Consider the following 56,390-nt stretch of genomic DNA (forward strand, 5'->3'; position numbering starts at 1 on the left):
GCGGGTGTCGTCCGAGGAGGCTGCCCGCCAGATTGCCGCCGGGCTGAAATCGCAGGCTTTCGAGATCGCTTTCCCCAGACGCTTCACCACGATGTTGAAGCTGGCGCGTCTGCTCCCCTATGGCGCTTATTTCCCACTGATGAACTATCTGACTGGCTGGCGGCAGCGGCCGCCGCTAGATGGTCACCATCCGGTGATGCCACACCCTGCGGAATGATCAACGGTGCGGGAAGGCGGGTGGCCGGAACGCGCGGATCAAAAATTGCGAAGGCCGTCTTTGTCCGCCGCGACATGAAAAGGCCGGCATAAACCGGCCTTTTCCGAGGTGGTGCGCTTTTGCACGACATGTTTCAAAGCGGCGACTGCATGCTTAGTTGTCGTATTCGCGACAGGCTTCGCTGATCGATGCGCCGCTCTCACCGCCGCGCGTATCGACACCGGTCCCCTGCTGCGGCATGCCGGCGCATTCCATCGCCTGCGGCGGTCGGATGCTCTGGGTCGTGGTCGGATCGACGGGGGCGACCTGGACAGGGTGCATGCCATTGTCGCTGTTGGTGTAATCGGACGAATAGTTACCCGAACCCGGATCGGTCGAGCCGCCATTCGTCGGTCCGATGGGATCCGGATTCGACTGGGCAAAGGCTGACGATGCCATGCCGATCGCGAGCAGCGAAGCGGCAATGAGGGATTTGGTCATGAGGATATCCTCCTTTGATTTTCATCATGGATGACCTCTGTGTAACCACTTGCAGGATTCATTGTTCCGACGTTTTTTGAAAAACCTGCACGCGGACCTTGCATCGTTTACGAACCCCGAGGAACGCTGCCATGACCTGATCGGCTTGCGCCTCTCCTGTGACTTGATCCTCACCTAGGCTTCCTAAGACATGCAACGTCGCTGTCCTGCCCAGACTTGCAAAACGCTGCGATTTGCCGTTTCATCGCCGCCAGCAACGACCATCCGAAACTCCTCCTTAATGAGATACGCCCTTGTACCAGCCGATGCCCCACGGCTTCGAGAAGCCTTATGCCGCATTCCTCTTCGACATGGACGGCACCATCCTCAATTCGATCCTCGCGGCCGAGCGTGTTTGGAGCGACTGGGCAAGACGCCATGGGCTCGATGTCGCCGCCTTCTTGCCGAAGATGCACGGATCGCGTGGCATTGACACAATCACCCGGCTGAACCTGCCGGGCGTCGATCCGGAATACGAGGCAAGGCTGGTGACCGAGGCCGAAATTGCCGATGTCGGCGATGTCGTTGCCATTTCCGGCGCAGCCGCCTTCTTGGCTTCGCTGCCGCCGGATCGCTGGGCGATCGTCACCTCTTCGCCCTTGCGTCTTGCCCGCCGGCGGCTGGAAGCGGCTGGCCTGCCTCTGCCGAAATTCATGGTGACGGCGGAGGACGTGACGGTCGGAAAGCCCGATCCGCAATGTTATATTCTCGGCGCCGAACGCCTCGGCGTCAGCACGCGGGATTGTCTGGTGTTTGAGGATGTCGCAGCCGGCATCAAGGCCGGCGAGGCGGCGGGCGCCGATGTCATGGTCGTTACGGCAACCCATCACCAGAAGATGGAGACGCCGCATCCGACCATCTCTTCCTATGACGAGATCGCCGTCAACATCTCAGCCGACCATAAAATGCTTGTCGTCCCGAGCGCAGCCTGACATCCGACCTCCAGCATTCGCGCTTGCGCATTCACTCCGCGGCTGCGGCGAGACAGCGATCGATGATCCTGCCGATTTCGCTGCGGCAGGAACCGCAATTGGTTCCGGCGCTCGTTTCCTTGCCTACCTCTTCAACGCTATGGCATCCGCCTCGCACCGCGGCAGCGATCTGGTTGACCCCGACACTGAAGCAGGAGCAGACGGTCGCACCGGGATCCGGTCTGCCGCCGCCGGGACGGCCTGCGACCAGCGCAAAGCGTTTCCTGACGTCGCCATGCACGATGGAGAGTTGCGAGATTGCCCAGTTGCGAGCAGCGGCAACCGGCTCGCGTGCAAGGAACAGAGCGGCAAGCAGGATCTCACCATCGAAGAAGGCGAGCCTCAGGTCGCCGGATTGCCGATCCGCGTACCCCAGCGGTTCGATTGCGGCCGGAATGGCGAAGACCTTCCGGCACCAGGCCGTCCAGTCTTCGACAGCCTCGGTGAAGGCAAGCTCAAGCCGCCAACCGCCTGCAGCTTTCGCCACCGCCCAATAGGCCGCGTCGGGTGTGTCCGGTTTGATGGCAGAGACCGCGAATCCGTAATGGGTGGCGCGGAAGGGCCGAACGGCAACGGCAACATTCTTCGACGCCGGCTGGCCGGAAATAGGGTCGGTGATCGGCGCCACCACGGCGTCGATCCGGGCTTTTGCCGCGAACTGATCGTTCCAATGCATGGGTGCAAAAATGCCGCCGCGCGCCTGGCGGTCGGTCACCAGCGCCCGCACGATCGCTTTGCCCTGGGGGCTCTCGATCTCGACGAGGCCGGCGCTTGATATGCCGGTCTCGATCGCATCGCGCGGATGGATCTCGGCAAAGGGTTCGGCGATATGGGCGGAAAGCCGCGCGCTCTTCCCGGTTCGTGTCATCGTGTGCCACTGATCGCGGATGCGGCCGGTGTTCAGGGTGAAGGAGAAATCGGCATTGGTGCGATCCGTCGCAGGCGGTTTCACCGCGACGAAGCGCGCCTTGCCATCGGGATGAAAAAAGCCACCCTCGGCGAAGAAGCGGGTGACGCCGGGCTCTGTCCCCGCGGGCTGCGGCCACTGAAAGGGCGGCAGTTCATCATAAGCGCCGCCGCTCGTGCCGGCGTGGGCGCCGATGTCGAAATCGCGGCTGCCGTCATTTTCGAAGGCGGAAAGCGCTGCATGTTCGGCAAAGATTGCATCCGGCGCCTCGAAATCGAAAGCGACGCCAAATCCCATGCGCCGTCCGACCTCCGCAAGCTGCCACCAATCAGCCCTGGCATCGCCGGGGGCATTGAGAAACGGCCGCTGCCTGGAAATGCGACGTTCGGAATTGGTAACGGTACCGTTCTTCTCGCCCCAGCCGAGCGAGGGCAAAAGCACATGGGCATGCCGGGTCGTATCCGTGTCTCTCAGAATGTCCGACACGACGACGAAGGGACAGGCGGCGATCGCGCTTTCGACGCTGTCAGCATCCGGCATCGACACAACAGGATTGGTGGCCATGACCCAGAGCGCCTTGATGCGTCCATCGGCCACCGCACGGAACATGTCGACCGCCTTCAAGCCGGGCTTTGCGGCGATGACGGGCGAATTCCAGAAGCGCTGCACGCGGTCGCGGTCATCCGCATTCTCGATCGCCATATGGGCGGCAAGCATATTGGCGAGGCCGCCGACCTCACGCCCGCCCATGGCGTTCGGCTGGCCGGTCAACGAGAACGGTCCCATGCCCGGCCGGCCGATGCGGCCGGTAGCGAGGTGACAGTTGAGGATGGCGTTGACCTTGTCGGTGCCGGAAGAGGATTGGTTGACGCCCTGGCTGTAGCAGGTGACGACCTTCTCGGTCGTCTCGAACAGGCGGAAGAACTCCCTGATCTGCATGGCCGGCAGACCGGTCCGTTCCAGGAGATCGTTGGTGTCAAGCGCGGCTGCGGCCGCAAAAGCATCGCCGAAACCCTCGGTATGGGCGGCGATATAGTTCTGGTCGATCGCCGGGCTTGTCGCAAGATGCGCAAGCAGTCCCATGAACAGCGCGACGTCGCCGTCCGGGTGGATTGCCAGGTGCAGGTCGGCGATATCACATGTCATCGTCCGGCGCGGATCGATGACGACGATGCGCATGTTGGGCCGTGCCGTCTTTGCGGCGGCAAGCCGCTGGTAGATGACAGGGTGGCACCAGGCGAGGTTGGAGCCGGTCAGGAGCACCAGATCGGCAAGTTCGAGATCCTCATAGGTCCCGGGCACCGTATCGGCGCCGAAAGCACGGCGATGGCCGGCGACGGACGAGGACATGCAGAGCCTGGAATTGGTGTCGATATTGGCTGAGCCGATGAAGCCCTTCATCAGCTTGTTGGCGATGTAATAATCTTCGGTCAGCAGCTGACCCGAGACGTAGAACGCAACCGAATCCGGCCCGTGTTCGGCGATGGTCTCGGAAAAACGCTGTGCGACGAGATCAAGCGCCTCGTCCCAGTCGCTCTTTTCGCCGGATATTTCAGGATGGAGAAGACGGCCGTCGAGATCGATCGTTTCGGCAAGCGCCGAGCCTTTCGAGCAGAGACGGCCGAAATTCGACGGATGCTCGGGATCGCCCTTGATGCTGGCTGCGCCGGCCTCGTCGACCGTGGCAATGACGCCGCAGCCGACGCCGCAATAAGGACAGGTGGTCTTGACCTCTGTCGTCATTTATTCCGCCGCCATCATCAGACTTTCAAGCGCTATGAACAGAGCGCCGTCGTCGTTGCGGACCGGTATGGTCCGCACCGCGCCCTCATCGGCGCCGAGCGCCTTGCCGGTTTCGAGAGAGATCACCCAGTTGTGCAGCGGGCAGGTGACGGCCTTGGCGTGGACGATCCCCTGCGACAGCGGCCCGCCCTTGTGCGGGCAGTGATCCTCGATGGCAAAAACCTCGTTTTCCGCCGTGCGGAAGACGGCGATCTTGCCCTGCGGTGTCTTCACGCAGCGCGCGCCACGCAGGGGGATATCGGAGATGTCACCGATCGGGTGCCAGTTTTCATTGGACCAGGTCATATCAATCTCCTTACTCGGCTGCCTGCGGATAACCGATCGTCGCCATCGGCTTGAATTCATGCTTGTCCTTGCCGGAGACACGCTCAGACCAGGGATCGACCTGGGCGAATTTCTGGGAGAAGACAAAGCGGTCGTAATAGGCTTTACGCTTTTCGGCATCACCCATGATCTGGCGGCGGATTTCCTCCAGGCCGATGCGCTTGGCCCATTTGTAGATGCGTTCGAGGTAGCGGGCCTGCTCGCGATACATCTGCGTCAGGGCCACGATATGCTCCAGCGCCTCGTCTTCGGTCTTTACAAGCCCGAGAACCTCGGTGCCCTTGATGTCGAGACCGGCCGCACCGGCGAAATGGATCTCGAAACCGGAATCGACGCAGATTACGCCGATATCCTTGCAGGTTGCTTCCGCGCAGTTGCGCGGGCAGCCGGAGACAGCCATCTTCAGCTTGGCCGGTGTCCAGGAACCCCACATGAATTTCTCGATGCGAATGCCGAGACCGGTGGAATCCTGGGTGCCGAAACGGCACCAGTCCGAACCGACGCAGGTCTTCACGGTACGCAGGCCCTTGGCATAGGCCTGGCCGGAGACGAAGCCGGCCTTCCCGAGATCGGCCCAGACGGCTGGAAGGTCTTCCTTCTCCACTCCAAGCAGGTCGATGCGCTGGCCGCCTGTGACCTTCACCATCGGGATGGCAAACTTGTCGACGACATCGGCGATGGCGCGAAGCTCGTTCGACGAGGTGACGCCGCCCCACATGCGCGGAACAACGGAGTAGGTACCGTCCTTTTGAATGTTGGCGTGGACGCGCTCGTTGATGAAGCGTGACTGGTAGTCGTCGGCATATTCGTCCGGCCAATCGCAGACGAGGTAATAGTTGAGTGCGGGGCGACATTTGGCGCAGCCGCAGGAGGTCTTCCATTCGAGCTCCTGCATGACGGCCGGGATGCTCTTCAGCCCTTTCGCCTTGATCAGCCGGCGAACATCGTCATGGCCGAGTTCCGTGCAGGTGCACATCGGCTGAACCGCAGCCGGGTTGTAACTGTCGCCGAGCGTCAGCGCCATCAGTTGCTCGACGAGACCGGTGCACGAGCCGCACGAGGCCGATGCCTTCGTATGGGCGCGCACGTCGTCAAGCGACGTCAGTCCCTTGCTCGTGATCGTCGAAGTGATCTTGCCCTTGCATACGCCGTTGCAGCCACAGATTTCCGCGTCATCCGGCAAGGCTGCAACGGCCGCCATAGGGTCCAGCGGTGACCCTCCCTGATAGGCCTGTCCGAAGATCAGCGTCTCGCGCATCTCCGAAATATCGGTCGCCTTCTTCTTCAGGTCGTTGAACCAGGCGCCGTCGGCGGTTTCGCCGTAAAGCACGGTGCCGATGATCTTGTTGTCCTTGAGGACCAGGCGCTTGTAGATGCCGGCGCTGGCATCGCGCAGCACGATCTCTTCGCGATCGTCGCCATCGGCAAAGTCGCCGAGCGAATAAAGCTCGATGCCGGTGACCTTGAGCTTGGTCGGCGTGTCGGCGTGAACGAAGGCGGGCGAGCGATCGCCGGAAAGATGCGCCGCGGCGACACGGGCCATTTCATAAAGCGGGGCGACGAGGCCATAGACCATGCCGCCCACCTCGGCGCATTCGCCGAGCGCAAGGATATCCCCGTCTGAGGTCTGCATACCGGCATCGACGACGATGCCGCGGTTGACTGCAAGGCCGGCGCCTTTCGCCAGGCCGACATTCGGCCGGATGCCGACGGCCATGACGACGAGTGTCGCCGGAATAATGCGGCCGTCATCGAGCTCGATGCCCTCGACCCTGCCGTTGCCGATGATCGCCTTGGTATTGGCCTTGCAGATGACCTTGATGCCGCGTTCCTCGACGGCCTTTTGCAGAAGATAGCCGGCGGCGGGATCGAGCTGACGCTCCATCAGCGTCGGCATGACGTGCAGGACGGTCACGTCCATGCCGCGCTGGGCAAGACCGGCCGCTGCTTCTAGACCGAGCAGTCCGCCGCCGATGACGACGGCCTTTTCGCGCGACTGGGCGGCAAGCAGCATGGCCTGCACGTCGTCGAGGTCGCGATAGGTGATGACACCGGGCAGATCCTTGCCGGGAACCGGGATGATGAACGGCACCGAACCGGTTGCGATCACCAGCTTGTCGTAGCTTTCGGTAACGCCGTGGTCTGACGTGACAGTCTTGGCGGCGCGATCGATGTTGACGATCCTGTGGCCCTTGTAGAGCGTGATGCCGTGCTTGATATACCAGCCGTCACCATGAATGATGATCTGCTCGTAGTCCTTTTCGCCGGAGAGAACCGGCGACAGCATGATGCGGTCGTAATTGACGCGCGGCTCGGCATTGAAGATCGTCACTTCATAGCGTCCGGGCGCCTGTTCGAAGAGGTGCTCCAGCATGCGCCCGGGCGCCATGCCATTGCCGATGATAACAAGTTTTTCAGTCATATTTCAGGTCCTTGGATCAGGTTGCAGCCACGGGCGCAGAGTGCCCCTGGCGCGACAATTGCTTGACGGACAGGTGCATCCAGATGAGCGAGATCGCGATGATCGCGAAAAGCAGCAGGAAGCAGCTGGACCAAAGGCCGGTCATATCCTTGAGGAGGCCAAAGGCGATCGGCAGAATGAAGCCGCCGAGCCCGCCCATCATGCCGACGATGCCGCCGACGGCGCCGACGCTGTCGGGATAATAGGCCGGAATGTGCTTGTAGACGGCGGCCTTGCCGAGGCTCATGAAGAAGCCGAGCACGAAGATGACGACGATGAAGATGACCGGCGTGATCGCTGTGGCCGGCAGCGAAAGGATGAGGGTGGCCACAGCCGACACGGCAAACATCGCGTACATGACGCTGCGCGCGCCTTTCTTGTCCGACAGGACGCCGCCGAAGGCGCGGAAGATGCTGCCCGGGATGGAGTAGGCGGCAGCGATCATGCCGGCCGTTTCCAGGTTGAAGCCGTAGACGCCGACGAGATAGCGCGGCAGCCACAAGGACAGGGCGACGAAGCCGCCGAAGGCGAAGAAATAATAGAGCGAGAAGCGCCAGACCTGAACGTTCTGCAGCGGCGCGAATTCCTGGGCCAGGCTCTTGGAGGCGACGCCGCGCTCGCGCCGAAGGCGGAAGGCCGGATCATCTGTCGTGGTGAACCAGAAGACGATGGCCATCAGCGCCAGGCCGACGGCCCAGATCTCGGCAACCGCCTGCCAGCCCCATGCGATGAGCACGAAGGGGGCTGCGAACTTGGTGACAGCCGCGCCGACATTGCCGGCGCCGAAGATACCGAGCGCCGTTCCCTGTTTCTCCGCCGGGAAGAAAGGCGAGACATAGGCGACGCCGACTGCGAAGGAGCCGCCGGCAAGGCCGACACCGAGGCCGGCGATCAACATCTGCGTATAGGTGTGGGCGTAGGAGAGAAGGAAGGTCGCCAATGCGGCGGCGAGCATCGTCAGAGTGTAGACGAGACGGCCGCCGTACCGTCCCGTCCAGATGCCGAGAACGATGCGCACGATCGAGCCGGTCAGAACGGGGGTGCCGATCAGTAACCCGAACTCAGCCTCGTTCAGGTTGAGCTCTTGCTTGATGCGAATGCCGATGATGGCGAAGATCGTCCAGACGGCAAAACAGAGGGTGAAGGCCACAGTGGAGATCCACAGTGCTTTGGCTGGTTCGCCGGCTGACATGGGCTGCACTTTCTCAATGGCAGACATAGCTTCTCCGTGGCCCGACAAGGTCGTTCCGATCCATTGCTGGGGGTTAAAACAAAAAGCCGCTGGTCAGGACGCGCTTGCACGAGGCGCGCGAATATCCTGATCAGCGGCTTTGCTGGTGGCGCCCGCCGTTGGACGCCCAATCATTGGCCTTCCGGCCTATCTATCTCGATGCAATCCCATCGCGGGTTGCTGAACATTTGATCCACTGCGACTATGGCCGCAACGTAATTCCTGTCTCTTTATGAGCACCTGCATGTGCCCATTCCGCGCCGATCGCCCTTGATCCGCGCAACATTAGCAATGCAAGCACCGTGCCAATTCTCTCGCATTTACCCAACCGGTTGAAATACAAGGATCTTCGAGGGATATGCGTTCTGCCTGTTTTTCATGCTGCGAGCCGAGTGTGCAAATCTTTTGGGCTTCGCGGGTAGTGCAGGTGCCGTTCCTGCTGGCGTTTTGTGCAAACCGGCGAGATCAGATTTCGTCGTTGCCGCGGCTGAAGGGAAGGGCGCTCTTGACGGCGAAGCTCGCGACATAAGCCGGCAGTTCCGAGGGATCGAAGACCTGGCCATCCATGAAGCGGTCGCCTTCTTCGCTGCCCTCGACGCGGATGTCGGCGTCAACGGGGGCGTTATCGTCGCCGAGAGCAGCACGGTAGAGATCCGGTCGGTAGGCGCAGGTCGCGGCCCGCGCCTTGTTGAGGCTGGTCTCTGTCTGCCCCCAACGGATCATCTGGCTGTATATCCACAGCGCGTGGCTCGGCCTCGGATAGTTGGCGAAGCCGGAATGGAACTGGAAATAATCCGGAATGACGCGCCGGTTGCCGTTGGCATCGAGACTGAATTCGCCGGCGAGCACACGGCGGATGATATCGACCGGGGCGGCGATGTAACGGGGGTCGGCAAGCGCGGCCGCCAGCGCGTCGTGATTCTCCGACCGGTCGCACCAGCGGGCGGCTGCATCGAGCGCCACGATCAACCTGGAAACAGTTTCCGGATGGCTTTCCGCCCAGTCCGGCCGCATGCCGATCACCTTTTCCGGAGCCGAAGGCCAGATATCCTGTTTGGCGGCGACGATACGCCCGAGGCCCCGCTCCGAGGCAACCATGTTCCACGGGGCGCCGACGCAGAATCCGTCGATCGCGCCGGCTGCCAGGGCATCCGACGTCATGGGTGGCGGCACGACGACAAGCTTGACGTCCTTGTCGGGATCGATGCCGCCGGCTGCCAGCCAGTATCGGAATTCATAATTGTGGGAGGAGAAGGGATAAGTAACTCCGAAGGTCGGCATCGGCTCTCCGCGCGCCGTAATTGCCGCCAATACCTTTGCCAGCGCACGGGCATTGTCGAGCGCGCTTGCTGTTTCCGCCAATCCGGCGTCATCCCGCATGCGGGCGAAGAGCCGCGCCGACAACGTGATTGCGTTGCCCCCGCGGCCCAGTGAGAACGGCGTGATCGTCGGCGAGGGGTTGGAGCCGAGGCCGAGCATGGAGGCTACGGGCATCGGCGACAGCATATGGGCGATATCGAACTGACGAAATGCGAGGCGATCGCGCATGTTTGCCCAGGAGACGTCCTTGACGAGGTCGAGCGTCAGGCCCTCCCTCTGGGCAAAACCGAATTCGGCTGCGGCAATCAACACCGATGCATCGACAAGCGGAATGAATCCCGCTCGCAACACCTTCGGTCCTTCGTTTTTCCCACGCAGGGGCGAGGGCAGCCCGCCGCCGCTGAATTTGGCGGTATTTGTCATCATGTCCACTCCGGTTTCCTCCGGATATTCGCCAGTTCCGCCATCACATCAGAAGTCCCGCGGCGGTCACGACGCTCTGGGCGATTTCCGACATCTTCTTTTTTTCGTTCATCGCCGTCTGGCGCAGCAGGGCGAAGGCCTCCTCTTCGGATAGGCCTCGCATCTTCATGAGTATTCCTTTGGCGCGTTCGATGAGCTTGCGTTCCTCAAGCGCCGAGCGGGCATCTGCAAGTTCCCGCTGCAGTCTGCTGAAGGCGTTGAAGCGGCTGACGGCCATGTCGAGGATCGGTTTGACGCGTTCCTTCTTCAGTCCGTCGACGATATAGGCCGAGACGCCGGCGTCGACGGCAGCCTCGATCGAGGCCGTATCTGAGCGATCGACGAACATGGCGATCGGGCGGCTGACCGTGCGCGTCAGCTGGAACAGATGTTCCATCATGTCGCGGTTGGGATTCTCGATATCGATGATAATCACGTCGGGCATCAGCGTTTCGATCGTTCGCGCGATGCCGTTGACCTCATGCACCACGGTGACGCGCGCATGTCCTGCCTCGCGCAGTCCTTCCTCGATGATGGAGGCGCGTATGGCATTTTCGTCGATCACCAGAATTGTCAGATCGCGATGCGTCATTCGTATACTTATGACGCGCTGCAACAATATTGCAAGTGTTCGCCTGAAAAATGTGCGATAACGTATGTGCGTAAAAATTAATCAGATTGCCGTACTTTCGCGCGGAATCAAGGCATAGCCCAAGTCGATCTGCTCCCCTTTAAAGACGGCGGAGGACGTTAGGGCGGCGAGCACCTTTTCAGCGGCCAGTTTTCCGGTTTCGAAACGCCGGGTCACGACCGAAGAGAGGGAGGGAGCGGCGCAGGCGGCGAATTCAAGATCGTGAAATCCCATGATCGCTATGTCATCCGGCACGCGTATGCCGCGTTTGCGGCACTCCTGCATGGCGCCGAGGGCCAGATTGTCATCCGTGCAGAAGATCGCCTCCGGAATTTCGCCATGGTCACACGTGATGGCGAAGAGATCGGAGCCGAGCGCGACCGAGCTGTGGCGCGGCTTCTCGGCGATGATCTGGAGGCTCGGCAGATCTGCCTGTTGCATCGCCAGTCGGTAGCCGTCGAAACGGGACTGGGCGCGGGGGTCGAGATTGCCGGTCAGGAAGGCAATCCGGCGGAAGCCACGTTCGATCAGATGCCGGGCGGCGGTTTGTCCGGCCTGCTCTTGGGACATGCCGATGTTGAGATCAATGGGATCCGCTGAAAGCTCGAAGGTCTCGACCACGGGGAGATGTGCTTGAGCAAGAAGCTGCCGCGATAGAAGCGTGTGATGCGTGCCGGTGATGATAATCGCCTCCACCCTCTGTCCGAGAAGAGCCTTGATGGCGTTTTCCTCCTCGATCTCGGAATAGCGGCTGTTGACGACGATGAGCTGGAAACCTGCGGCGACGAGAACGTCGTGAAGCGCGAACAGATATTCTGCGAAGATCACGTTGTATAGGGTCGGAACAATCACGCCGATCGCATGCGTGCGCGAGGAGGCAAGGCGGCTTGCCGCTATATTCGGAATGTAGCCGAGTTCCTTGACGGCGGCATCGACGCGCAGCCGCAGGGCAGGCGAGACCGCATTGGGCTTGCGCAGTGCTCTTGAAACCGTGATCGGGCTGACCCCGGCGAGATTGGCAACGTCATCAAGGGTTATTCGCCGCATCATGTTCTGCCGCTCGTTTTGAGAGATCGGTTGCATATTTTTCAACAGTAAGAATCTGCCAAAACTATAGTTGACAGCGCTAGCAAATGCGATTTGACAGCGCTGTCAACTATGTTAATTTGAAATTGTGCCGGAAAATAGGGATGGAATCTTTCCGGGCCAAATATGCAAATCAAAAGCATTAGAAGAGGCGGCTAAGTCCGCCTGAGGAGGAGAACATTCATGCATAAGGTGGAGAAAGCTAAATTCGCCCGTATCGCGGCGTTTTCGGTGTCGGCATTTGCCTTGCTGTGTGGCGCGGCCAGCGCGGAACCGAAGGTGGTGTCCGGCCCGGCCGCCGACCCCGGCTGCATGGTGCCGTGGGCAGCGGACACACAGTTCTTGCAATATCCGAAGAAGGAAGGTCCCTATCGTATCGCACTGGCCAATGGCTACATCGCCAATACTTGGCGTATTCAGATGGTCCAGACGGCTAAGGCCTATGCCGCTCAACCCGATGTCGCCGCCAAGCTCAAAGAATTTAAGGTTGTTTCGACGGGCGAGGACGTGCCGGCCCAGATTTCAGCCATCAACAACTTCATTGATGCCGGTTACGACGCCATTGTGGTCAACGCGCAGAATCCCACCGCCTTCGGCCCGGTGATTAAGCGCGCCAAGCAGGCCGGTGTTATACTCGTCGCCTTCGACAATATCCTCGACACCAAGGACGCGATCAACGTCAACGTCGATCAGAAGGGGCTAGGCGTCCTCTGGGCCGACTGGCTGATCAAACATCTTCCGAACGGCGGCAAGGTCCTTGAGGTGCGCGGCGTCGCCGGCACCTCGGTCGATACGGATCGTCACAATGGTATTCATGAAACCCTGGACGCCTCCGGCAAGAAATTCACAGTCACTGAAGTGGTCGGAAAGTGGGACGACGGCGTTGCTCAGAAAGCGACTGCCGATGCGATCGCCACCAACGGTCCGTTCGACGGTATTACCGCCCAGGGCGGCGATACCGGCGTCGTGCAGGCGATGATCGATGCAAAACATCCCTTTGTGCCATTCGGCGGTGAGACGGAAAACGGCTTTCGCAAATTTTGCGCCGCCCATGCCGCCGATGGTTTGAAATGTTCGTCCGCCGGAACGGGACCGGCCCAGGTTGCGGTTGCCATCAAGACCGCGATCGCAGCGCTTGAGGGGCAGGTCGTGCCGCAGGCCATCAAGCTCCCGACTGCGCTGGTTTCTGACCCGGATTTCAAAGAGGGTCAGGACTATTATCCAACCCAATCCGACAACTTCTTCGTCGGCAACTCTTTCCCGACCTGCGGCATTAATTTCACGGCCCAGGAAATCATGGGACAGTCGAAAGAGAACCAATAGCAGCCTTCCGCGGATTTGATTGCGGGTGTTCGCACCCGCAATCTTGGCCGTGACAGAGCAAACGGAGGCTGGACGCATGACTTTGTCCGAACCGATTTTCCGCATGGAAGGCATATCGAAGCGTTATGGCGGAGCCGTCGCGCTTAAGGATGCCGACATCGCCATTCGGCCAGGGGCGATTCATGCCGTCCTTGGCGAGAACGGCGCCGGCAAGTCCACACTGATCAAGATCATGGCGGGCGTCGTGGCGCCGGACGAAGGGCGCATGCTGCTTGATGGGAAGGAGATTACCTTTGCCTCACCTGCAGCGGCCAATGCAGCCGGCATCGTCTGCGTCTTCCAGGAACTGTCGCTCATTCCCGATCTCTCGGTCGCCGACAACATCGCCATCAGCCACCCGCCGCAGAGGTTCGGCATGATAGACCGGCGCGCCCAGCGGCGGATCGCTGAGGAAGCGCTCGCCCGCGCCGGCGCGTCCGACATCCATCCCTCGGTTTTGGTCAAAGACCTGCCGTTGTCTCGACGACAGATGGTAGAGATTGCCAAGGCCCTTGCCCGCAAGCCGCGACTGATGATCCTGGATGAGGCAACATCGGCGCTGACGCAAGCGGATGTCGAGAAAGTGTTTGCCGTGCTCAAGCGCCTCCGCGCCGAAGGGATGGCGCTAATCTACATCTCTCACCGCATGCACGAAATCGCCCAACTGGCCGATGACTGCACTGTCTTCCGCAACGGCCGTAGCATCGAATCCTACCCGGCGGGCACCAAGAGGGACCAGCAGGTAGTCGAACTGATGATCGGTCGTGAATACACCAACGTCTTTCCGCCGAAGCCCGCGCATCGACCGGAGAAAAAACCGATCCTTTCCTGCCGCGATCTTTCCTGGGGCGATCGGCTCTCCGGCATCACTTTCGACATCCGGCCGGGCGAGATCATCGGCCTCGGCGGACTGGACGGGCAGGGGCAGCGTGATTTGCTGCTGGCCTTCTTCGGCGTGCTGCGTGACTTGAAAGGGGAGATCGCGATCGACGGCGTCCCGGTCAGACTGAAGAGTCCCCGTCATGCCAAGTCTGACGGCATATCCATGGCGTTGATCCCCGAGGACAGGAAGACCGAAGGGTTGATGCTGCCGATGACCGTGCGCGAGAACCTCTCGATTGCAGCTCTCGACCGGGTTTCGCGGAATGGCGTCATCGATCGACCAGCCGAGCGTCGCGAAATCGACGACCTGTTCAAGCTTTTGGCAATCAAGGCTGCGACGATCGACATGCCCGTTGCAGGCCTCTCCGGCGGTAACCAGCAGAAGGTGGTCATTGCCAAATGGCTGATGAACCGGCCGCGCATCATCCTTCTCAACGATCCGACGCGCGGCATAGACGTCGGCACCAAGCAGGAAATCTATCTGCTGCTGCGCAAGCTTGCGGATGCCGGAGCGGCGATCATCTTCTACTCCACCGACTATGACGAACTGATCGGCTGCTGCGACCGGGTACTCGTCATGTATGATGGAAGCATTGTCCGCGAGCTCGAAGGCGCCGATATCAACGAGCATGAGCTGATCGGCGCCGCGCTCAATATCGGCGGCGACCATGCACAACAGAGGGCAGCGCCATGACCAGACTGGCTTTCGGAGAACGACGGTTTTGGTATGCGCAACAGAAGGGGACGTTGTTTGCAGCACTGCTCTTCGTCGCCATGTTCGCCCTCTACGTTTCGAACCACCCGGCGGGTTTTACCACCAACGTTGTGCAGACGGCATCGAACAAGGCGACGCTGCTTGCCTTTGTTGCGATGGCCCAGTGCCTGGTTGTCATCACCGCCGGCATTGACCTTTCGGCCGGCATGGTATTGGTCCTCTGCAATTGCCTTGCCTCTTGGCTGGTCGTCGGAACGCCGCTGGAGACGGCGGCGGGCGTCGTCGTGGTGCTGCTTGCCGGCCTCGGTTGCGGCATGCTGAACGGGCTCATCATTATCTTCGGCCGGCTGCAGCCGATCGTCACGACGATTGCGACTAGCGCGATTTTCTACGGCTTAGCGCTATTGCTGCGGCCGACTCCGGGAGGCTCAGTCAACGAGGATCTAGCTGATGCGTTTACCTCAAAGCTTTTCGGGGTCGTTCCGGCAAGCCTCGCCGTCCTTCTCGCAGTTATCATCGTTATCTGGATACCGTTCAGCCGCTCGACCATAGGCAGGGCAGCCTATGCCGTCGGTTCGGCCGAGAATGCCGCCTTCATGTCGGCGATGCCGGTCAAGCGGGCAAAACTTGCCGCCTATGCCTTGGCCGGACTTCTTTCGGCGATCGGCGGGCTCTATCTCACCTTCTTCTCCTATACCGGCGAAGCGGCTCTGGCGAGTGGCAATGCCTACACACTCTATTCGATTGCGGCGGTGGTGCTCGGCGGCGTTTCCCTCGCGGGCGGCAAGGGAAGTGCTGTCGGCGCCGTTTTCGGAGCTTTGGCATTTCGAACGATCGGTGACCTGCTGTTCGTCTTCGATTTCGATCCGCTTTGGCAGCCGCTATTCCAGGGTGTCGTGTTGATGCTGGCGATCAGCATCGGCTGCATCGGCCTTTCCAGGGTTCGCAATCGGCTGGAGTGGTTTCAATGAGCGAGGAAACAACCTTGCGGCAGCTTCGAGTGCCGGCACGGCTGCGTGGCGTCGATCCGGCGGTGGCAACCGCTTTCGGATGCATCATTCTGCTTCTGCTCGCCGGATCGATCTACTCGCGAAATTTCTTGTCGCCCGAGTATCTCCTGCAGCAGCTGAAGGTCGCCTCCTTCCTCGGGGTCATCGCCACCGGCATGATGGCGGTAATCTTGCTCGGCCAGATCGACCTTTCTGTGCCATGGGTGATAACGACAGGCGCAATGATGGCCTGCGCCGCGACGTCATATGGAGCGACCGGTTCGGTTCTGGCGATCCCCTTCGGCATTTTCTGCGGTTGCGCGATCGGTCTCGTCAATGGCTTGGCCGTCGGCTATCTTCGCATTCCCTCGATGATCATCACATTGGCCAGCAATGCTGTCGCGCAAGGGCTGATGGTCGTTTACACCGGCGGCTTTTCCCCGCAGGATTCCGCCTCGCCGGCCATGCGATTCCTTGCGGCCGGATACACGGTTCCTGGGCTGCCGAACGGTGTTCTGGTCTGGTTCTTGATCGGTCTGCTTGCGGTCTTCATGCTGACGCGCACAACCTTCGGTCGATCGCTTTACGCTATCGGAAACCGCGAGCGCGCTGCTTATATGTCCGGGATCGACACACGCCGTATCACACTTCTCGCCTTCGTCATGTCAGGCGGCCTCAGTGCGCTCGGCGGGGTTCTGTTGGCAGGTTATGCATCGAAGGCGTCGCAATCCATGGGCGACGCTTATCTGTTGCCCTCGATTGCAGCCGTCGTCCTCGGGGGTACTCACGTGCTCGGCGGCAAAGGGTCGTACCTCGGGACGGTTGCCGGCGTTATCTTGATCACGCTGCTGCAATCAATTCTTTCCGTGATGCAAATCGAGGAAGCGGGCCGCCAACTCATTTACGGCGCCGTCATCATCAGCATGCTTCTGCTTTACGGCCGCCAGCGGCCGGCCTGACGGGCATAGTCGTGCCGAACTGCAGAGAGCACCGCATCCGGCGCAGGTATGGCGGTCGGTTCTCCACCGACGGAAAAGCAATCGGGTTTTTCATGGTGCGACCTGCGGGAAAAATAATGCCGGCGCAAGCTGTAAATCGAAAGAGCGTGCCTTCGGTTCTCGTGGTATATAGCTTAAGGAGATGCGAGGAAGACCTTGGGATGGAAGGTTTTCTGCCCGCAGTTGCTGGGATCTGAACATTTGCAATCCACGACATCTCCAGCAGGCAGCGTTCATGACCGCGATCCGAGATAATAATACCCCAACACTGGCTTTGGAGGGCCGACCATGAGCTTACGTATCAACGATATTGCCCCCGATTTTACCGCCGACACCACACAGGGACCGATCAGCTTCCATGATTGGATCGGCAACGGCTGGGCCGTGCTGTTCTCGCACCCGAAGAATTTCACGCCTGTCTGCACGACGGAGCTCGGCGCCATGGCCGGCCTCGCCGACGAATTCGCCAAACGCGGCGTCAAGATCATCGGCATTTCCGTCGACCCGGTCGAAAGCCATGCCAAGTGGAAGGGCGACATCAAGACCGCAACCGGCTTTGATGTCGATTACCCCTTGATCGGCGACAAGGACCTGAAGGTCGCCAAACTCTATGACATGCTGCCGGCCGGTGCCGGCGACAGCTCCGAAGGCCGCACGCCTGCCGACAATGCGACGGTGCGCTCGGTCTTCATCATCGGCCCGGACAAGAAGATCAAGCTGATCCTGACCTATCCGATGACGACGGGCCGCAATTTCAATGAGATCCTGCGCGCCATCGACTCCATCCAGCTGACCGCCAAGCACCAGGTGGCGACGCCGGCAAACTGGAACCAGGGCGAAGATGTCATCATCACCGCCGCCGTTTCCAATGACGATGCGATCGCGCGCTTCGGCTCCTTCGATACGGTCCTGCCCTATCTCAGGAAGACGAAGCAGCCGTCCGTCTGAACACGGCTTTCAAGTCTGTTCCCGAAGCCGCCGCGGCCATTGCCCGGCGGCTTTTTTCATGCCCGCATTGCGAAATGTGAAGCTTCGCGCCGTGATCGATGTTATCTAGCATGAGCGTCGCGATGGAAGTTAACCTGCTGAGATCCGATGATAGGGCGAAAGCGTCAGTCCGGCATTTTGAGGAGTTCGGCGAAGGCCCTGCTTTCGCTTTATTTTCTGTTTTCCGGCGTCGATACGCCGAAAGCTCAGCCGGAAGAGAGTGCTGCCGAGCCAGCCTGTCTCTATTCGGGACCCTCGGCCTCTGGATCGGGCGAGCGGCTCTGCATCCGCAAGGACAGTTTCAATCGTGACCTCTGCATCGCGATCGAGCATTTCGCCGAGGCCAATCGGTTGCCGCCGGCTTATTTCGCCCGTCTCATCTGGCGGGAAAGCACCTTTCGCCCCGACGCAGTCAGCATCAAGGGCGCGCAGGGCATTGCGCAGTTCATGCCTGGAACGGCGAAACTTCGCGGCCTCGACGACAGCTATCAGGCGCTGGAAGCCTTGAGGAAATCGGCGCAATATCTCGACGAATTGCGAAATCGTTTTGGCAATCTCGGCCTTGCCGCGGCCGCCTACAACGCCGGCGAAAAAGGTCTTGCGACTTACCTTACATCAGGCAGGTTACCCTACGAGACGCGCGGCTACGTGATGGCGATCACCGCGCACACGATCGAGGAGTGGAAGGACAATCCGCCTGAGAATGCGGCCGCCCCGCTCGACAAGGACAGGCCCTTCCTTGACGGCTGCGTGGCGCTGGCCGAAAGACGGATATTGAAGGACACGCCTTGGCGTCAGGAGGGCATTTGGGCTCCCTGGGGCGTCCAGCTGGCGGCGAATGCCGATGCCGCCGTGGCGCGGCGCATGTTTCGCGACGCCGTGCTGGATCTGCCTGCGCCATTGAACGCGGAGCAGCCCCTGATCCTGCGTCAGCGCGATCGCAGCTTCGGTTTTCGACCGCGTTATGCCGCCCGCATCGCCCGGCAGACACGAATGGAGGCCAACGACGTCTGCAATCAGATCCGCAAGCACGGCGGCACCTGCCTCGTTTTCAGGAACCAATAGAAGGCCTGCTCCATTCGCGACGAAAAGTCTGCTTGCACGATCGCTGGACGGCGCAGCATAGTCGCAGCGGATCATGCCATCGGGAGGGAAGACAATGCGCGTTTTGGTCATTGGGGCAACGGGCCATGTCGGAACCTATCTCATTCCTCGTCTGGTGGAGGCGGGCCACGACGTCGTCACCATCAGCCGCGGCGCGGCAAGGCCTTATACGGCAAACCGCGCTTGGGCCTCCGTCGATCAGCGACAGATGGACCGGGTAGAGATGGAGCGGACCGGCGAATTCGGTCCGGCCGTCCGGGCCTTGAACGCCGATATCGTCATCGATATGATCTGCTTCACGCTGGAAAGCGCCGAGCAGTTGGTGACGGCGCTGTCAGGGCATGTCGGCCATTTCCTACATACTGGCACGATCTGGACGCATGGATATCCGGTGGCCGTGCCGACACGGGAGGAAGCGCCGAAGTCCCCGTTCGGTGACTATGGCATCCAAAAGGCGGCGATCGAAACCTATCTGCTGCAGCAGGCAAGACTTCGGGGTTTTCCGGCGACCATCATCCATCCCGGCCACATTGTCGGCCCCGGATGGGCGCCGCTCAATCCGGCCGGCAATTTCAATCTGCAGGTCTTTTCGACCCTTGCCCGCGGAGAGGCTCTGGCGCTACCCAATTTCGGTCTGGAGACCGTTCATCATGTCCATGCCGACGACGTGGCGGCAATGTTCATGGACGCGATCGCCAATCGGAATGCATCGATAGGCGAAAGTTTCCATGCGGTATCGGAGCAGGCCGTGACGCTTCGCGGCTACGCCGAATTCATGTCGCGGTGGTTTGGGCAGGACCCGAAGCTCACCTTCGCACCATTCGACGCCTGGGCGGAAGGCCAGACGGCCGAGGACGCGGAGGCGACATGGGAGCACATCGCCCGCAGTCCGAACTGCTCGATTGCCAAAGCCCGGCGCCTGTTGGGCTACACCCCGAGGTATACGTCTCTGCAGGCGGTGCAGGAATCGGTCGGCTGGCTGGTCGGGCAGGGACGGATCAAGACCTGATCGCCGGTTAGTCGTCTCTAACGGATGAGGATCGCCCTGAAATCGTTGACGTTGGTTCCGGTCGGACCGGTCTCGAAGAGATCGCCGATAGCCTTGAACGCCGAGTAGCTGTCATTGCCGTCGAGCAGTCGGCGCGGATCGAGCCCGGCGGCGCGCAGACGCTTCACCGTGCCGTCATCGGCAAAGGCGCCGGCATTGTCTTCCGAGCCGTCGATCCCGTCCGTGTCGGCAGCCAGCACAGCAATGCCGTCTTGCCCATCGATTGCAAGCGCCATGGCAAGGGTGAATTCGCCATTGCGCCCGCCCTTGCCGCCTTTGGCTTTCAGCGTCACCGTCGTCTCGCCGCCGGACAGGAGGACGACCGGCTTCGAGAATGGCCTGTTCCGCCCGAGGATCTCGCGGGCGATGGCCGCATGCACCAGCGCCACGTCACGCGATTCGCCTTCGATGGCATCCGAAAGGATTGCCGGCGTGATCCCTTGTGATTCCGCCTCGGCAGCGGCGGCCGCCAGCGAAACGCCGGCAGAGGCGATGATGTGATGCTCGTGCCGCAGGAATACCGGATCGTCCGGCCGCGGTGCATCTGCCTTTGGCGAGTTCAAATGGTCGAGCGCGGCCTGCGGCAGCTGCAATCCATACTGCCTGATGATCTCCAGCGCTTCGTGCCGTGTTGAACCGTCGGGCACCGTCGGCCCGGAGGCGACGTGGGACGGGTTATCGCCGGGAATATCCGAAACGATCAGGCTGACGACTCTCGCTTTCGTCGCTGCCGCCAGTCTTCCGCCCTTGATGGTGGAGAGATGCTTGCGCACCACATTCATCGCCGAGATCGGCGCGCCCGACGCAAGCAGCATTTCGTTGAGCGCAATTTCGTCTTCGAGCGTCAATCCTTCCGGCGGGGCGGGCAGCAGTGCCGAGCCGCCGCCGCAGATCAGCGCGATCACGAGATCGTCTTCCGTCAGCCGGTTCACCGTTTCCATCAACCGTCTGGCGGCAGCGAACCCAGCAGCGTCGGGCACCGGATGGGCTGCCTCGATGATCTCGATGAAGCGTGTTTCGCAGCCATAGCCGTATCGCGTGACCACCAACCCCTCGATCGGTCCGGCCCATGCGCTTTCGAGCGCCCGCGCCATCTGCGCCGCGCCCTTGCCGGCGCCAATCACGACGGTTCTTCCTTTCGGTTTCCCCGGCAGGTGCGATTTGATGCCGGTCAGCGGATCGGCCGCGCGAACTGCCGCGTCGAACAGGCTTTTCAGGAAATCGCGGGGGGCGGTTATCGTCATCGTTGGTCTCTGCTGCCTCAAGGTGTCGATTGTGACCGAGACTGTCGGCGTATCGGCGTGGCGGCGTCAAGGCCGAAGATGCGGTGATCTGACGGCAGTGACGCAGAGTCTCGGCATTGGAAGAGGCGAACGAATAGAAAGCATTAACCATCCTCCCGTAGACAACATATAGGATCAAAGGAAACCTGTATTCGATGGCCACTGAAACGACCTGCCGCCCTGCCGCCACCTCTCACGAAGGCAAGGTTATTGCCTTTCCCTCCGCAACCGGAACTGCCAATATCGAACGCTGCGCCCGGGAACTCGGCCGCCGGCATGGCGCGGACGCAGTCGAATTCTGGAAGGCCGAGTGCCGCAGGCTTGCCGATCAGCTTCTAGCCGCGGGAATGCCGGAGAGCCTTGTCGGTCAGCGGGTGATGGAGTTTCAACAAGATGTCCAGATCGAACTGGTCCTCAGCCACCAGAAGCAGGCCGTTGCCAAATCACAGAAACGCTGATTCATCGGGTTTGATCCGATGCGTCTGACCAGCAATCTCATGCATTGAGCATGCCGTCCGGATCGACCTCGACGGCATGAGGAACTTCCGCCCGGATGTGGAGTTGATGTTGTCGATTGACAGCATTGATGCTGCGGGAGCCTTCTCGAATGTCGAACAAATCCAACTTCTTCTCTTCCTTCGCAACCGCCGTCGCCGAGCTGTCGGGAAGGCCGTTCACCTTTATCGCAGCTCTGATGCTCGTCCTCGTCTGGGCAGTGTCCGGGCCATATTTCGATTATTCCGAAACGTGGCAGCTCGTGATCAACACGACGACCACCATCATCACCTTTCTGATGGTGTTTGTGTTGCAGAACAGCCAGAACCGTGACGGAAAGGCTTTGCAGGCCAAGCTTGACGAGCTCATTCTGACGAGTCAGGCCGCCAATAAATTTGTCGGCATCGAAAAGCTCGACGAGGGCGAGCTCAGGGAAATGAGCAAGACGCTTGCAGAAAAGGCCGAAAGCGTCGAGGAGAAGGCGGATGAGAAATCGGACGAGAAATCCGGCGCAGAGGCAACGTCCGGTTAGAGGCGCCCATCTCCTCACACTCGCTTCGCCGAAATCTGGTCTTGATGTTGCTGCCGCATCTCTTCAATGGCGTCGGCATCTTTCTTCTCGGCTGCAATCCAATGGTTTCCTGCCTCGCTTGATCGGATTAGTTCGTCGAGCTTGGCATGGAGTGCCTTCATGTCCCGATTTTGGGAGTGCTGCAGCAGCAGCAAAATAAGGAATGTGACGAGCGTGCCTACCATGTTGGTCAGCAGAAACCACTGCCGGGGAAAGGAAAATCTTAAACCGACTGCCGTCCATAGAGTTATGAACCCAATCAGCGCGACAGGAACCACACGGTGCCCTGCCCATGAAACGGCGAGGTCGGAAATCAGTCGAAAGCGCCAGCGCATATGGCTCTCCACAGTCCCATAAAGGAAGATGGAGCAGATCGTAGCCGTTTCCATCACCAGGCGTGTCGCGATTATTCAGATGCGCTTTGGCGTTTCACGTCTTCATACGCTCCTCTACCGGCTTTAGCGTGACGTGCGTGCTTTTAGTCAGGCTGACTGCCGAGCCGAGGACTGGGGCGCGCCGTTGAGACCGCGCCCCCTCAGTTAGAGGCGGGATGTGACGACGAGATCTTCCTCGGCGTCGCGTTGCGATCCTCCCAGAGCCGCAGCCGCAGCGGCTATGAAGGCGCCGACCAGAAGCGACAAGGATCCCAGCAATGCCGTGGTCGAGGCGGCTTTTCGTGCCTCGTCGGCAGCCTTCTGCGTGGCGGCCTTAGCGTCGTCGATACGCTTCAGCACCGCATCCACGCGGGCGCGTGCATCGGCTTCGGAGAGACCGGTCCGCGCAGAGACGATGGTGGCAAGATAGGCCTTGTCCTCATCTGGAACTTGCCCTTCGGCAGCGCCATTGAGGAGGATGCGGGAGACTTCCGATGTTGCCGCAGCATCGTTGGATGTCGCTGCCGCACGCGCCTGGTCAGGGCGTAGCAATGCGTCGGTAAAATAGGCGGTGGAAAGATCCAGCGGCGAGGTTGACGACGTTGCTGCTGCCGTACCGGCGGCCGCGGCAGTGGAGCCTACGGCTTGCGCGGCCGATCCCACTGCCTGTGCACCGGCACCGGCAAGCGATGTCAGCGACGATGCAAGGAATCCGGCGACGAAGATGGTTGCCAGAGCCCAGCTCAGGAACCCATGCGCGGTGTCGCGGAAGAAAACCTCGTCGGTGTGGACGGCGGCCCATTTTGTGCGCAAGCGGCCGGTTACATAGCCTCCGAGCGCGGAGGAGAGCCATTGCACGAGAACAAGCCAGATCGCCGCTGTGATGCCGAGCGTGCCGAGCGAGCTGCTTTGTCCTGACCAGGGCGACACCATCGTCAACCCAAGCCCGGATCCCAGAAGAAGAAGGATGAGGGTTACTCCGATGGCGGCGGCCGCGCCACCGAAGATGGGTCCCCATGTCATGGCGGATTTGGAGGATTCGACCGGAGTGGCAACCTCTCCGGAACCTGTCATTGAAACCGACATGATCCGTTCCTATCGCATAAACAGAGCCAGAAGAATGATGATAGGCAGTGGAACGCCAAGCAGCCAAAGTAGAATACCGCGACCCATGAGAGACCTCCTGTCAAAGGCGACGTTACGTGGTTGATGCCACACAACTTTTAACGATGGCGTTTGTTCCCGCCGGTGGAAGCGGTCGGTTTGAAGCGCGCGGTTGCCTGTCAGTCGCGCGGCAGCATTTGAAGGAGCAGCAGATTGCCGGAGCGGTTGCCGCATCCTTGGCATTGAAGGCGTTTGGCCAGACTGGCGAGAGACAGGTTCTGGCCGCAGCGACCGGCAATATTCCGCCGCTCAATAAACATCTGGCGGCGACATGCGTGACAACGGGCATACATGACGAACCACTCCGGCAACGTCGCCAATGTTGCCTTTTCGATTTCGACGGAGTGGCGATCAGGAGGCGCGAGGCCGATACCGCGACGATGTCTCATGGCCTTTCAACGGTCGTTGTCCGTTCACAGGCCATGCCGCGGCTCACGCCTTTATCTCTCAGGGCGAGCTGAAGTCTGAGATGACGGCAATCCAGCAGCAGCGTTGTAATGGCGGCACGGACGTCCCCTTGGTGAAAAGCGACAACTGCGTCGACTTCTCCTCTCAACGTTTCTTCTGCTAATTTTTCGGCTGCCTGCGGACGCACGACCTCGATCTCCTTCAGAGCTTCCAATCCGATTTTCATTTGCGCCCCACCGATGTTCCTATTATGTTCTCATCCGCCTTCGAGTCAAGAATGAAGGCGTTTCCGCCGTTCGTTCGGTCATCGGCCGAGGCGGTGAGCGACGCAGGGACGTTCCTGTACGTTTTCGAACTGAAACAATCTCCAGAGGCTTTTGTTTGCTGCCTATCGGCAATGAAGCAGCGAGGAGGATATCCAATGCTTCTGAGAATAATGGCAGTAGCAGCAATCACGATTGGCCTGGCAACGTCGGCAATGGCGCAATCAGGTGGAGGCTCGGGATCGGGCAGTGGCAGCGGCGGCGGAGCCTCAGGTTCCGGCAGCGGCACCATGTCTGGTTCGGACGCCAGCGGTTCCGGCAACACGAACTCCAGCGGTGCCGGCGCAAATACGACTGTCGGAGCCGGTGCGACCGGTGCGACCGGCTCCGGCGGCGATCCGAACGACTGCCAGCGCCAGCAGGCCGGCGGCACCGGCAACCCGGCTCCCACCTCCGGCAATAGCTCGACACAACCCGACGCGGCAAATGCATGCCGCTGAAAGCTCGAGCCGCTTCGTCAACTTGCCCCGGAAGTCAGTATCGCTTCCGGGGCGCCATATGCTTTGTGCTATCTTTTAATACCGCGAGGATGGCCGACGATATGAACGTATTGCACGCATAATTCTTAACGACCGGCACGAATTTTTCGCGGCTGAAGCTGACGTCCGTTGAGAGTCGCGCCTATATCTTCAGCCGCAGAGTGATTTCGGAGGAGTTCGGGAATGCTCCCGTAGTTCTGGAAGAAGGGACTCTCGCTTACCGAGCGCAGCGGAAATGGGAGAAGTATTCATGAACAGATTTCGAGCATTCTTAGCGGCCGGAGCAATTGGCCTGTCGGTCATTGCCTCAGCTTGCTCGACGCCGCCAAATTCATATGGCTCGGCATCGGGATACCAGCCTGGCGATTCCATGAACCCTGCCTGCGCCGACGGCTTCCGGCCCGGCGACGGCCGTTCGTGCAGCTATTAGAGAGGGAGCCGCTTCAAATCTGATGTCTGGGGTCGGACGACTAAAATTGCGAGAACAAAGCGCTCGATCCGACATGCTGAACACCCAATCGGAGCCTCCAGCCGCTCGAGGCGGAGTCTTGCCACTCGCTGCCCGTACGAAGAATGTTGATTCTGTACTGGCTGGCCGCCTGCCGAAGCGGAACCCTTATCGCTCATCTCCGTTCCTCTTTCCTACGACAGGAGGAATGAGCCATGGATTGGAACCGCGTCGAAGGCAATTGGAAGCAGATGAAAGGCAAGGTCAAGGAGCAGTGGGGCAAGCTGACCGACGACGATCTTGACGTCATCAACGGTAAGCGCGATCAGCTCGAAGGCAAGATCCAGGAGCGCTACGGCTACGAGAAAGACCGTACCCGGCGAGACATTGACGACTGGTATAATCGCCAGACCTGGTAAGTCGCATTATCGGAGCAAGGATCGGTAACTCGGCACGCCCAACTTAATGGGCGTGCCATTTTCACTTCTTATCGACCTATGCCGGCGGCCAGGCAGCAGCGCCGGGCGCGCTCCCTCGATAACCGGTCGCCGCCGGCTGACTGCCCGGGTGCGCTTGCTCTGAACACCAATGGCCGGCTCGAACACCACCCGCGGCCAAACCAGCGCGTCGTCTGGTGTTTTTGTGAGCGGGCCGTCGTTCATCGGAGGTTAATGCTTGTTAACCCAGAATCGCAGCTTGAAAGGATGCGCCGATGAAGATGCTTTTTTCCTCGCTTGCAGCCATTGTCTTGTCTGCATCTTTCGCCCTGCCGCTTAACGCCGCGCCGATTGTCGTGTCGAAAGCGGTAGCTATACACACCGCCGACGTCGAGCAGGTCAAACACCGTCACCACGGTAATGGACATGCGTATGGCCACTCGAAGAAACACCGGTACGCTTACCGCGACTGCCGGTATTACGGCTCCTGCTATCGTCCGCATTATTACGGCTACCGCGACTACCACGGCTATCGCGACTATTACGGCTATCGCGACGATTACCCCTATCGCCGTCGGTCAGGTGTGACCGTGTATTTTGACTTTTAGTCGGCAGCACTAACGGCAACTGCCTCGGCATGAAAACATGCAGTACGGTAACCTGCGCCGATACCTGTCTGGATCTGACCAGCTGCGGTGCGAGGAAATCACGTGTCGGACAGGGAAGGGAGCTATCAGCAGTAGCCACTGAACTGTCGCAAAAGAGAAGGATCGGGCGAATGACAGCGCCGACCCTTCTTTTGCATTAGCACGGCGCCAGTACATCCGTGGTTACCAGCAAAAGCTTCAGATAGACCGAATCCACGCGTCTTGGGAACTTTCGCAAAGTTCAGGCGGGTGCGGATTTAGGACTAGGCGAGAGGAGTGCCTTGCCGCCCACGGTCGGTGTGCCGCCAACGGCGGAATTAACGTTGGGATAAATCAGTAACAGAAAAATTATAGCCCAAGCGACGGCAACATATGACTTCAAATTGGGGGAAAGCGGGGAAGTAAGTGCCTGCCTTCGGATTTCTCAACAAAAACAGGCACTTATTTCTAGAATTGGCTCCCCGGGCCGGATTCGAACCGGCGACCTGTCGATTAACAGTCGAATGCTCTACCGCTGAGCTACCAGGGATCACTGCTTGGCGCGGTGTGAGTGGGCTAATACAAATGCTTGCCCGATTTGCCAAGCGGTTTTTTCAAAAAAATGAAATGAACTTGTATTTGGACAGTCTGCGCCCATCTCTGGGAAATGACAAACAGGAATGATCGCCAAGAGACAACGGGCAGCGAAAAGCGCAGAAGGCGGGCAGGGCGCTTCGGTATCGACCACGTAAACCACAGGCTTATGCTCGGCTCCTTCAGCATTGGCATGCCGCACTCACGCATCGGACGGATGGCAATCGGTGCGGCCCTCGTTTTCTGTGGATTGCTGGGCTTCCTGCCGGTCCTCGGTTTCTGGATGCTGCCGCTCGGCCTCCTGGTGCTTTCGCATGATCTTTCCATCGCCCGCCGGCTTCGGCGCCGGCTGGCAGTCTGGTGGCACAGGCGGCGAACGCCGGCCGGCTAACGGCGGTCGCGGGAGACGCCCTGCGGAACGTGGATCGTTTTCGGCATTGGTGCTTTATGGAGCTGAAACGCACCACGACGATCCGGGTGAGGATATGAAGCAATTTTTTATTGCAGTTTTCTCGGTAGCGGCGATGGTCTCAGCCACATCAGCCGAGGCCCAGGCCGTCGACAGCCGAGGTTTTGACGCGAGCGGTATCTGCCGCCGCCCCGAAGGGTGCGTCATCGATCAAGGCGAAGGCAGGTATAACGGGCCCCGCAACTATCGCAATTTTAATGGCCGTAATGAGCGCGACGGCAGGAACGACCGCGGTCGGGACGATCGCCGCTACCGTTCCCAGAACAGGACCTCGCTTGAGAGCGTCGGTATCACCGTCGGCTGATCACGCAGGTCGGGTGTCGAGTTCGATTTGCATGGATCCGGATGAAGCGATTCTAATTCGATCTCAGTTCGCTTTCCTCGAAAATCCCGCCATGGCCCGGATCCAGCTCGGTTGCCATCAACACACTGCAGGCGGCAAGAAGCAGAACGAGCTTCAGTCCGTGGACGACCATCGAGAAGGGTTGTCGACGGGCCGGTGAGACGCGCGATGGCGCGATATAATACCGGTAATAGAAGTGCGGATCGTTCGTTTCCAGAAGGTTCTGGTAGACATGTGGCGGAATGTTCGCATGTCTCACCGGCGCGGAACCAGCGAACTTTACGTGGAGATCCCGGGTCTCGGCATCATATGCCGCACGTCCCTGCCTTTCTTTGAGGGCAGCCCATTCCATCGCAGCTCCTATCCCTCCCACGGCGATAAGATGGCGGGCAGGCGCTCTAAGTCAAGTTGGGAATTTGTCCAAATGCCGCCGGTGGTTTTTCATGTCCTGAGTGGCAGGGAATTCACCAGGATCGGCCGGCGTCGAAATCTTCGCACTCTTCCTCTGTCATCTGGCGGTGAACAAACTTGCCGTCGACGACCTTGCGCATCACGTGGCCGGTGATCGGCATCTTCGTGTTGATGTCGGTGACAGTATCGGTAACGAGGGCATAGCCCCACTCGTCTTCCTTGCCTCCGTTCACATAGATCCTCGAGAGGCGCTTGAGCGTGGCAAGCAGTGAAAAAAAGATGTCTTTGGCAGTCCCGCCGAATGTCGCGTCGTGCATGATTTCTCCCCAGAAAATGGGGATCAACCAAATCGGTTCGCATTGCAATCGTAACTATTTGGGGTGATGCCGAAGGGCTGGACTTTTGTTGGTATGTAGTTAACCCACTATCATCATCCAAGCGTGGAGCGGGTCACGCAGGATTTTCCGCCAACGCTATCTGGAATGAAAAAAGGATCCCATTCAGAATGAAAGGTCTTGCGCTCATTCTAGAGCTGGTCTAAATCGCGGCCACCACACGATATTTTTCGATGTCGGTCACAGGTGAGGCCTCGTGGCGGAGTGGTGACGCAGAGGACTGCAAATCCTTGTACCCCGGTTCAATTCCGGGCGAGGCCTCCAATTTCTCCTCATCGCTGCTAAAGGGTTGTGGAACCTCGCTGATTTCGAGATGATCGCTCGGCCGCACCCCATTTTACGGTCAAGCGCACCCAACCCGCGTCCCCGCCTCGGATGGTCGCGGGCTCCATGCAAGCTGCGCCGGAGTGTGCTTCGGCGCTCGATCTCCTCAGGTCGTCTCACCGTCCAGCAGCCCGCAGCAAAAGATGCCGACCAGCGCTGCGACGATAAGAAAATCGAACAGCGTGAAATATTCGAAAATCGCAGACATTGGCCTGCTCCTCCTATTCACTCCGCTGCAAATTATAACATGAGGGGGAGGGCATATCACGCTTGCGTTGCAGCGCCCTGCCTCCTGTGGCGAGAAAGAGCCGCCTGGCGGATTCTTTTCGCCGACCGTTGCCAAGTCTTGAAAGCATCCGTGGCGGAGATTAAGAGACGAGGGACAGGAACCGCTTTCAAGAGCGAGAGGACATGATGGATTTCGAAGCAGCGCGCGCAAAGATGGTCGACACCCAAATCCGCACGACGGATGTTACCTCGCATTCCGTGCTGACGGCCTTTCTCACCGTGCCGCGCGAGGCTTTCGTGCCGGAGAAATCAAAGCTGCTGGCCTATATCGACAACGACGTCGAAATATCACCCGCCGCGCCGGGCAAGCCGGCCCGCTTCCTGATGGAGGCCTCGCCGCTTGCCAAGCTGCTGCAACTGGCCACCATCGGCAAAGACGATTTCGTGCTCGAGGTCGGGTGCGGCACGGGATATACAACGGCGCTGCTGTCGATCATCGCCGGCTCGGTCATTGCCCTTGAATGCGACGAGGCGCTGGCTGCCGAAGCGAAGGCAAACCTTGCCGGCTATGGCAAGATCGAGGTCGTGACCGGTCCCCTCGAAGAAGGCTATGCCGCCGGCGCTCCCTATGATCTGATCTTCGTCAACGGCGCGGTCGAGGAGGTTCCGGCCGCTCTTCTCGGGCAGTTGCGCGATGGCGGCCGTCTGGTCACGGTCGAAGGCTATGGCAATGCCGCTCGCGCCAAGGTCTTCGTCGCCGAGCGCGGCGCCATCTCGGAAAACGTCTTCTTCAACGCTTCAGTCAAGCCACTGCCGGGTTTTGCCAAAGCGCGCGAATTCGTTTTCTGACGTCGTTCTCCCTGGTGAATTCGAGCGACGGGCGCCATTGGCGCCCGTTTCTGTCAGTGCTGCCGGAAAGCCTTCACAAACATAATTTATCCTGGCGTTGTCGTCCCGGATGGCGGGCGGCAAACATTGGGTAACAAAACTGTGCATGGCCGCATTCATTTGATTCTCGATGATTTTTTTCGCGTCTGGGGTATTCTAAGGTCGTGGTGATTCGGATGAACGCTCCACACCGTCCGATCGTTGTGTTGGGATAACGGGGATAGATATGGCTCAGCCAAGTGTAGCGCGTGAACCGTCCATGGAAGAAATTCTGGCCTCCATCCGCCAGATCATCGAAAGCAATGAACCCGGCGCCGGCAAGGCGATTTCAGCTTCCGTGCCGCCGGTTTACGGCGCTGACGACGACGACAACGGCTCCGAAATCCATCTGACGGTGGATGACACCTATGCCGGCGTCGAGTTTCCCGAACCGGCCATGCGCTCGTCCGATCCGCGTTTCGTCGCCGCCAATTCGGCCGGCACCGCCCCTGAGACCGAAGCTCCTGCCCGCGCGCTGTCGCTTGCCGATGTCGCGGCCCGCGTGCGCGCCGCCTCCGAGCGCAGCGCCGTGCAGGCCGGTCAAGCCTTGCGCGAAATTCCGAGCGGCTTCCGCCAGCCGGAGCCGCAGCCGGCCGTCATGCCGGAGCCGCCGCGCTCTGCAAGTCCGCAGCCGCAGCCGGCACAGCCTGTTGTTACTGCTGCCGCAGCACCCATTTCCTCTGGCCCGGTCCAACAGCCGGCCGAACCGGCGCTTGCCGAAACACCGCGTGTCGCCGTCGCCGCGCAAGCCGCTGCTGCCGCCGAATCTACGCCGCCGGCTTTGGAGCCCGCTACTTCGTCGACCGAGCGTTTCCTGCCGAGCGTTGTCGAGGAGGTCCAGCCGGCCCTGCTTTCGGAAGATGCCGGTCTGCAGATCAGCCGCTCCTTCGAGGAGCTTGCCGCGGCGATCGACGGTGCCGAGCGTCGGTCGCTGGACGAGATTGCCGAGGACATGCTGCGCCCGATGCTGCGCGAATGGCTTGATGACAATCTGCCGACGCTGGTCGAACGGCTGGTGCGCGAGGAAATCGAGCGCGTGGCGCGCGGCCCGCGCCGCTGATCGGATTGATTTTTCCTGGAAAAGCCGCTCCGGTCTCCGGGGCGGCTTTTTTATTGACTTGGCCGTGGCCATCCTATTTACAACCCCCCATCCTCGAACCTCGAAATTGGTCAGAAAATGCTCGACAAGACCTATGATTCCGCCGCAGTCGAACCGAAAATCGCCGCGAAATGGGATGAGGCGGACGCCTTCCGCGCCGGCGCGAACGCCAAACCGGGGGCCGAGACCTTCACGATCGTGATCCCGCCGCCGAATGTCACCGGTTCGCTCCATATGGGGCACGCGCTGAACAATACGCTGCAGGACATCATGGTGCGCTTCGAGCGCATGCGCGGCAAGGACGTGCTCTGGCAGCCGGGCATGGATCACGCCGGCATCGCCACCCAGATGGTCGTCGAGCGCAAGCTGATGGAGCAGCAGCTGCCGGGCCGCCGCGAGATGGGCCGCGAAGCCTTCATCGACAAGATCTGGGAATGGAAGGCGGAATCGGGCGGTCTGATCTTCAACCAGCTGAAGCGCCTCGGCGCGTCCTGCGACTGGTCACGCGAGCGCTTCACCATGGACGAAGGCCTGTCGCAGGCCGTTCTCGAGGTTTTCGTCACGCTCTATAAGGAAGGCCTGATTTACAAGGACAAGCGCCTCGTCAATTGGGACCCAAAACTCCTGACGGCGATTTCCGACATGGAGGTCGAACAACACGAGGTGAAGGGTCATCTCTGGCATCTGCGCTATCCGCTCGAGCCCGGCGTCACCTATCAATATCCGATCGCCTTCGACGAGGAAGGCAAGCCGACTGAGTTCGAGACGCGTGACTATATCGTTGTCGCCACGACGCGGCCGGAGACGATGCTCGGCGATACCGGCGTTGCCGTGAACCCCGAAGACGAGCGTTACAAGCCGATCATCGGCAAGCATGTGATCCTGCCGATCGTCGGCCGCAGGATACCGATCGTCGCCGATTCCTATGCTGATCCGACGGCCGGCACAGGTGCGGTGAAGATCACGCCTGCCCATGATTTCAACGACTTTGAAGTCGGCAAGCGCGCGAAACTGCGGGCGATCAACGTCATGAACGTCGATGGCACCATTGCCATCAAGGACAATGAGGATTTCCTTGAAGGTCTCGACAATCCGGCGGCGCTGCATGGCGCCTGGGACCGTCTGGAAGGGCAGGACCGCTTCTATGCACGCAAGGTCATCGTCGAGATCTTCGAAGAGGCCGGCCTTCTCGACAAGATCGAACCGCACAAGCATATGGTCCCGCATGGCGACCGTGGCGGCGTGCCGATCGAGCCGCGGCTGACGGAACAATGGTTTGTCGACAACAAGACATTGGGGCAGCCTGCCCTGGAGTCCGTTCGCGAGGGAAGGACCAGATTTATTCCCAGGAACTGGGAAAACACCTACTTCAATTGGCTGGAGAACATAGAACCGTGGTGTATCTCCCGCCAGCTCTGGTGGGGCCATCAGATTCCCGCTTGGTACGGTCCCGACGGCCAAGTCTTCGTCGAAAAAACCGAGGAGGAGGCACTGCAGGCGGCGATCCAGCATTACCTCTCGCATGAGGGGCCGATGAAGGCCTATGTCGAGGACCTGCTCGAAAACTTCAAGCCTGGCGAAATCCTGACGCGGGATGAGGACGTGCTCGACACATGGTTCTCTTCTGCGCTCTGGCCTTTCTCGACGCTCGGCTGGCCCGACGAGACGCCGGAGCTTGCGCGTTACTACCCGACGAATGTCCTCGTCACCGGTTTCGATATCATCCCGTTTTGGGTCGTTCGCATGATGCAGATGGGCCTGCATTTCATGAAGGACGAGAATGGCGATTCCGTCGAACCCTTCCATACGATCTATATCCACGCACTGGTGCGCGATAAGAACGGGCAGAAGATGTCGAAGTCGAAGGGCAACGTCATCGACCCGCTGGAACTGATCGACGAATACGGCGCCGACGCGTTGCGCTTCACCCTGGCGATCATGGCCGCACAGGGCCGTGACGTGAAGCTCGATCCGGCCCGCATCGCCGGCTACCGCAATTTCGGCACCAAGCTCTGGAACGCCACGCGTTTTGCCGAGATGAACGGTGCTAAGAGCGATCCGCACTTCGTTCCGGAGGCCGCCGAGCTCACCATCAACCGCTGGATCCTGACGGAGCTTGCCCGTACGGAACGTGACGTAACGGAAGCGCTTGAAGCCTTCCGCTTCAACGATGCCGCCGGCGCGCTCTACCGTTTCGTCTGGAACGAAGTCTGCGACTGGTATCTCGAGCTTCTGAAGCCGGTCTTCAATGGCGACGACGGGGGCGCCAAGGCCGAAGCCCAGGCCTGCAGCGCCTATATTCTCGAAGAGATCTATAAGCTCTTGCATCCCTTCATGCCCTTCATGACCGAAGAGCTTTGGGCGCATACCGCAGGCGAAGGCAAGGAGCGCGACACGCTGGTGTGCCATGCCGAATGGCCGGCGCCGTCCTATGCGGATAACGCAGCCGCTGACGAGATCAATTGGCTGATCGACCTCGTCTCAGGCATCCGCTCCGTGCGCGCCGAAATGAATGTGCCACCGTCGGCGACCGCCCCGCTGGTCGTCGTCAAGGCCAACAATCTCACGCGCGAAAGGCTGTTCCGCCACGACGCCGCCATCAAGCGGCTTGCCCGCGTGGAAGCGATATCGCTTTCCGACGATGCGCCGAAGGGCGCGGCTCAGATCGTCGTCGCCGAAGCCACTGTCTGCCTTCCGCTCGGCAATCTGATCGATCTTTCCGCCGAAAAGGCCCGTCTGGAAAAGGCGATTGCCAAGATGGATGGGGAAATCGCTCGCATCAATGGCAAGCTTTCCAACGAGAAGTTCGTCGCCAATGCCAACCCCGAGGTGGTCGAGGCCGAGCGCGAGCGTCTCGATGAGTTGAAGGGGCAGATCGCCAGCTTGAAAACCGCCCTTTTGAGGGTGACCGAAGCCGGATAAGTTTTGTCGCCGATTTTGGTAATTTATATCAAAGACGCGCCCCCATCGGGCGCGTCTTTTGGTTTTTGGGGCGCTTCTGATTCGGTCTTGAACGCTGCTGATTTCAGGGGCTGAGCCCGTGGATTTTGGCTCTGCGGTTATCCATTTGGTGAAAACTGTCACTGTTGTTGGATTGATACAGCATTTGCAATGTTTGGAATGAAAACCCAAACGCCAAACTCAAAATTGATAACTCTAGAATAATATTCTATTAACCGGATTTTTTGACGTGTCCGTCAATTTCTTTACGTAAGTTAGCCGCTGCAATGCCTGGGAGCGAGGCCGTGGGGCGCGTTGCCATGTCGAGCGAACGCTTACTAAAGTGGCGTACATCAATTGCTGGAGTGGGGGAGACACAATGGCATCGCGTATGTTTTCCAAGGGCGTAACGTCGCTCGTTTTTCTTTCGTCGCTTGGCTCGCCATCCTTCGCCGGTGGCCTGGAGCGCGGCGGCTATAACATCGATCAGCTGTTCGATACGTCGCCTTTCTCATTTCAGTCGGGCGTGACTTACGTCACGCCGCAGCGTAAGCTGAAGGATGTCCGAGACACGAACACGTCGATACTTACAGGGGGCGGCAATCTGAACAGCCGTCCAGACACGGCTGACGACACCTCAAATTACACCATTCCCTATATTGGTTTTAAGGCTGGTTTTGGCGATGCAGTCGACTGCCTCGTTGATTATTCGGAGCCCTTCGGCGCGCACACCGACCCCGGCCTGAACTGGGCCGGCGCCAACGATAACATTGAGACGAAGATCAAAACACGCAACTATGGCGGCACCTGCTCCTATCGTTTTGATGTTGGCCCTGGGCAGCTTCGCTTCATTGGCGGTGCTTTTTATCAGGAAGTCGAAGGCTTCAAGGAACGTCTGGTTTCAACGCTTCCGCTTCTGCTCGGGACTGGAACCGGCGTCGGTCGTCTGGATATCGACGACAGCGGTTGGGGCTGGCGCGCCGGCATCGCTTATGAGATCCCGGAATATGCGATGCGTGCGAGCTTGGTCTATAACAGTCGCGTCAAGTTCGATGACCTGTCTGGGACCGTCGATCTCCGTCAGGTTCCGGTGGTGCCGTTATATGGGGGCTTAGTCACACCTGTTTCCGGCTCCGCCGAAGCGCCGGATTCGCTGGAGTTGAAGCTGCAAAGCGGAATCGCTCCGGATTGGCTTGCATTCGGATCGGTTAAATGGACGAATTGGAGCGTGCTGCAGTCGGTAGCATTCTGCCCGACCAACGGTTTGCCTTGCCCCGCGGGTGGTCTAACCTCACTCGACCTTCTTTATCGTGATGGTTGGACGATCTCCGGCGGTGTTGGCCACAAGTTCAATGAACAATGGGCCGGTGCAGTCAGCCTGACATGGGACCGCGGCACAAGCCAAGGCTATGGCGCGCAGACAGACAGCTGGACGCTCGGTCTCGGCGCGGCCTATACGCCCACAGAGCATATCGAATGGCGCTTTGCAGGGGCCGTGGGCGTGTTGACGAGCGGTTCGTCGGGTGCTGTGACCCGGAATGGCGTCACATATGGAGATGATGTCTCCTATTCCTTTGACGATGATCTGGTCGCTGCGCTGTCGACAAGCATAAAGATCAAGTTCTAATTCTGCGATTTTAAGAATTGAGGAGCCCGGCACTGCCGGGCTCTTCTTTATGTGCGCCCATTAATCATGTTATTTTCTGGTCTCGTTTTGTGACGATTCAGCAACAGTTTTTTACGACGAATAGCGTATGGTGGCGATGGGGTGAATTTGTCCATTTCCCGCCACAAAGAGAGCGCAGCGGTATTTGCGGGCGAGGTGATGGCAGACTTACGGTGCGTGTAATCAGTAGCATGAGTCGATTTTTTTCCGGTAACAGCAGATCGTACGGCGCAAGTGGCGACAGCCGCATGATTGCGGCCGTTTTTCTTTCCGGCCAAGGCTGTTCCGGCCACAAGTTCGACCTCAATATCACGCCGTCGATCCATCCATCATCGTCGTTGTCTGCCCGTTCGCACGGGCAGGCGGGCTTCGCGGCAGATGTCGATACCGGTTTGGTCACATTTGCTATTTACGAATGCGATAAAGGCGGGAAGGCGGATGCCGCGCCCGCCGAAAGAGCGCCAGGAAGATTGCAGTCGGGCCATGCCGGGAGCCGGGTGGTCGTGAATGATGTGCTGAAAATTCGGCCTTTGAGAAAAGGCCTATGGGCTGGATGCGACGCGGGCAAAGGGGCCATGGAGCCCGCCGCGGGATCGCTCGCCTCGAAAGAATACATCCGCGGTATGCCCGGCGTCAGCGCCGGCTGCGCGCGATGAACGAAAGAAATCGGTTGAAATGGTAACGTCCGAGTTCAAACTGTTCAAATTCATGCTGGTGAGCATGTGGGTGGCAATATCGCTGTCCGGTCCGGTTCATGCTTTCGACATCAAGAGCGACGTCAGCAAGGAGTCCGGTCCTTTCGATCTGTTCAAATTCGGCTTCAAGGCCTATAAAAACGGACAGAAGGAGGAGGCGGTAGAAGCCTACAAATACGCCGCCGAAAAGGGTCATACCGGTTCGCGCTGGGCGCTCGCCAACATGTATGCCGATGGTGACGGCGTCACCCAGGACGATTTCGAAGCCTTCAAGATCTATAGTGAGATCGCCCAGCAGGGTGTCGAACCCGGCTCGGAAGACACAGGCTTCTTCGTCAACGCTCTTCTCTCGCTCGCCAATTACTACAAGCACGGTATTGCCGGCAGCCCTGTCAAGATCGATCTCACTCAGGCGCGCCAGCTTTATTTCCAGGTGGCCTCCACCTTTGGCGTTCCCGAAGCACAGTTCCAGCTGGCGCAGATGATGCTGGCCGGCGAGGGCGGTAGTTCCAGCCCGCAGCAGGCGAAAAAGTGGTTGAACCAGGCCCGCAAGAGTGGCCATCCCGGTGCCATGGCCGTTTTCGGAAACATCCTTTTCGACGAAGGCCAGACGGCTCGCGGTCTCGCGCTGATGACCGCCGCTCTCGATCGCTGCAAGCCGAAGGATTGCAGCTGGATGGAAGCGCTGCAGGAGCAGGCCTTCTCGGTTGCCAATGAGGCCGACCGTCGCACGGCAGTTTCGCTGTCGCACGCCATCGCGAGCGGTTCTGATTGACGCTTTCCGTTCAGCGCCCGCGGCATTCAACCCGCGCGTCTCCATCGCGCCCTGAGTTGACGCGCTGCCATGGGCTCGGAATGTCAGGCCGCGAAATCGAAATAGGCGATCACCGGTACATGGTCGGACGGCTTTTCCCAGGCCCGCACATGTTTTTCGATAGCAGCCGACGTCATCCGGTCGGCTGCTTCCGGTGACAGTAGCAGGTGGTCGATGCGGATGCCGTTGTTCTTCGGCCATGCGCCCGCCTGATAATCCCAGAAGGAATAGAGACGCGTCGCGTCCGTCGTCGCGCGCACTGCATCAATCAAGCCGAGATTTTCGAGCCTGCGGAAGGCCTGCCGCGTCTGCGGCAGAAACAGCGCATCGCTTTCCCAGACCCTGGGGTCGAAGCAGTCGTGCGGTTCGGGGATGACGTTGTAATCGCCGGCAAGCACCAGCATCTCTTCATAGGCCAGCCGTTCGGCCGCAAAGCTCCTCAGACGCTCCATCCAGGCGAGCTTGTAGGGGTATTTCTCGGTGTCAACGGGATTGCCGTTCGGGAGATAGATGCAGCAGACGCGCAGAATGCGGCTGTCGGGCAGCGTGAACACCGCTTCCAGGAAACGCGCCTGTTCGTCTAGCGGGTCGCCGGGCAGGCCGCGGTTGACTTCAAAAGGTGAAGTCTTGGAGAGGATCGCGACCCCGTTGAATCCCTTCTGGCCGTGCGTCTCGACATGATAGCCGAGCGCTTCGATCTCCAGCCGGGGAAAGCCTTCGTCGACCGTCTTGATCTCCTGCAGGCAGACGATATCGGGATCGGAATCCTTGAGCCATTGCGTGAGATTGTCGATGCGCGCCTTGACGCCGTTGATGTTCCAGGTCGCGATCTTCATGCTCTGTCCCGTTCGCTAGGGCATGTCACGCAAAAACGTGCGGCGGTTTTGCGATTGACGACATGCGGAAAACCAAAGAGCTAAAGCGTGGGCCAAGCGAATCTGAAAGATCGCGACGCGCTTCAGTGCGCTCCTTTTATCGCGGTCTTTCGCTGCTGGACAAGCCGATAAACCGGCTGGAAGGAATTCTTCCGCCGGTCGTTGGGGACAACGTTCTGCGTTCGGATATTCAGATCGAGAAGCTGGTGCCGCAGCCGCAGCTTGCCACCGCATTCGGGTTCTTGATCTGGAAGGATTGGCCAAGCAGATTGTCGACGAAGTCGATCTCGGACCCTGCCATATAGACGAGCGACAGGCTGTCGATCAGCACCTTCGCGTCGTTCTTTTCGACGACGATGTCGTCATCCCCAGCGCTGTCGGCAAGATCGAACTTGTAGGAAAAGCCCGAACAGCCGCCGCCTTCGACGGAAACGCGCAGCGCGCTCTTGCCGGCCTCAGCACTGACGATCGCGGCGATACGCTTTGCCGCGGCATCCGAAAGAGTTACACTCGTATCCGTCATATTTCCTCCTGCCGGGGTCAAGATCCGGAGAGAATGGGTTTTGGCACTCGAATGTTCAAATGCCTGATATCAAAGGAACTTACCATGATCTTCGCAAAAAGGCCATGATGCGCCGAAGCGGTCGGCGAATGCCGCTTTGCCGTTTCGTCGGGCTATAGGTATGAAGAGGGCAAAGCGGCGTCAATGGGCAGGTGCGGCAACAGGCAGAATGACGGTGAAGAATGACGATTGACAGGCGGGCTTTAGGTTTCGGCGGCAGCGAGAGGGCGGTCTATGCGGCCGACCCGTGGACGACGCGTGGGCGCCTCTATCCGGAAGACAGCAGTCCGACTCGCTCCGATTTCCAACGCGACCGCGACCGCATTGTTCATACAACCGCCTTCCGCCGGCTGAAGCACAAGACCCAGGTCTTCATCGCCCAGGACGGCGATCACTACCGCACCCGGCTGACGCATACGATCGAGGTGGCGCAGATTGCCCGCGCGCTTGCCCGCGCCCTGAAACTTGACGAGGATTTGGCCGAGGGCGTGGCGCTGGTGCACGATTTCGGCCACACGCCGTTCGGCCATACCGGCGAGGACGCGCTGCACGAGGTGCTGCTGCCCTATGGCGGCTTCGACCACAATGCCCAATCGCTGCGCATCGTGACCAAGCTCGAGAGGCGATATGCCGAATTCGACGGCATCAATCTGACATGGGAAAGCCTCGAAGGCCTGGTCAAGCACAATGGTCCGCTGCTGACGCCGGAAGGGGCCGGCACGCGCGGTCCGGTTCCGCAGCCGATCCTCGATTATTGCGAGTTGCACGATCTCGAACTCGCAACCTATGCCAGCCTGGAAGCCCAGGTCGCGGCGATTGCCGACGACATCGCCTACAACACACACGATATCGACGACGGCCTGCGATCCGGCTATCTGAGTTTCGACATGCTGGAGGAGATCCCCTTTCTTGCGGGATTGATGGCCGAGGTGAGGGGGCGCTACCCGCATCTGGAACCGAGCCGTTTCACCCACGAGATCATGCGCCGCCAGATCACCCGCATGGTCGAGGACGTCATCGGCGTTGCGCAGGAGCGCCTTTCACTCCTTCGTCCCGAGAGCGCAGCCGACATTCGCGGCGCCGACCGGGTTATCGCCACCTTTTCCGAAGGGATGGCCGAAACCGACAGGCAGATCAAGGCAATGCTCTTCAAGCGCATCTACCGCAATCCCGATATTATGCGCATCCGCGCCGGTGCTGCCCAGATCGTCACGGACCTCTTTGCCGCCTACATGGCCAGTCCCAAGGAGATGCAGAGCCATTACTGGGTCGATCATATCGCCGGGCTCGCCGACGCGCCCAAGGCTCGCCATGTTGGCGATTACCTCGCCGGCATGACCGACACCTATGCGATCAGTGCCCACAGGCGATTGTTTGACCACACTCCGGATTTGCGATAGGCAGCGGTCGCCCGCCGAAGGCCGATTTGCCCCTTTGGCACAGCCTATGCATGGAAGAGTGCGATGAACCTTTTTACCGACTTCGAAGCCAGGATCAAAACCGCCCTTGAACAGATCGATCTGGTCAGGGAAAAGCGCTCTGAGCTCGATTTCGGCCGCATCACGGTCGAACCGCCGCGCGATGTGAGTCATGGCGACGTTGCGACCAATGCCGCGATGGTGCTGGCAAAGCCGCTCGGCACCAATCCTCGCGCCCTTGCGGATGTCCTCATCGCCAAGCTTAAGGAGGACGCCGACGTCGCCGATGTTTCGGTGGCCGGTCCCGGTTTCATCAACATCCGTCTCGCCGTCGGCTATTGGCAGCGGCTGCTGGCTTCCGTCATCGGCGCCGGCACCGACTACGGCCGCTCGACCCTAGGCCAAGGTCGCAAGGTCAACGTCGAATATGTCTCGGCCAATCCGACCGGCCCGATGCATGTCGGCCATTGCCGCGGCGCCGTTGTCGGCGATGCGCTCGCCAACCTGCTCGCCTTTGCCGGTTACGGCGTCGAGAAGGAATATTACATCAACGACGCCGGTTCGCAGATCGACGTGCTCGCCCGGTCGGTCTTCCTGCGTTATCGCGAAGCGCTGGGTGAACGGATCGGCGAAATCCCGTCGGGTCTCTATCCGGGCGACTATCTCGTGCCCGTCGGCCAGTCGCTTGCCGCCGATTACGGTGTCCGGCTGCACAATATGCCGGAAGAGGAATGGATGCCGATCGTCAAGGATCGCACGATCGATGCGATGATGGCGATGATCCGCGAAGATCTGGCGGCGCTGAACGTCCATCACGATACCTTCTTCTCCGAGCGCGCCTTGCATGCCAATGGCGCAGCGGCGATCCGCACGGCGATCAACGACCTGACCTTCAAGGGGTATGTCTACAAGGGCACGCTGCCGCCGCCGAAGGGTCAGGTTGCCGAGGATTGGGAAGACCGCGAGCAGACGCTGTTCCGGTCGACCGAAGTGGGCGACGACATGGACCGGCCGCTGATCAAGTCGGACGGCTCCTACACCTATTTTGCCGCCGACCTCGCCTACTTCAAGAACAAGTTCGACCGCGGCTTCGAGGAGATGATCTATGTGCTCGGCGCCGACCATGGCGGCTACGTCAAACGCCTGGAAGCGGTTGCGCGCGCGGTCTCGGAAGGTAAGGCGAAGCTGACCGTGCTGCTCTGCCAGCTCGTCAAACTCTATCGCAACGGTGAGCCGGTGAAGATGTCGAAACGCTCCGGCGATTTCGTCACGCTGCGGGATGTCGTCGAGGAAGTCGGCCGTGATTCGGTCCGGTTCATGATGCTCTATCGCAAGAATTCCGAACCGCTCGACTTCGATTTCGCCAAAGTGACGGAACAGTCGAAGGATAATCCCGTCTTCTACGTTCAATATGCGCATGCCCGCTGCATGTCGGTCTTCCGGCAGGCGAGGGAGGCTTTTCCCGGCCTCGATGTTTCGCCAGAGGATCTTGCGAAAGCCGTTGCTGGCATTGAAGATCCGGCCGAATTACAGCTCGTCGCCAAGCTTGCCGAATTCCCGCGTGTGGTCGAGGCGGCGGCCCAGGCGCAGGAGCCGCATCGCATCGCTTTTTACCTCTATGACCTCGCCAGTTCCTTCCACGCGCACTGGAACAAAGGTAAAGATCAGCCGGAATTACGATTTGTTAATGATAAAAACCGAGAATCAAGTATTGCCAGACTTGGGCTGGTGTACGCCGTCGCGTCGGTTTTGAAGTCGGGACTTGCCATTACAGGCACTGCCGCACCTGACGAAATGCGATAACGTCACCATTTACCCACAATGCGCTGGCATTTGAGCGTTGGCGTTTGCGAGTGGGATAGGCATGGCTGAGAAACAACTTGCGTATGATACGCGCGGAAAAGAAGATCTGTTTGCCGACGACGATCCGTTGGCCGAACTTGCCCGGATCGTCGGTTTCGAGCCGCGTGTTGCAGCGAATACCATAAGCGACGCCGCCCGGCGCGAACCCGCCTTCGATCTGGAAGACGAGCTCGGGCGGGAGTTCGATCGCTACGATTCACCGCGTCCGCTGGCCGAGCTCGATCGGCCGGCCGAGCCGATCTCCGACGGCTTCGCTTCCGAAGACTATGTCGAGCCCGTTCTCGATGCTTCTCCCGTAAACGCGGATGTTCCGGAGCCCGTCTCCGTTGGTCCCGTCGCCGCGGAAGAAGCTGCGCAACCTCCGGCTAGGAACTGGGACGTAGCCGCCGCCGACCGAGCGGCCGGTCCCCACCAGCTGTCCATCGATCCTGTTTCCGAGGTGCCGACCCAAGCCGCTTTCGGCGGCGCCCGCGATCTGATCGAGGAACTTGAGCTGTCGATCGGTGCGGCGCCGGTCTCTTCACTGTCGCAGCCCGCCAAAGCCCCGCAATGGTCGGCCGCCAGCATCAGGCTGCCGCTCGCCAATTTCCACGCCCCGAAACGTGAGGAGCCGGTGGCAGTGGTCGAACCGGTCGCCGAAGTAGTCGCTGCGCCCTCAGCTGAAGCAGTCGCCGAACCGGCGGCTGAAGCAGCGGTTGCCGATCTCGCCTCCGCCGAGCCGGAGCCCGTTATCGAGCAGCCGGCGCCCGTTGCGGCCGTCGAACCTCCCGAGGAGTTTGAGTCCGCAGCGCCGTCGTTCGGCTTTCCCGCCGAGCTCGATCGCCACGACGAGGCAATTGCACCGCAAGAAACTGCTGAAGCCCGGGAATTCATTGAAGTCGAGGATGATCTGGAAGAGATCGGCTCCGACGCCGGTTTCGATCTCGCGGCCGCCGTCGAGGGCGAGATCCAGGCCGATGCGGCGCTGACCGAGGTCGGACCTGAAGTTCCGCATACCGCCGGCACCTTCGATGTGGACGACCTGCTGGCCGACGTCTCGCGCTATCCCGTGCCCCGCCCGGTATTGCAGCGCGCCAATCTGGCGCCGGCTGCGCCGGAGCCCGCTCCCGTCGAAGTCGCCCCGATCACTGCCGCACCGGTTCAGTCAGAGGAGATCGCTCCGGCACCGGTCCTGTCCGCTCCGATCGAAATGGCGCCTGCCCATGCTGCCGAAGCCGCAAGGCCGGTCGCGCCGCAGCCTGCCGCGGTCATGCCGCCCCAGCCTGTCGCAACGGCCTATTCAAGGGCGCCGCAGCCAGCGCCGGAAGCCGATGATCCCTTCGCGGGCCACGATTTCGAACTGGACCTCGCCGGTATCGAGCTGGAACTTGCCGATCTTGATTTTTCCGAAGCAGCCGAGCCTGCGCCGCAGCCAAAGGCGCAGCCGGCGCCGGCCCTGGTTTCTGAGCAGCCGGCCCCAGCTCCGGCTTTCAACTGGGCACCCGCTGCAGAGGCGTCCGCCGCTGAATCGACCGAAGATCTGCCCTTCGATCCGGCGATGATCTCCGATCCGGAGGATCGTCCCGAGACGGTGGAGGACATGCATGTGCCGGCGCTGCCGCCGGTCGAGCAGCCCGCTCCGGTCGCGAAAACTGCGGATTTCGATTTCGATCTCGATGCGGAGATTGCGAGCTTCTTCGAGCCGGCCAAGCCGCGGGAAACGGCGGCGTCCGCCCGTAATATGGCTGCTGCTGCGGCAACGCCGGTCAAGCCGACGATAGCCGACGGTCTCGATGATTTCGAACGAGCGCTGGAGGAGGATTTCCGCCGCAGCGTGCGCGAGCCGGTCGAGCGCCGGGAAACCTCCGAGGTCCACATCGAGTCGGCAAGCCAGGCTGCTGATTTCAGCCGCGCCCGGTCGATGCGCCGGCTGCTGGCCGGGGCCGTGGTATTGGTGGTCTTCGCCGGGGTCGGTTATGGCGTTTATTCTTCCGTCTCGAACGGCGTAGGGCTTGGTATTGTCGCATCCGGCGAGCCGCGTGTGATCACCGCGGACAAGGAGCCGGTCAAGGTCGTTCCGGAAAATCCCGGTGGTAAGACGGTTCCGAACCAGGATAAGGCCGTCTACGACCGCGTTGCGGGTTCCGCCGAGGAGCCGAAGCAGAAGGCGCTCGTCTCTTCGGACGAGGCGCCGGTCGATGTCGTCCAGCGAACCTTGACGCCGGAGGCATTGCCAGAGGATGACGAGAACGCCGGCGCTGACGATCGTGTCACGCCGACGGCGGTTGGCGAGACGGAGGATCCGCGTCTGCTGCCGAACCACGCCAACGCGGACGACAATTCCGCAAGCGACGCTGACAAGGCGCCATCCGTTTCGCCGCGCAAGGTCCGCACGATGATCGTCAAGCCTGACGGCACGCTGGTCGCCCGTGAGGAGTCCGCGCCGGTCGACCAGCCGACGCCGCCTGCTCAGCCGATGCCGTCTGCCCAGACGCCAGTGACGGCGCAGTCCGCCCCGTCTGCGCCGTCGGCCCCGATCGCGCCGCCGGTCGCCGGAACGGCTGCAAGCTTCCCGGCAAGCGCCGAGATTGCTTCCGCCGATGCGCGTTCTGCAGCACCAGTTCAAGCTGCGCCGGCGCAGCCGTCGCCTGCCGCAAGTGCCGATGAGCAGGCGGCAAATCCCGCACCGGTCGATGCGCCGGTACGGCCGGTCAAGACGGCAACGATCGCCGATACGGCCCCGGTTCCGATCGCCCGCCCGGCCGAGCAGCCCGTCAACGTCGTCGGCACGGTTACCGACAAGGGTAACGTCCGCACGCCCGTGCAGCAGCCGAAGCCGACGCAGGTCGCCGCCGCAACGCCGGCCGCCGCCCAGCCGCAGCAAGCCGCATCTGCAGGCGGCTACGGCCTCCAGATAGCTTCGCTGCCGTCGGAGGATGAGGCCAATAAATCGTATGCAAACCTGTCGAAGAAATTCGCCGGCGTGCTTGGTGGCCGCGCCCATGAAATCCGCAGGGCAGATATCGCCGGTAAGGGCACTTTCTACCGTGTCCGCATCCCGGTCGGCTCCAAAGATGAAGCCGCAGCGCTTTGCGAAAAGTATCGCGCCGCCGGGGGAAGCTGCTTGATTTCCAAGTAACATTGAGCCATTTGAATTATGAGAGCGGCGAGCCGGATCGGCCCGCCGCTCTTTTTTGTGCATCGCGCCCGCGTTTGCTCGCATTTGGCCCGCCGCCGTCTATGATTCCTCCATGACCGAATCAAAAGCGATGATCCTTGGCTGCAGCGGCCTTGCCCTCACATCCGAAGAAAAGGCCTTTTACCGGGACGAACGGCCCTGGGGCTTCATTCTCTTCGGGCGCAATATCTCCGAAGCAGCGCAGATCACTGATCTCGTTGCCGAGCTGCGCGACAGCGTCGGCTGGCACGCACCGGTTCTGATCGACCAGGAGGGTGGTCGCGTTCAGCGCATCCGTTCGCCGGTTTTGCCGCGTTATCCCTCAGGCCAGGCGCTGGGCGATCTCTATCGCCGCGACCCGGCGCTCGGGCTGCGCGCCGCCTGGCTGATGTCGCGCCTGCATGCCTTCGATCTTTCGAAGCTCAGCATCAATGTCGATTGCCTGCCGGTTCTCGACGTGCCGGTCGAAGGCAGCAGCAACGTCATCGGCGACCGCGCCTATGGCGGCGATCCACTGACGGTTATCGCAATGGGACGGGCGGCTGGCGAGGGGCTGAAGGCCGGCGGCCTGCTGCCCGTCATGAAGCATATGCCCGGCCATGGTCGCGGCTTTGCCGATTCACATCTGGAGCTGCCTGTCGTTACCGTATCCCGCGATGAGCTGGAGGCCCATGATTTCCCGCCCTTCATCGCGATGAAAGACGAACTGATGGCAATGACCTGCCATCTCGTCTTCACATCAATCGACCCGGACAATCCGGCGACGACCTCGCGCAAGGTGATCGACGGCGTCATCCGTCAGCACATCGGCTTTGGCGGTCTGCTGCTTTCCGACGATAGCTCGATGAACGCGCTTTCCGGCACGATCGGCGAAAGGGCGGCGAATATCATTGCAGGCGGATGCGATATCGTGCTGCATTGCAATGGCAAGATGGACGAGATGCTGGATGTCGTGGCAAATGTTCCGCCGCTCGCCGGTCTTTCGCTTGCCCGCGCAAAAGCGGTAGAAGCAGGCTTTACGGCTCCGGATACTGCCGACGAGGCGGAATTGAGGGCGGAATTCGAGGCAATGTTTGTGTCGGTGTGATCGTAGGAGAGCAGGGTGGTGAGCACGGTCAAGGGCGCGGAACGTCCGCAGGCGGCAACGCCGATGGACAAGCTGTGGCAGGAGAACGGCGCTGAGCGCGCCAGCCACGAACCGGCGCTAGTGATCGACGTGGCCGGATTCGAAGGCCCGCTCGACCTGCTGCTCTATCTCGCCCGCAACCAGAAGGTCGACCTGTCGCGCATATCGGTCTTGGCGCTCGCCGAACAATATTTGCAGTTCGTCGAAAGCGCCCGGCGCATCCGCATCGAGCTTGCCGCCGATTATCTCGTCATGGCGGCCTGGCTTGCCTATCTCAAGTCGCGGCTGCTCATACCCCAGCAAGTCAAGGATGACGGCCCTTCGGGCGAGGAGATGGCGGCAACGCTCGCCTTCCGCCTAAAGCGCCTCGAGGCCATGCGGCAAGCGGCGGAGGGCCTCGTCAACCGCAACCGCCTCGGCCGCGATATCTTCGCCCGCGGTGCACCCGAGCACATTCCCGATCGGCAACAATCGGCTTACGCCGCAAGCCTCTACGATCTCCTGACCGCCTATGCGGCGCTGCGCCAGCGCCATGCCATCACCCAGGTGACGATCGAGAGGCGTAATGTCTGGTCGCTGACCGATGCCCGTGAGCTGCTGACCCAGATGATCGGCGAGGTCGGCGACTGGACGGCGATGGAGCATTATCTGCTGCGTTATCTCGCAGCGCCCGAGGAACGCGTGACGGCGATCGCCAGCGCCTTCGCCGCTTCGCTGGAACTGGTGCGCGAGGGCAAGCTCGAAATCCGTCAGGACGGCGCCTTTCAGCCGATCTACATGCGCCGCGGTCCGAAACATGCGACGCTGCAGGTGGTGGAACAGGAGCGGCCGGTTTGATCGATCTGACGGACGACGAGGATTTTGGGGAGGAGGGCCGCGACCTGCAGGCCGAGATCGAGGCCGAGCGCATCGCCGAGGCGCTGGTCTTCGCGTCCTCACAGCCCGTTTCCGAAGGTTTTATCGCCGAGCGGCTTCCCAGAAACGCTAATGTGCATGCGGTCATGCTGCGCCTGAAGGAGCAATATGCGCCGCGCGGCGTCAATCTCGTGCAGGTCGAAGGTGCCTGGGCCTTCCGCACTGCCGCCGATCTGTCCTTCGTCATCCGCCGCGACGACAATGAAGTGAAAAAGCTTTCGCGCGCCGCCTTGGAAGTGCTGGCGATCATCGCCTATCACCAGCCGGTGACGCGCGCGGAGATCGAGGATATTCGCGGCGTTCAGACCTCGCGCGGCACGCTCGACGTGCTGATGGAAGCCGGTTGGGTGCGGTTTCGCGGCCGCCGGCGCACACCGGGCCGCCCGGTGACATTGGGTACGACGCGCGATTTTCTCGACCATTTCGGCCTCGAGGAACTGCGCGATCTGCCGGGTCTCGAAGAGTTGAAGGGAGCGGGTCTGCTATCGGGCCGCATCCCGGCGAATTTCAATATTCCCTCGCCGTCGATGAATGACGAACTGACCGAGGACGAGGATCCGATCACGCAGATGGATCTCGAAGAACTCGGGTTGCTCGCCCCGCGTTCTACCTCCGAAGATTGAAGGACTTCGTCTTGCTTTTGCCATGCAAGACGAAAACAATGGTGCTCACGATTTTTCGACGGGTCAATGACTTGTCATAAAGGGCGATACCGTGACATTAAGCGCAGTTCAAAGGGCTTGATGTTGGAAACGGTGTGGGAAATTCTTACATCGTGGGAACATCGAAACAGGGAGTTAGAGTGATGGGTTCTCTTAGCATGTGGCACTGGCTGATCGTTCTGGTCATCGTGCTGTTGTTGTTCGGGCGCGGCAAGATTCCGGAACTGATGGGCGATGTCGCCAAGGGCATCAAAAGCTTCAAGAAGGGCATGACGGACGAAGACGCGCCGGAAGCGGCGAAGACCGTCGATCACAAGGCCGACGAAACGAAGTAAACAAGTCCGGGAAAAAGCGCAGCCCCCGCGCTTCCCGTCCAGGAGCCTTGCATGTTCGATATTGGCTGGACCGAGCTTTTGGTCATCGCGGTCGTGCTGATCGTCGTTGTCGGTCCCAAGGATTTGCCGCCGATGCTGCGCGCTTTCGGCAAGATGACGCAGCGCGCCCGCAAGGTCGCGGGTGAATTTCGGGCGCAGTTCGACGAAGCGTTGCGCGAAGCCGAGCTTGACGATGTCCGCCAGACGATCAGCGACGCCCAGAAGCTCAACCCGGTCAACAGCCTGCGTGAAGCGATGAACCCGCTTCGCCAGATGGGCAACGAGATCAAAGCCGACTTGCAGAAGACGACTGCTGCTCCGGAAAATAAGACCGAAGTGCCGCCAGCTGCCGTCTCGGCCCCGACGCCGTCCATGAGCCTGCCGGAAACGCCGCCCCTGGTGCCGGCGCCTGCGCAGCCTGTGCCCGTCGCAACGGCGATTGCCGAGGCCGATACGGTCGCCGAGAAGCCGAAGGCCGTGCGCAGGCCACGCGTCAAGGCTGCCGATAAGGTCGATGCCGCCGCAGCCGTTGCCGTACCGGTGGAAAAGCCTAAGCGCGCCGCGGCAGTCAGGAAGCCTGCAACACCGAAGAAGCCGACCCAGAAGAAGAAGGACGAGGCATGAGCGGTGATATCGAAGACAAGCCGCAGCCGCTGATCGAGCACCTGATGGAGCTGCGCACGCGGCTGATCTGGTCGATCGGGGCGTTCTTCATCGCCTTCATTGTATGCTTCTTTTTTGCCAAGCATCTCTTCAACTATCTGGTCATCCCCTACAAGACGGCCGTGGAATGGGCGCATCTCGACGTCGAGAAGGCCCAGCTGATTTATACCGCGCCCCAGGAGTTCTTCTTTACCCAGGTCAAGGTGGCGATGTTCGGCGGCCTGGTGGTCGCTTTCCCCATCATTGCCGCCCAGGTCTATAAGTTCGTAGCCCCCGGCCTCTACAAGAACGAGCGCCAGGCCTTCCTGCCGTTCCTGATCGCGTCGCCGGTCCTGTTCCTCATGGGTGCCGCGCTCGTCTATTTCTTCTTCACGCCGATGGTCATGTGGTTCTTTCTGTCGATGCAGCAGGCGCCGGGGCATGACGAGGTGGCGATCTCGCTGATGCCGAAGGTCTCGGAATATCTGAGCCTTATCATGACGCTGGTCTTCTCTTTCGGCCTCGTGTTCCAGCTGCCCGTCATCACGACGCTGCTTGCCCGCGTCGGTCTGCTGACGTCGCAATGGCTCGCCGAAAAGCGCAAGTTTGCCATCGTTCTCGCCTTCGTCGTCGCTGCCGTGCTGACGCCACCGGATCCGATGTCCCAGATCGGCCTTGCGCTGCCGACGATCCTTCTCTACGAGATTTCCATCTACGCGGCACGACTCGTGGAGCGTCAGCGTTCCCGACAGGCACTTGAAGAGGCTTCTGGTTCCTCCGACGTCGCCAAGACGGACAACGTCTGACCGGTTTCCGACATTTTCCCGAGGTCTGCCGTTTCCTGTCCGGTCGGTTTCTCCGACCGGTCACTTCTGTTGCAACGAGTTGGAACGACGATGCTCGATATCAAATGGATCCGTGAGAATCCCGAAGCGCTCGATGCCGCCCTTGCCAAGCGCGGCGCGGAGCCTCTGGCCCAAACTCTGGTCGCCCTCGATGAAAAGCGCCGCTCCGCCGTGCAGAAGGCGCAGGATTTGCTGTCCCGCCGCAACGCCGCCTCCAAGGAGATCGGCGCAGCCATGGCGCAGAAGAATACCGAGCTTGCCGAGAAGCTGAAGGCCGAGGTTGCAGAGATCAAGGTGACGCTGCCGGCAGCCGAGGAGGAGGAGCGTCTGCTTTCCGCCGAGCTCAACGACGCTCTCTCGCGCATTCCGAACGTGCCCTTGGACGACGTTCCTGTTGGCAAGGACGAGCACGACAATGCCGTCAGCCGCATCGTCGGCGAAAAGCCGCGTTGGAACCACACGCCGAAGGAGCATTTCGAAATCGGCGAGGCGCTCGGCTATATGGATTTCGAGCGCGCCGCCAAGCTCTCCGGTTCGCGCTTCACGGTCCTGACCGGGCCGCTCGCCAGGCTCGAGCGGGCGCTCGGACAGTTCATGATCGACCTCCACACCAGCGAGCACGGCTACACCGAGGTCAGTTCGCCGCTGATGGTGCGCGCTGAAGCGCTGTTCGGCACCGGCAACCTGCCGAAGTTCGAAGAGGATCTCTTCAAGACGACCGACAGCCGTTATCTCATTCCGACGGCCGAGGTGACCCTGACCAACCTGGTGCGCGAGGAAATCCTCGACCAGGAGAAGCTGCCGCTCCGCTTCACCGCCTTGACGCCGTCTTTCCGTTCCGAGGCGGGTTCGGCCGGCCGCGACACCCGCGGCATGCTGCGCCAGCACCAGTTCTGGAAGTGCGAGCTCGTCTCGATCACCGACGCCGAGAGTTCGATCGCCGAGCACGAGCGGATGACCGCCTGCGCCGAGGAAGTGCTGAAGCGTCTTGGCCTGCATTTCCGCACGATGACATTGTGCACCGGCGACATGGGCTTCGGCTCGCGCAAGACCTACGATCTCGAAGTCTGGCTGCCGGGGCAGAACACTTTCCGCGAAATTTCCTCCTGCTCGGTCTGCGGCGATTTCCAGGCCCGGCGCATGAATGCGCGCTACCGCGGCAAGGACGATAAGAGCAACAAGTTCGTGCACACGCTGAACGGTTCCGGCACCGCTGTCGGCCGCTGCCTGATCGCCATCCTCGAAAATTATCTGAACGAAGATGGTTCCGTCACGATTCCGGACGTTTTGCTGCCCTATATGGGCGGAATGACGAAGATCGAACGGGCGGCCTGAGGCGATGCGCATCCTGCTCACGAATGACGATGGCATCCATGCCGAAGGCCTTGCCGCGCTGGAGCGGATCGCCCGCACTCTGTCCGATGACGTCTGGATCGTGGCGCCCGAGACCGACCAGAGCGGTCTGGCCCATTCGCTGAGCCTGTCCGAGCCGTTGCGGCTGCGCAAGATTTCCGACAAGCATTTCGCCTTGCGCGGCACGCCGACGGATTGCGTCATCATGGGCATCCGCCAGGTAATGGACATCAAACCTGATCTTGTCCTCTCCGGCGTTAATTCCGGTTCAAACGTCGCAGACGACGTGACCTATTCCGGCACGATCGCCGGCGCCATCGAAGGCACGATGCAGGGCGTGCGCTCCTTTGCGCTGAGCCAAGCTTATCTTTACGAGGACGGCGCGCGCATCGTGCCCTGGGAGGTCTGCGAAGCACATGCACCGGCTCTTCTGGAAAAACTGATGGTGCTGGACCTGCCGGACGGTACGTTCCTCAATCTCAACTTCCCAAACTGCCGCCCCGACGAGGTCGACGGCGCCGAGGTCACCATGCAGGGCAAGCTCGCCTTCAACCTGCAGGTCGACGCCCGCTCCGACGGCCGGGGCTTCCCCTATTACTGGCTGAAGTTCGGCGAACGCGCCGGCGCCTTCATCGAAGGCACCGATATTCACGCCCTGAAGCATAACAAGATTTCGGTAACGCCTTTGAAACTGGATCTGACCGATTATTCCGTGACGGACCGCGTGGCGCGGGCCTTGGGATACGGAGCACAAGTTTGACGGCAAGACTGGCGGAGAAGGAGGGCTTTGCGGCGCTCGTCCTCAGACTGCGTGCCGAAGGCATCTCTGATCTCGATCTGCTGACGGCGGTCGAGCAGACACAGCGCTCGCTGTTCGTGCCGCCGCAATTTTCAGACGACGCCTATTCGAGCCGGACGATACCGATCGAATGCGGCTCTTTCCTTGAAGGCATCGATTTTGTCGTCCGCATGCTGCATCACCTGAAGCTCAAACCGGGGCAGCGCGTCCTGGAAGTCGGCACCGGCAGCGGCTTCACTGCCGCTGTCATGGGCCGTCTGGCCGAGCGTGTTCTGTCGATCGACCGCTATAAGACGCTGACGACGGCTGCACAGCGGCGCATGGAATCGCTCGGTCTACGCAATGTTGTCATCCGCCACGCCGACGGCAGCGCCGGCATGCAGGGAGAGGGCACTTTCGACCGCATTCTGGTCACCGCCGCATTCAATGCCATGCCGCGCTTTTATACCGACCAACTCGTTTCCGGTGGTTCGATGATTGCGCCGCTGATGATTTCCGAGAATGAGTGTCGCATGGTGCGGCTGACGAAAACCGGCAGCCGTTTCGAACGCGAGGAACTGTTCGAAGCCCCTTATCTGCCGATTGTTCCGCGTCTTGCATCGCTGCTGTAGAGGCAGCGTCTGAAAGACCGCGCACTTTTCGGGATCACCTTCCAGGCACTACGATTTTTCACCCGTAAGCTATGGTTATCAACTTCTCAAAAATATCGCACTGATTCCAGCCTCTTAACCGCGTGGTAACACTAACGCGTTTTAATAGACTCACAAATGGTTGCGTTCTCAGTGGGTCGAGTCAATGCGTTTCAGTCTTTCGCCGAAGTTCAGTAAGTCGGCCGGTAATCTCCTGGTTGTTGGCCTGCTGGCGAGTACCGCAACAGGCTGCAGTTCCGATGTGACACGGTTCGGCGGCTTGTTTTCCTCCTCGGGGCGGGATCAGATTACCACCAGTTCCATTCCGCCCAGCGGTCAGCAAGGCGATCCGGTGCCGCGCGCCGATCTCGGCGGTTCCGCCGTTGTCAGTCAGTCCGGTTACGGCGGCGGCAATAATACGCTAAATCAGCCCTATCCGGCGCGTCAGAGTTACGAGCCGGTGCGCACGTCGAGCGCACGCATGGCTTCCTCGCCGGTCTCGATACAGCGTTCCGATCTCGCCGCTCCGACGGCCGCGGCGCCGTCCCGCCAGCGGGAAAAGGAAGTCGCGCTTGCCCAGCCGTTCCCCGCTTCGGCGCAGCTTGATAAGCAGCGGCTCGTAGCGCCCGCTGCCCCGAAGCCGACGCCCGATTCTTTGACGACGGGCACGACGCCGAAGGTTTCCGGTTGGTCCGCGACCAACGCACCTTCCGTCACGCTGCGCCCGGGTGAGAGCATTGCGACGTTATCGCGGCGCTTTGGCGTTCCGGAAAAGGAAATCCTGCGCGTCAATAATCTGAAGATGGCTTCTGCCGCTAAACCTGGCCAGGCAATCCTGATCCCGACTTTGAATGGCGGCAATGCCGCCAAGGCGGCTTCGCAGGCGGCTGATCTTTCCAAGCCCGGCAATATGCCGGACCCGGCCAAGGCGCCGGAACAGAAGGTCGCTGTCGTCCCCGGTGCCAATTCCGCCCGGGACAAGACCATGGCGAGCGCCGATCCCACCGGCAAGGTTCCCGTTGGCGCCGGCAAGGACCCGAAGACGCCGGCCGGCAGCTATGTCGTCAAGCAGGGCGATTCGCTGGCGAAGATCGCAAAGGCGACAGGCACCAACATCGACGATCTCAAGGCGGCCAACAATCTTTCGGCGAATTCGCTGCGTGTCGGACAGGCCCTGAAGCTTCCGAATGGCAGTGCAGATACTGTCAAGACCGCCTCGATCCCGGCTGAGAAGGTCGAGTCGAAGCCGGCTGATCCGGCGCCCGCCCAACAGACCGCCTCCGTTCAGCCCGCGCCTTACAAGGCGCCGATCGCCACCCAGTCCGTTGACGATGTCGAGAAGAAGTCCGACGTCAACTCCGACGCACCGGAATCGACCGGCATCGGCAAATATCGCTGGCCGGTCCGCGGTCAGGTGATTGCCGCCTACGGCGCCAACGTCAACGGCAACCGCAATGACGGCATCGATATCTCGGTGCCGCAGGGCACTCCGATCAAAGCCGCGGAGAACGGCGTTGTCATTTATGCCGGTAACGGCCTGAAGGAGCTCGGCAATACGGTACTCGTCCGTCACGACGACGGCACCGTCACCGTCTACGGCAACGCCGACACGCTGAGCGTCACCCGTGGTCAGAAGATTCAGCGCGGGCAGACCGTCGCCGTCTCCGGCATGAGCGGCGACGTCAAGCAGCCGCAGGTCCATTTCGAGGTCCGCAAGGACGCCTCGCCGGTCAATCCGATGACTTTCCTGGAATAGGTATAGCGTACCAGGGAGCGCAAAAGCCCGGCCGCCAGCCGGGCTTTTGTCATTTTTAGATCTCGTCCGTTCCGCTTCGGGAGAGGCGCCTACGCCCGGTCGATATGAACGCGCATACGTCCGGCCAGATCCTGGATATATTGCCAGGCCACGCGGCCGGAGCGCGCACCGCGTGTCGTTGCCCATTCCAGCGCCTCGGCATGCATCTTGTCACGGTCGAGACCGAGCTTGAAGTGATCGGCATAGCCGTCAATCATGCCGAGATAGTCTTCCTGGCTGCATTTGTGAAAGCCGAGCCAAAGACCGAAGCGGTCGGACAGCGAAACCTTTTCCTCGACGGCCTCCGATGGATTGATCGCCGTCGACTGTTCGTTTTCCATCATGTGACGCGGCAGAAGATGGCGCCGATTTGACGTTGCGTAGAAGAGCACATTGTCGGGCCGCCCTTCGACCCCGCCATCGAGTGCCGCCTTCAGTGACTTGTAGGCGGTGTCGTCGTGATCGAAGGAGAGGTCGTCGCAGAAGACGATCACACGGTACGGCGTGTCCTTCAGCAGGTCGAGCAGGTTGGGCAGGCTCGCAATATCCTCGCGATGAACCTCGACCAGCTTCAGCGGGACGCCGCTCTCGCGCCTGACATCCTCATGCACGGCCTTGACAAGCGAGGATTTGCCCATGCCGCGCGCGCCCCAGAGAAGCACGTTGTTGGCGGCATAACCCTCGGCGAACCGCACCGTATTCTCATGCAGGATGTCGCGCACGTGGTCGACACCGCGGATGAGTTTCAGCGCCACCCGGTTCGGCTTCTTCACCGGCTGCAGATACTGACGCGACGGTGCCCAGACGAAACAGTCGGCCGCATTCCAATCGTTGACGGCAGGTGCCGGTCCGGCCAGACGCTGCACGGCGTCAGCGAGCCTTTTCAGTTCGGCAAGCAGGGCGGTGTTGATTTCCTCGGTCATCATGGGCCTCCTGATTTCTCGCTGCGGCAAGCCGCTTTGATCTTTCGATGCCGCCTACCATGGCGTTTTGCCAGCGGAAAGGTTATGAGGCAGCGGAATCGGTACTGTTCCCGGCTGTTTCTGTTGCATTCATCCAAGCTGCAACTATAGTCCGGCAACCTGAAAAGCAGGCGGAGTTCCGCCATAGAAGCCTGAGGAGTTTAGCATGTTCATCACCCCGGCATTCGCCCAGACTGCGACCGATACCGCAACAGGATTCGGCGGTTCCGGTTTCGAAATGATCATCCTGTTCGTGCCGCTGATGGTCGTCTGGTATTTTCTGCTGATCCGGCCGCAGCGCGCGCAGGCCAAGAAGCGTGAGGAAACTCTGAAGGCGATCCGCCGTGGCGACCAGATCGTGACCGGCGGTGGTCTCGTCGGCAAGGTGACGAAGGTCGTCGACGATAAGGAAGTCGAGGTCGAGATTGCCGAAGGCGTTCGCGTGCGCATCGTCCGCAGCGGCATTTCTGACGTTCGCGTCAAGGGTGAGCCTGTCAAGGCCGACGCGGCGTAACAAGCGATAACGGCGGAGCCGCCGGATCGGAAGATCGTCGAGAGAATGTTGCATTTTTCCCGCTTGAAAACACTTCTGATTTGGCTGGTTGCATTTGCGGCCGTCGTCGTTGCTGCGCCCAATCTCCTGAGCGAGGCGCAGCGCTCTTCTCTGCCGGGATGGTGGCAAAACGACCACGTGACACTCGGTCTTGACCTGCAGGGCGGTTCGCACATCGTTCTGAAGGTCGAGCGTTCCGATATCGTCAAAGACCGGTTGGAAGAGACGGTCGCGAATGTGCGAAAGGCGCTGAGAGGTGCCGGCATCCGCTATACCGGGCTGACCGGCAACGGCCAGACTGTCACTGTCCGGATTACCGATCCGGCAGAG

General features: G+C 60.5%; 57 protein-coding genes and 2 tRNA genes (2 of these 59 cut by a window edge). 40 read left to right on the forward strand and 19 right to left on the reverse strand.

Features of this window, described 5'->3' with window-relative positions; all coding sequences use genetic code 11:
- On the forward strand, positions 1-217 hold the 3' portion of the coding sequence (locus FHT70_RS10690; protein WP_183700868.1) for an SDR family NAD(P)-dependent oxidoreductase. The gene continues 620 nt to the left of window position 1, outside the view; the window shows 217 of its 837 coding nt (coding positions 621-837); its start codon lies beyond the left edge, outside the window; its stop codon occupies positions 215-217.
- Between the two features lie 153 nt (positions 218-370).
- Here FHT70_RS10690 and FHT70_RS10695 read toward each other — a convergent pair whose 3' ends face one another.
- On the reverse strand, positions 371-697 hold the full coding sequence (locus FHT70_RS10695; RefSeq protein WP_097598688.1) for a hypothetical protein: 327 nt from the start codon (positions 695-697) through the stop codon (positions 371-373).
- Positions 698-990: 293 nt separating this feature from the next.
- On the opposite strand from FHT70_RS10695, the gene FHT70_RS10700 reads away from it, so the two are divergent.
- On the forward strand, positions 991-1,668 hold the full coding sequence (locus tag FHT70_RS10700; RefSeq protein WP_183700870.1) for an HAD family hydrolase: 678 nt from the start codon (positions 991-993) through the stop codon (positions 1,666-1,668).
- Positions 1,669-1,699: 31 nt separating this feature from the next.
- Here the strand turns inward: FHT70_RS10700 and FHT70_RS10705 are convergent, their stop codons facing one another.
- From FHT70_RS10705 to FHT70_RS10735, 7 genes are all read right to left on the reverse strand, one after another.
- Positions 1,700-4,357, reverse strand: coding sequence for a nitrate reductase (locus FHT70_RS10705; protein WP_183700872.1), 2,658 nt, complete (start codon positions 4,355-4,357; stop codon positions 1,700-1,702).
- Positions 4,358-4,702, reverse strand: a complete 345-nt coding sequence (nirD, locus tag FHT70_RS10710; RefSeq protein ID WP_097598685.1) for a nitrite reductase small subunit NirD — start codon at positions 4,700-4,702, stop codon at positions 4,358-4,360. It abuts the gene before it with no gap.
- A gap of 10 nt (positions 4,703-4,712) precedes the next feature.
- On the reverse strand, positions 4,713-7,163 hold the full coding sequence (gene nirB, locus FHT70_RS10715; protein WP_183700874.1) for a nitrite reductase large subunit NirB: 2,451 nt from the start codon (positions 7,161-7,163) through the stop codon (positions 4,713-4,715).
- 16 nt (positions 7,164-7,179) lie between these two features.
- Positions 7,180-8,421 carry a nitrate/nitrite transporter gene (locus FHT70_RS10720; RefSeq protein ID WP_183700876.1) on the reverse strand — a complete coding sequence of 414 codons (1,242 nt, stop codon included), beginning with the start codon at positions 8,419-8,421 and terminating at the stop codon, positions 7,180-7,182.
- A 477-nt stretch (positions 8,422-8,898) separates the two neighbouring features.
- A complete protein-coding gene (locus tag FHT70_RS10725) occupies positions 8,899-10,185 on the reverse strand; it encodes a CmpA/NrtA family ABC transporter substrate-binding protein (RefSeq protein ID WP_183700878.1) in 1,287 nt (428 codons plus the stop codon).
- A gap of 34 nt (positions 10,186-10,219) precedes the next feature.
- The gene (locus FHT70_RS10730) at positions 10,220-10,807 is read right to left on the reverse strand and encodes an ANTAR domain-containing response regulator (protein WP_085777901.1); all 588 of its coding nucleotides are present in this window, start codon (positions 10,805-10,807) and stop codon (positions 10,220-10,222) included.
- Positions 10,808-10,888: 81 nt separating this feature from the next.
- Entirely contained in the window at positions 10,889-11,893 is a 1,005-nt protein-coding gene (locus FHT70_RS10735; protein WP_183701057.1) for a LacI family DNA-binding transcriptional regulator, read from the reverse strand.
- Between the two features lie 222 nt (positions 11,894-12,115).
- On the opposite strand from FHT70_RS10735, the gene FHT70_RS10740 reads away from it, so the two are divergent.
- The 7 genes from FHT70_RS10740 (at position 12,116) to FHT70_RS10770 (ending at position 19,978) form a co-directional block, all read left to right on the forward strand.
- On the forward strand, positions 12,116-13,255 hold the full coding sequence (locus FHT70_RS10740; protein ID WP_085777902.1) for a sugar ABC transporter substrate-binding protein: 1,140 nt from the start codon (positions 12,116-12,118) through the stop codon (positions 13,253-13,255).
- A 76-nt stretch (positions 13,256-13,331) separates the two neighbouring features.
- Positions 13,332-14,870, forward strand: coding sequence for a sugar ABC transporter ATP-binding protein (locus FHT70_RS10745; RefSeq protein WP_097598679.1), 1,539 nt, complete (start codon positions 13,332-13,334; stop codon positions 14,868-14,870).
- Complete coding sequence (locus FHT70_RS10750) at positions 14,867-15,862, forward strand: ABC transporter permease (RefSeq protein ID WP_097598678.1); 996 nt, start codon at positions 14,867-14,869, stop codon at positions 15,860-15,862. Before FHT70_RS10745 ends, FHT70_RS10750 begins: the two co-directional genes overlap by 4 nt.
- Positions 15,859-16,839 carry an ABC transporter permease gene (locus tag FHT70_RS10755; RefSeq protein ID WP_097598677.1) on the forward strand — a complete coding sequence of 327 codons (981 nt, stop codon included), beginning with the start codon at positions 15,859-15,861 and terminating at the stop codon, positions 16,837-16,839. Before FHT70_RS10750 ends, FHT70_RS10755 begins: the two co-directional genes overlap by 4 nt.
- Before the next feature lie 327 nt (positions 16,840-17,166).
- Positions 17,167-17,826 carry a peroxiredoxin gene (locus FHT70_RS10760; RefSeq protein WP_085777906.1) on the forward strand — a complete coding sequence of 220 codons (660 nt, stop codon included), beginning with the start codon at positions 17,167-17,169 and terminating at the stop codon, positions 17,824-17,826.
- A gap of 147 nt (positions 17,827-17,973) precedes the next feature.
- Positions 17,974-18,930: a lytic transglycosylase domain-containing protein gene (locus tag FHT70_RS10765; protein WP_183700880.1), complete on the forward strand. Its 957-nt coding sequence runs from the start codon at positions 17,974-17,976 to the stop codon at positions 18,928-18,930.
- A gap of 94 nt (positions 18,931-19,024) precedes the next feature.
- Positions 19,025-19,978: an NAD-dependent epimerase/dehydratase family protein gene (locus FHT70_RS10770; protein WP_183700882.1), complete on the forward strand. Its 954-nt coding sequence runs from the start codon at positions 19,025-19,027 to the stop codon at positions 19,976-19,978.
- Between the two features lie 17 nt (positions 19,979-19,995).
- Here FHT70_RS10770 and FHT70_RS10775 read toward each other — a convergent pair whose 3' ends face one another.
- Positions 19,996-21,261 (reverse strand): glycerate kinase, encoded by a 1,266-nt coding sequence (locus FHT70_RS10775; RefSeq protein ID WP_183700884.1) that lies wholly within the window; start codon positions 21,259-21,261, stop codon positions 19,996-19,998.
- Positions 21,262-21,455: 194 nt separating this feature from the next.
- Between FHT70_RS10775 and FHT70_RS10780 the strand changes: the two genes are divergently transcribed.
- Positions 21,456-21,758 (forward strand): DUF6074 family protein, encoded by a 303-nt coding sequence (locus FHT70_RS10780; protein ID WP_183700885.1) that lies wholly within the window; start codon positions 21,456-21,458, stop codon positions 21,756-21,758.
- Between the two features lie 37 nt (positions 21,759-21,795).
- On the opposite strand, the gene FHT70_RS30575 is transcribed toward FHT70_RS10780, so the two are convergent.
- The gene (locus FHT70_RS30575) at positions 21,796-21,924 is read right to left on the reverse strand and encodes a hypothetical protein (RefSeq protein WP_259668362.1); all 129 of its coding nucleotides are present in this window, start codon (positions 21,922-21,924) and stop codon (positions 21,796-21,798) included.
- On the opposite strand from FHT70_RS30575, the gene FHT70_RS10785 reads away from it, so the two are divergent.
- The gene (locus FHT70_RS10785) at positions 21,908-22,327 is read left to right on the forward strand and encodes a low affinity iron permease family protein (RefSeq protein WP_085777911.1); all 420 of its coding nucleotides are present in this window, start codon (positions 21,908-21,910) and stop codon (positions 22,325-22,327) included. The genes FHT70_RS30575 and FHT70_RS10785 overlap by 17 nt on opposite strands.
- Before the next feature lie 14 nt (positions 22,328-22,341).
- Here FHT70_RS10785 and FHT70_RS10790 read toward each other — a convergent pair whose 3' ends face one another.
- Positions 22,342-22,701: a low affinity iron permease family protein gene (locus FHT70_RS10790; RefSeq protein ID WP_085777912.1), complete on the reverse strand. Its 360-nt coding sequence runs from the start codon at positions 22,699-22,701 to the stop codon at positions 22,342-22,344.
- A 204-nt stretch (positions 22,702-22,905) separates the two neighbouring features.
- A complete protein-coding gene (locus FHT70_RS10795) occupies positions 22,906-23,826 on the reverse strand; it encodes a hypothetical protein (protein ID WP_183700887.1) in 921 nt (306 codons plus the stop codon).
- A 116-nt stretch (positions 23,827-23,942) separates the two neighbouring features.
- Here FHT70_RS10795 and FHT70_RS30685 point away from each other — a divergent pair, with 116 nt between their 5' ends.
- On the forward strand, positions 23,943-24,365 hold the full coding sequence (locus FHT70_RS30685) for a hypothetical protein (protein WP_183700889.1): 423 nt from the start codon (positions 23,943-23,945) through the stop codon (positions 24,363-24,365).
- Here FHT70_RS30685 and FHT70_RS30270 read toward each other — a convergent pair.
- The gene (locus FHT70_RS30270; RefSeq protein WP_085780048.1) at positions 24,290-24,526 is read right to left on the reverse strand and encodes a hypothetical protein; all 237 of its coding nucleotides are present in this window, start codon (positions 24,524-24,526) and stop codon (positions 24,290-24,292) included. The two genes, FHT70_RS30685 and FHT70_RS30270, sit on opposite strands and share 76 nt — an antisense overlap.
- A 207-nt stretch (positions 24,527-24,733) precedes the next feature.
- Here FHT70_RS30270 and FHT70_RS10805 point away from each other — a divergent pair, with 207 nt between their 5' ends.
- The 4 genes from FHT70_RS10805 to FHT70_RS10815 all read left to right on the forward strand — a co-directional run bounded on the left by FHT70_RS10805 (position 24,734) and on the right by FHT70_RS10815 (position 26,607).
- Positions 24,734-25,075, forward strand: coding sequence for an oxidoreductase (locus tag FHT70_RS10805; RefSeq protein ID WP_183700891.1), 342 nt, complete (start codon positions 24,734-24,736; stop codon positions 25,073-25,075).
- Between the two features lie 289 nt (positions 25,076-25,364).
- Positions 25,365-25,544 (forward strand): hypothetical protein, encoded by a 180-nt coding sequence (locus FHT70_RS30275; protein ID WP_085777915.1) that lies wholly within the window; start codon positions 25,365-25,367, stop codon positions 25,542-25,544.
- Positions 25,545-25,777: 233 nt separating this feature from the next.
- Entirely contained in the window at positions 25,778-25,981 is a 204-nt protein-coding gene (locus FHT70_RS10810) for a CsbD family protein (RefSeq protein ID WP_009986102.1), read from the forward strand.
- A gap of 293 nt (positions 25,982-26,274) precedes the next feature.
- Positions 26,275-26,607, forward strand: coding sequence for a hypothetical protein (locus FHT70_RS10815; protein ID WP_183700893.1), 333 nt, complete (start codon positions 26,275-26,277; stop codon positions 26,605-26,607).
- A gap of 493 nt (positions 26,608-27,100) precedes the next feature.
- Here FHT70_RS10815 and FHT70_RS10820 read toward each other — a convergent pair.
- Positions 27,101-27,175, reverse strand: a tRNA-Asn gene (locus FHT70_RS10820).
- Between the two features lie 117 nt (positions 27,176-27,292).
- Here FHT70_RS10820 and FHT70_RS10825 point away from each other — a divergent pair.
- Positions 27,293-27,610 carry a hypothetical protein gene (locus FHT70_RS10825; RefSeq protein WP_085777917.1) on the forward strand — a complete coding sequence of 106 codons (318 nt, stop codon included), beginning with the start codon at positions 27,293-27,295 and terminating at the stop codon, positions 27,608-27,610.
- A gap of 94 nt (positions 27,611-27,704) precedes the next feature.
- A complete protein-coding gene (locus FHT70_RS10830; RefSeq protein ID WP_183700895.1) occupies positions 27,705-27,992 on the forward strand; it encodes a hypothetical protein in 288 nt (95 codons plus the stop codon).
- 52 nt (positions 27,993-28,044) lie between these two features.
- Here FHT70_RS10830 and FHT70_RS10835 read toward each other — a convergent pair whose 3' ends face one another.
- Both FHT70_RS10835 and FHT70_RS10840 read right to left on the reverse strand, forming a co-directional pair.
- The gene (locus tag FHT70_RS10835; RefSeq protein ID WP_183700897.1) at positions 28,045-28,383 is read right to left on the reverse strand and encodes a KTSC domain-containing protein; all 339 of its coding nucleotides are present in this window, start codon (positions 28,381-28,383) and stop codon (positions 28,045-28,047) included.
- A gap of 112 nt (positions 28,384-28,495) precedes the next feature.
- Complete coding sequence (locus FHT70_RS10840; protein ID WP_085777920.1) at positions 28,496-28,759, reverse strand: hypothetical protein; 264 nt, start codon at positions 28,757-28,759, stop codon at positions 28,496-28,498.
- Positions 28,760-29,027: 268 nt separating this feature from the next.
- Here FHT70_RS10840 and FHT70_RS10845 point away from each other — a divergent pair.
- The 7 genes from FHT70_RS10845 (at position 29,028) to exoR (ending at position 37,491) form a co-directional block, all read left to right on the forward strand.
- Positions 29,028-29,101, forward strand: a tRNA-Cys gene (locus FHT70_RS10845).
- Positions 29,102-29,572: 471 nt separating this feature from the next.
- Entirely contained in the window at positions 29,573-30,238 is a 666-nt protein-coding gene (locus FHT70_RS10850) for a protein-L-isoaspartate O-methyltransferase (RefSeq protein WP_183700899.1), read from the forward strand.
- A gap of 265 nt (positions 30,239-30,503) precedes the next feature.
- Entirely contained in the window at positions 30,504-31,376 is an 873-nt protein-coding gene (locus tag FHT70_RS10855) for a DUF2497 domain-containing protein (RefSeq protein WP_183700901.1), read from the forward strand.
- 117 nt (positions 31,377-31,493) lie between these two features.
- The gene (locus FHT70_RS10860) at positions 31,494-34,337 is read left to right on the forward strand and encodes a valine--tRNA ligase (protein ID WP_183700903.1); all 2,844 of its coding nucleotides are present in this window, start codon (positions 31,494-31,496) and stop codon (positions 34,335-34,337) included.
- A gap of 397 nt (positions 34,338-34,734) precedes the next feature.
- The gene (locus FHT70_RS10865; RefSeq protein WP_183700905.1) at positions 34,735-35,982 is read left to right on the forward strand and encodes an OmpP1/FadL family transporter; all 1,248 of its coding nucleotides are present in this window, start codon (positions 34,735-34,737) and stop codon (positions 35,980-35,982) included.
- A gap of 287 nt (positions 35,983-36,269) precedes the next feature.
- The gene (locus FHT70_RS10870; protein ID WP_246721809.1) at positions 36,270-36,677 is read left to right on the forward strand and encodes a hypothetical protein; all 408 of its coding nucleotides are present in this window, start codon (positions 36,270-36,272) and stop codon (positions 36,675-36,677) included.
- A 19-nt stretch (positions 36,678-36,696) separates the two neighbouring features.
- Positions 36,697-37,491: an exopolysaccharide production regulator ExoR gene (gene exoR / locus FHT70_RS10875; protein WP_085777015.1), complete on the forward strand. Its 795-nt coding sequence runs from the start codon at positions 36,697-36,699 to the stop codon at positions 37,489-37,491.
- Between the two features lie 83 nt (positions 37,492-37,574).
- Here exoR and xth read toward each other — a convergent pair whose 3' ends face one another.
- The gene (xth, locus tag FHT70_RS10880) at positions 37,575-38,366 is read right to left on the reverse strand and encodes an exodeoxyribonuclease III (protein WP_183700907.1); all 792 of its coding nucleotides are present in this window, start codon (positions 38,364-38,366) and stop codon (positions 37,575-37,577) included.
- 229 nt (positions 38,367-38,595) lie between these two features.
- Positions 38,596-38,928, reverse strand: a complete 333-nt coding sequence (erpA, locus tag FHT70_RS10885; protein WP_097598658.1) for an iron-sulfur cluster insertion protein ErpA — start codon at positions 38,926-38,928, stop codon at positions 38,596-38,598.
- Between the two features lie 221 nt (positions 38,929-39,149).
- Between erpA and FHT70_RS10890 the strand changes: the two genes are divergently transcribed.
- From FHT70_RS10890 to FHT70_RS10950, 13 genes are all read left to right on the forward strand, one after another.
- Positions 39,150-40,367 (forward strand): deoxyguanosinetriphosphate triphosphohydrolase, encoded by a 1,218-nt coding sequence (locus FHT70_RS10890; RefSeq protein ID WP_183700909.1) that lies wholly within the window; start codon positions 39,150-39,152, stop codon positions 40,365-40,367.
- Between the two features lie 63 nt (positions 40,368-40,430).
- Positions 40,431-42,188 carry an arginine--tRNA ligase gene (gene argS, locus FHT70_RS10895; RefSeq protein ID WP_183700911.1) on the forward strand — a complete coding sequence of 586 codons (1,758 nt, stop codon included), beginning with the start codon at positions 40,431-40,433 and terminating at the stop codon, positions 42,186-42,188.
- A gap of 61 nt (positions 42,189-42,249) precedes the next feature.
- Positions 42,250-45,366, forward strand: a complete 3,117-nt coding sequence (locus tag FHT70_RS10900; protein WP_183700913.1) for an SPOR domain-containing protein — start codon at positions 42,250-42,252, stop codon at positions 45,364-45,366.
- 112 nt (positions 45,367-45,478) lie between these two features.
- Positions 45,479-46,492 carry a beta-N-acetylhexosaminidase gene (nagZ, locus tag FHT70_RS10905; protein ID WP_183700915.1) on the forward strand — a complete coding sequence of 338 codons (1,014 nt, stop codon included), beginning with the start codon at positions 45,479-45,481 and terminating at the stop codon, positions 46,490-46,492.
- An 18-nt stretch (positions 46,493-46,510) separates the two neighbouring features.
- Positions 46,511-47,368 (forward strand): ScpA family protein, encoded by an 858-nt coding sequence (locus FHT70_RS10910; protein ID WP_085780051.1) that lies wholly within the window; start codon positions 46,511-46,513, stop codon positions 47,366-47,368.
- On the forward strand, positions 47,365-48,069 hold the full coding sequence (scpB, locus tag FHT70_RS10915; protein WP_183700917.1) for an SMC-Scp complex subunit ScpB: 705 nt from the start codon (positions 47,365-47,367) through the stop codon (positions 48,067-48,069). Before FHT70_RS10910 ends, scpB begins: the two co-directional genes overlap by 4 nt.
- A 182-nt stretch (positions 48,070-48,251) precedes the next feature.
- Positions 48,252-48,443, forward strand: a complete 192-nt coding sequence (locus tag FHT70_RS10920) for a twin-arginine translocase TatA/TatE family subunit (RefSeq protein WP_097598654.1) — start codon at positions 48,252-48,254, stop codon at positions 48,441-48,443.
- Between the two features lie 51 nt (positions 48,444-48,494).
- On the forward strand, positions 48,495-49,106 hold the full coding sequence (gene tatB / locus FHT70_RS10925) for a Sec-independent protein translocase protein TatB (RefSeq protein ID WP_183700919.1): 612 nt from the start codon (positions 48,495-48,497) through the stop codon (positions 49,104-49,106).
- Entirely contained in the window at positions 49,103-49,930 is an 828-nt protein-coding gene (tatC, locus tag FHT70_RS10930; RefSeq protein ID WP_085777932.1) for a twin-arginine translocase subunit TatC, read from the forward strand. The genes tatB and tatC overlap by 4 nt, the downstream gene beginning before the upstream one ends.
- A 90-nt stretch (positions 49,931-50,020) precedes the next feature.
- The gene (serS, locus tag FHT70_RS10935) at positions 50,021-51,304 is read left to right on the forward strand and encodes a serine--tRNA ligase (protein WP_085777933.1); all 1,284 of its coding nucleotides are present in this window, start codon (positions 50,021-50,023) and stop codon (positions 51,302-51,304) included.
- Positions 51,305-51,308: 4 nt separating this feature from the next.
- On the forward strand, positions 51,309-52,082 hold the full coding sequence (gene surE, locus FHT70_RS10940) for a 5'/3'-nucleotidase SurE (RefSeq protein WP_085777934.1): 774 nt from the start codon (positions 51,309-51,311) through the stop codon (positions 52,080-52,082).
- Positions 52,079-52,732 (forward strand): protein-L-isoaspartate(D-aspartate) O-methyltransferase, encoded by a 654-nt coding sequence (locus FHT70_RS10945; protein WP_183700921.1) that lies wholly within the window; start codon positions 52,079-52,081, stop codon positions 52,730-52,732. The genes surE and FHT70_RS10945 overlap by 4 nt, the downstream gene beginning before the upstream one ends.
- A gap of 184 nt (positions 52,733-52,916) precedes the next feature.
- Positions 52,917-54,506, forward strand: a complete 1,590-nt coding sequence (locus FHT70_RS10950) for a peptidoglycan DD-metalloendopeptidase family protein (protein ID WP_183700923.1) — start codon at positions 52,917-52,919, stop codon at positions 54,504-54,506.
- Between the two features lie 89 nt (positions 54,507-54,595).
- Here FHT70_RS10950 and FHT70_RS10955 read toward each other — a convergent pair whose 3' ends face one another.
- On the reverse strand, positions 54,596-55,468 hold the full coding sequence (locus FHT70_RS10955) for an ATP-binding protein (RefSeq protein WP_097598742.1): 873 nt from the start codon (positions 55,466-55,468) through the stop codon (positions 54,596-54,598).
- 205 nt (positions 55,469-55,673) lie between these two features.
- Here FHT70_RS10955 and yajC point away from each other — a divergent pair, with 205 nt between their 5' ends.
- Together yajC and secDF are read left to right on the forward strand one after the other, a co-directional pair.
- Positions 55,674-56,021: a preprotein translocase subunit YajC gene (gene yajC / locus FHT70_RS10960; RefSeq protein WP_064696006.1), complete on the forward strand. Its 348-nt coding sequence runs from the start codon at positions 55,674-55,676 to the stop codon at positions 56,019-56,021.
- Positions 56,022-56,066: 45 nt separating this feature from the next.
- Positions 56,067-56,390: the 5' portion of a protein translocase subunit SecDF gene (secDF, locus tag FHT70_RS10965; RefSeq protein WP_183700925.1), read on the forward strand. It continues 2,217 nt past the right edge of the window; 324 of the gene's 2,541 nt are visible here — the first part of the coding sequence; the start codon lies at positions 56,067-56,069; its stop codon lies off the right edge, out of view.

This window comes from Rhizobium sp. BK049, from assembly GCF_014193135.1.
In the GTDB taxonomy this organism is placed as follows: Bacteria; Pseudomonadota; Alphaproteobacteria; order Rhizobiales; family Rhizobiaceae; genus Rhizobium.

Bases quoted from the DNA above. Each gene is read 5' to 3' on its own strand.
- FHT70_RS10955 (WP_097598742.1), bottom strand. From the start codon at position 55,468: ATGACCGAGGAAATCAACACCGCCCTGCTTGCCGAACTGAAAAGGCTC.
- FHT70_RS10760 (WP_085777906.1), top strand. From the start codon at position 17,167: ATGAGCTTACGTATCAACGATATTGCCCCCGATTTTACCGCCGACACC.
- FHT70_RS10765 (WP_183700880.1), top strand. From the start codon at position 17,974: ATGATAGGGCGAAAGCGTCAGTCCGGCATTTTGAGGAGTTCGGCGAAG.
- FHT70_RS10795 (WP_183700887.1), bottom strand. From the start codon at position 23,826: ATGTCGGTTTCAATGACAGGTTCCGGAGAGGTTGCCACTCCGGTCGAA.
- FHT70_RS10695 (WP_097598688.1), bottom strand. From the start codon at position 697: ATGACCAAATCCCTCATTGCCGCTTCGCTGCTCGCGATCGGCATGGCA.
- FHT70_RS10855 (WP_183700901.1), top strand. From the start codon at position 30,504: ATGGCTCAGCCAAGTGTAGCGCGTGAACCGTCCATGGAAGAAATTCTG.
- FHT70_RS10770 (WP_183700882.1), top strand. From the start codon at position 19,025: ATGCGCGTTTTGGTCATTGGGGCAACGGGCCATGTCGGAACCTATCTC.
- tatB (WP_183700919.1), top strand. From the start codon at position 48,495: ATGTTCGATATTGGCTGGACCGAGCTTTTGGTCATCGCGGTCGTGCTG.
- FHT70_RS10750 (WP_097598678.1), top strand. From the start codon at position 14,867: ATGACCAGACTGGCTTTCGGAGAACGACGGTTTTGGTATGCGCAACAG.
- FHT70_RS10735 (WP_183701057.1), bottom strand. From the start codon at position 11,893: ATGCGGCGAATAACCCTTGATGACGTTGCCAATCTCGCCGGGGTCAGC.
- FHT70_RS10745 (WP_097598679.1), top strand. From the start codon at position 13,332: ATGACTTTGTCCGAACCGATTTTCCGCATGGAAGGCATATCGAAGCGT.
- FHT70_RS10870 (WP_246721809.1), top strand. From the start codon at position 36,270: ATGATTGCGGCCGTTTTTCTTTCCGGCCAAGGCTGTTCCGGCCACAAG.
- FHT70_RS10785 (WP_085777911.1), top strand. From the start codon at position 21,908: ATGTCGAACAAATCCAACTTCTTCTCTTCCTTCGCAACCGCCGTCGCC.
- FHT70_RS10825 (WP_085777917.1), top strand. From the start codon at position 27,293: ATGACAAACAGGAATGATCGCCAAGAGACAACGGGCAGCGAAAAGCGC.
- FHT70_RS30275 (WP_085777915.1), top strand. From the start codon at position 25,365: ATGAACAGATTTCGAGCATTCTTAGCGGCCGGAGCAATTGGCCTGTCG.
- erpA (WP_097598658.1), bottom strand. From the start codon at position 38,928: ATGACGGATACGAGTGTAACTCTTTCGGATGCCGCGGCAAAGCGTATC.
- FHT70_RS10860 (WP_183700903.1), top strand. From the start codon at position 31,494: ATGCTCGACAAGACCTATGATTCCGCCGCAGTCGAACCGAAAATCGCC.
- FHT70_RS10865 (WP_183700905.1), top strand. From the start codon at position 34,735: ATGGCATCGCGTATGTTTTCCAAGGGCGTAACGTCGCTCGTTTTTCTT.
- argS (WP_183700911.1), top strand. From the start codon at position 40,431: ATGAACCTTTTTACCGACTTCGAAGCCAGGATCAAAACCGCCCTTGAA.
- FHT70_RS10815 (WP_183700893.1), top strand. From the start codon at position 26,275: ATGAAGATGCTTTTTTCCTCGCTTGCAGCCATTGTCTTGTCTGCATCT.
- FHT70_RS10950 (WP_183700923.1), top strand. From the start codon at position 52,917: ATGCGTTTCAGTCTTTCGCCGAAGTTCAGTAAGTCGGCCGGTAATCTC.
- serS (WP_085777933.1), top strand. From the start codon at position 50,021: ATGCTCGATATCAAATGGATCCGTGAGAATCCCGAAGCGCTCGATGCC.
- FHT70_RS10730 (WP_085777901.1), bottom strand. From the start codon at position 10,807: ATGACGCATCGCGATCTGACAATTCTGGTGATCGACGAAAATGCCATA.
- nirB (WP_183700874.1), bottom strand. From the start codon at position 7,163: ATGACTGAAAAACTTGTTATCATCGGCAATGGCATGGCGCCCGGGCGC.
- FHT70_RS10790 (WP_085777912.1), bottom strand. From the start codon at position 22,701: ATGCGCTGGCGCTTTCGACTGATTTCCGACCTCGCCGTTTCATGGGCA.
- FHT70_RS10810 (WP_009986102.1), top strand. From the start codon at position 25,778: ATGGATTGGAACCGCGTCGAAGGCAATTGGAAGCAGATGAAAGGCAAG.
- nirD (WP_097598685.1), bottom strand. From the start codon at position 4,702: ATGACCTGGTCCAATGAAAACTGGCACCCGATCGGTGACATCTCCGAT.
- FHT70_RS10805 (WP_183700891.1), top strand. From the start codon at position 24,734: ATGCTTCTGAGAATAATGGCAGTAGCAGCAATCACGATTGGCCTGGCA.
- FHT70_RS10775 (WP_183700884.1), bottom strand. From the start codon at position 21,261: ATGACGATAACCGCCCCCCGCGATTTCCTGAAAAGCCTGTTCGACGCG.
- tatC (WP_085777932.1), top strand. From the start codon at position 49,103: ATGAGCGGTGATATCGAAGACAAGCCGCAGCCGCTGATCGAGCACCTG.
- FHT70_RS10840 (WP_085777920.1), bottom strand. From the start codon at position 28,759: ATGCACGACGCGACATTCGGCGGGACTGCCAAAGACATCTTTTTTTCA.
- surE (WP_085777934.1), top strand. From the start codon at position 51,309: ATGCGCATCCTGCTCACGAATGACGATGGCATCCATGCCGAAGGCCTT.
- FHT70_RS10780 (WP_183700885.1), top strand. From the start codon at position 21,456: ATGGCCACTGAAACGACCTGCCGCCCTGCCGCCACCTCTCACGAAGGC.
- FHT70_RS10835 (WP_183700897.1), bottom strand. From the start codon at position 28,383: ATGGAATGGGCTGCCCTCAAAGAAAGGCAGGGACGTGCGGCATATGAT.
- FHT70_RS10920 (WP_097598654.1), top strand. From the start codon at position 48,252: ATGGGTTCTCTTAGCATGTGGCACTGGCTGATCGTTCTGGTCATCGTG.
- FHT70_RS10830 (WP_183700895.1), top strand. From the start codon at position 27,705: ATGAAGCAATTTTTTATTGCAGTTTTCTCGGTAGCGGCGATGGTCTCA.
- FHT70_RS10900 (WP_183700913.1), top strand. From the start codon at position 42,250: ATGGCTGAGAAACAACTTGCGTATGATACGCGCGGAAAAGAAGATCTG.
- FHT70_RS10740 (WP_085777902.1), top strand. From the start codon at position 12,116: ATGCATAAGGTGGAGAAAGCTAAATTCGCCCGTATCGCGGCGTTTTCG.
- nagZ (WP_183700915.1), top strand. From the start codon at position 45,479: ATGACCGAATCAAAAGCGATGATCCTTGGCTGCAGCGGCCTTGCCCTC.
- FHT70_RS10850 (WP_183700899.1), top strand. From the start codon at position 29,573: ATGATGGATTTCGAAGCAGCGCGCGCAAAGATGGTCGACACCCAAATC.
- exoR (WP_085777015.1), top strand. From the start codon at position 36,697: ATGGTAACGTCCGAGTTCAAACTGTTCAAATTCATGCTGGTGAGCATG.
- yajC (WP_064696006.1), top strand. From the start codon at position 55,674: ATGTTCATCACCCCGGCATTCGCCCAGACTGCGACCGATACCGCAACA.
- FHT70_RS10755 (WP_097598677.1), top strand. From the start codon at position 15,859: ATGAGCGAGGAAACAACCTTGCGGCAGCTTCGAGTGCCGGCACGGCTG.
- FHT70_RS10705 (WP_183700872.1), bottom strand. From the start codon at position 4,357: ATGACGACAGAGGTCAAGACCACCTGTCCTTATTGCGGCGTCGGCTGC.
- FHT70_RS10720 (WP_183700876.1), bottom strand. From the start codon at position 8,421: ATGTCTGCCATTGAGAAAGTGCAGCCCATGTCAGCCGGCGAACCAGCC.
- FHT70_RS10890 (WP_183700909.1), top strand. From the start codon at position 39,150: ATGACGATTGACAGGCGGGCTTTAGGTTTCGGCGGCAGCGAGAGGGCG.
- xth (WP_183700907.1), bottom strand. From the start codon at position 38,366: ATGAAGATCGCGACCTGGAACATCAACGGCGTCAAGGCGCGCATCGAC.